General features: G+C 71.2%; 45 protein-coding genes, 1 pseudogene and 1 riboswitch. Of the genes and pseudogenes, 28 read left to right on the top strand and 18 right to left on the bottom strand.

Translation table 11 applies throughout. The features are described 5' to 3' along the window. The first annotated feature begins 198 nt into the window (after window positions 1-198). Genes KUM39_RS10200 through KUM39_RS10175 form a run of 6 tightly spaced genes read left to right on the top strand, consistent with a single transcriptional unit; the run spans window position 199 to window position 4,274 of the window. Window positions 199-645: a cupin domain-containing protein gene (locus KUM39_RS10200; protein ID WP_217785153.1), complete on the top strand. Its 447-nt coding sequence runs from the start codon at window positions 199-201 to the stop codon at window positions 643-645. Then, the gene (locus KUM39_RS10195; RefSeq protein ID WP_217785141.1) at window positions 642-1,907 is read left to right on the top strand and encodes a beta-ketoacyl-[acyl-carrier-protein] synthase family protein; all 1,266 of its coding nucleotides are present in this window, start codon (window positions 642-644) and stop codon (window positions 1,905-1,907) included. Before KUM39_RS10200 ends, KUM39_RS10195 begins: the two co-directional genes overlap by 4 nt. After that, window positions 1,907-3,160 (top strand): ketosynthase chain-length factor, encoded by a 1,254-nt coding sequence (locus tag KUM39_RS10190; RefSeq protein ID WP_217785140.1) that lies wholly within the window; start codon window positions 1,907-1,909, stop codon window positions 3,158-3,160. Before KUM39_RS10195 ends, KUM39_RS10190 begins: the two co-directional genes overlap by 1 nt. 13 nt (window positions 3,161-3,173) lie before the next feature. Continuing rightward, window positions 3,174-3,434: an acyl carrier protein gene (locus KUM39_RS10185; protein WP_217785139.1), complete on the top strand. Its 261-nt coding sequence runs from the start codon at window positions 3,174-3,176 to the stop codon at window positions 3,432-3,434. 1 nt (window position 3,435) lies between these two features. Continuing rightward, window positions 3,436-3,915, top strand: a complete 480-nt coding sequence (locus tag KUM39_RS10180; protein WP_217785138.1) for an SRPBCC family protein — start codon at window positions 3,436-3,438, stop codon at window positions 3,913-3,915. Between the two features lie 23 nt (window positions 3,916-3,938). After that, entirely contained in the window at window positions 3,939-4,274 is a 336-nt protein-coding gene (locus tag KUM39_RS10175; RefSeq protein ID WP_217785137.1) for a TcmI family type II polyketide cyclase, read from the top strand. Window positions 4,275-4,353: 79 nt separating this feature from the next. Here KUM39_RS10175 and KUM39_RS10170 read toward each other — a convergent pair whose 3' ends face one another. After that, window positions 4,354-5,382, bottom strand: a complete 1,029-nt coding sequence (locus KUM39_RS10170; protein ID WP_217785136.1) for a methyltransferase — start codon at window positions 5,380-5,382, stop codon at window positions 4,354-4,356. 139 nt (window positions 5,383-5,521) lie between these two features. Further along, window positions 5,522-6,628 (bottom strand): right-handed parallel beta-helix repeat-containing protein, encoded by a 1,107-nt coding sequence (locus KUM39_RS10165; RefSeq protein ID WP_217785135.1) that lies wholly within the window; start codon window positions 6,626-6,628, stop codon window positions 5,522-5,524. Window positions 6,629-6,725: 97 nt separating this feature from the next. Between KUM39_RS10165 and KUM39_RS10160 the strand changes: the two genes are divergently transcribed. Then, window positions 6,726-7,367 (top strand): rhomboid-like protein, encoded by a 642-nt coding sequence (locus tag KUM39_RS10160; protein WP_217785134.1) that lies wholly within the window; start codon window positions 6,726-6,728, stop codon window positions 7,365-7,367. After that, a complete protein-coding gene (locus tag KUM39_RS10155; protein WP_217785133.1) occupies window positions 7,364-7,846 on the top strand; it encodes a GNAT family N-acetyltransferase in 483 nt (160 codons plus the stop codon). Before KUM39_RS10160 ends, KUM39_RS10155 begins: the two co-directional genes overlap by 4 nt. Before the next feature lie 23 nt (window positions 7,847-7,869). Here the strand turns inward: KUM39_RS10155 and KUM39_RS10150 are convergent, their stop codons facing one another. Beyond that, the gene (locus KUM39_RS10150; RefSeq protein WP_217785132.1) at window positions 7,870-9,387 is read right to left on the bottom strand and encodes an MFS transporter; all 1,518 of its coding nucleotides are present in this window, start codon (window positions 9,385-9,387) and stop codon (window positions 7,870-7,872) included. A 124-nt stretch (window positions 9,388-9,511) separates the two neighbouring features. Here KUM39_RS10150 and KUM39_RS10145 point away from each other — a divergent pair, with 124 nt between their 5' ends. Further along, on the top strand, window positions 9,512-10,225 hold the full coding sequence (locus KUM39_RS10145; protein WP_217785131.1) for a pentapeptide repeat-containing protein: 714 nt from the start codon (window positions 9,512-9,514) through the stop codon (window positions 10,223-10,225). 46 nt (window positions 10,226-10,271) lie between these two features. Here the strand turns inward: KUM39_RS10145 and KUM39_RS10140 are convergent, their stop codons facing one another. The 3 genes from KUM39_RS10140 to KUM39_RS10130 all read right to left on the bottom strand — a co-directional run bounded on the left by KUM39_RS10140 (window position 10,272) and on the right by KUM39_RS10130 (window position 12,507). Continuing rightward, entirely contained in the window at window positions 10,272-10,772 is a 501-nt protein-coding gene (locus tag KUM39_RS10140; RefSeq protein ID WP_217785130.1) for a hypothetical protein, read from the bottom strand. Window positions 10,773-10,837: 65 nt separating this feature from the next. Then, a complete protein-coding gene (locus KUM39_RS10135) occupies window positions 10,838-11,800 on the bottom strand; it encodes a bifunctional GNAT family N-acetyltransferase/NUDIX hydrolase (RefSeq protein WP_217785129.1) in 963 nt (320 codons plus the stop codon). 131 nt (window positions 11,801-11,931) lie between these two features. Beyond that, entirely contained in the window at window positions 11,932-12,507 is a 576-nt protein-coding gene (locus KUM39_RS10130; RefSeq protein ID WP_217785128.1) for a TerD family protein, read from the bottom strand. A gap of 171 nt (window positions 12,508-12,678) precedes the next feature. On the opposite strand from KUM39_RS10130, the gene arfB reads away from it, so the two are divergent. After that, on the top strand, window positions 12,679-13,104 hold the full coding sequence (gene arfB / locus KUM39_RS10125; protein WP_217785127.1) for an alternative ribosome rescue aminoacyl-tRNA hydrolase ArfB: 426 nt from the start codon (window positions 12,679-12,681) through the stop codon (window positions 13,102-13,104). A gap of 121 nt (window positions 13,105-13,225) precedes the next feature. On the opposite strand, the gene KUM39_RS10120 is transcribed toward arfB, so the two are convergent. Further along, window positions 13,226-13,678: a GNAT family N-acetyltransferase gene (locus KUM39_RS10120; protein WP_217785126.1), complete on the bottom strand. Its 453-nt coding sequence runs from the start codon at window positions 13,676-13,678 to the stop codon at window positions 13,226-13,228. A gap of 95 nt (window positions 13,679-13,773) precedes the next feature. After that, a complete protein-coding gene (locus tag KUM39_RS10115) occupies window positions 13,774-14,352 on the bottom strand; it encodes a flavin reductase family protein (RefSeq protein WP_217785125.1) in 579 nt (192 codons plus the stop codon). 387 nt (window positions 14,353-14,739) lie between these two features. Here KUM39_RS10115 and cdgB point away from each other — a divergent pair, with 387 nt between their 5' ends. Both cdgB and KUM39_RS10105 read left to right on the top strand, forming a co-directional pair. Beyond that, window positions 14,740-16,392: a diguanylate cyclase CdgB gene (gene cdgB, locus KUM39_RS10110; RefSeq protein WP_217785124.1), complete on the top strand. Its 1,653-nt coding sequence runs from the start codon at window positions 14,740-14,742 to the stop codon at window positions 16,390-16,392. 115 nt (window positions 16,393-16,507) lie between these two features. Continuing rightward, complete coding sequence (locus KUM39_RS10105) at window positions 16,508-17,494, top strand: carbohydrate-binding protein (protein ID WP_217785123.1); 987 nt, start codon at window positions 16,508-16,510, stop codon at window positions 17,492-17,494. Here the strand turns inward: KUM39_RS10105 and KUM39_RS10100 are convergent. The 3 genes from KUM39_RS10100 to KUM39_RS10090 all read right to left on the bottom strand — a co-directional run bounded on the left by KUM39_RS10100 (window position 17,476) and on the right by KUM39_RS10090 (window position 20,734). Beyond that, window positions 17,476-18,426, bottom strand: a complete 951-nt coding sequence (locus KUM39_RS10100; protein ID WP_217785122.1) for a 1-phosphofructokinase family hexose kinase — start codon at window positions 18,424-18,426, stop codon at window positions 17,476-17,478. The two genes, KUM39_RS10105 and KUM39_RS10100, sit on opposite strands and share 19 nt — an antisense overlap. 170 nt (window positions 18,427-18,596) lie before the next feature. Further along, window positions 18,597-19,766, bottom strand: coding sequence for an N-acetylglucosamine-6-phosphate deacetylase (nagA, locus tag KUM39_RS10095; RefSeq protein ID WP_217785121.1), 1,170 nt, complete (start codon window positions 19,764-19,766; stop codon window positions 18,597-18,599). Then, entirely contained in the window at window positions 19,766-20,734 is a 969-nt protein-coding gene (locus tag KUM39_RS10090; protein WP_217785120.1) for an ROK family protein, read from the bottom strand. The genes nagA and KUM39_RS10090 overlap by 1 nt, the downstream gene beginning before the upstream one ends. A gap of 131 nt (window positions 20,735-20,865) precedes the next feature. Here KUM39_RS10090 and KUM39_RS10085 point away from each other — a divergent pair, with 131 nt between their 5' ends. Genes KUM39_RS10085 through otsB form a run of 3 tightly spaced genes read left to right on the top strand, consistent with a single transcriptional unit; the run spans window position 20,866 to window position 23,276 of the window. Continuing rightward, window positions 20,866-22,095: an extracellular solute-binding protein gene (locus tag KUM39_RS10085; protein WP_217785152.1), complete on the top strand. Its 1,230-nt coding sequence runs from the start codon at window positions 20,866-20,868 to the stop codon at window positions 22,093-22,095. 32 nt (window positions 22,096-22,127) lie between these two features. Then, entirely contained in the window at window positions 22,128-22,352 is a 225-nt protein-coding gene (locus KUM39_RS10080; protein WP_217785119.1) for a DUF3263 domain-containing protein, read from the top strand. 57 nt (window positions 22,353-22,409) lie between these two features. After that, the gene (gene otsB / locus KUM39_RS10075) at window positions 22,410-23,276 is read left to right on the top strand and encodes a trehalose-phosphatase (RefSeq protein WP_217785118.1); all 867 of its coding nucleotides are present in this window, start codon (window positions 22,410-22,412) and stop codon (window positions 23,274-23,276) included. Between the two features lie 12 nt (window positions 23,277-23,288). Here the strand turns inward: otsB and KUM39_RS10070 are convergent, their stop codons facing one another. After that, a complete protein-coding gene (locus tag KUM39_RS10070) occupies window positions 23,289-24,707 on the bottom strand; it encodes an alpha,alpha-trehalose-phosphate synthase (UDP-forming) (RefSeq protein ID WP_217785117.1) in 1,419 nt (472 codons plus the stop codon). A gap of 119 nt (window positions 24,708-24,826) precedes the next feature. Further along, window positions 24,827-25,771 carry a glucosyl-3-phosphoglycerate synthase gene (locus tag KUM39_RS10065; RefSeq protein WP_217785116.1) on the bottom strand — a complete coding sequence of 315 codons (945 nt, stop codon included), beginning with the start codon at window positions 25,769-25,771 and terminating at the stop codon, window positions 24,827-24,829. A gap of 176 nt (window positions 25,772-25,947) precedes the next feature. Further along, window positions 25,948-26,089: riboswitch (SAM riboswitch) on the top strand. Between the two features lie 18 nt (window positions 26,090-26,107). On the opposite strand from KUM39_RS10065, the gene thrC reads away from it, so the two are divergent. The 5 genes from thrC (at window position 26,108) to KUM39_RS10040 (ending at window position 31,569) form a co-directional block, all read left to right on the top strand. Further along, entirely contained in the window at window positions 26,108-27,400 is a 1,293-nt protein-coding gene (gene thrC / locus KUM39_RS10060) for a threonine synthase (protein WP_217785115.1), read from the top strand. Next, window positions 27,397-27,672, top strand: a complete 276-nt coding sequence (locus tag KUM39_RS10055) for a MoaD/ThiS family protein (RefSeq protein WP_217785114.1) — start codon at window positions 27,397-27,399, stop codon at window positions 27,670-27,672. The genes thrC and KUM39_RS10055 overlap by 4 nt, the downstream gene beginning before the upstream one ends. Window positions 27,673-28,097: 425 nt before the next feature. Continuing rightward, window positions 28,098-28,301 carry a cold-shock protein gene (locus KUM39_RS10050; RefSeq protein WP_121788175.1) on the top strand — a complete coding sequence of 68 codons (204 nt, stop codon included), beginning with the start codon at window positions 28,098-28,100 and terminating at the stop codon, window positions 28,299-28,301. 295 nt (window positions 28,302-28,596) lie between these two features. Further along, window positions 28,597-30,219, top strand: coding sequence for a chaperonin GroEL (gene groL, locus KUM39_RS10045; protein ID WP_217785113.1), 1,623 nt, complete (start codon window positions 28,597-28,599; stop codon window positions 30,217-30,219). A gap of 222 nt (window positions 30,220-30,441) precedes the next feature. Continuing rightward, entirely contained in the window at window positions 30,442-31,569 is a 1,128-nt protein-coding gene (locus KUM39_RS10040) for an NADH:flavin oxidoreductase (RefSeq protein ID WP_217785112.1), read from the top strand. A gap of 122 nt (window positions 31,570-31,691) precedes the next feature. Here KUM39_RS10040 and KUM39_RS10035 read toward each other — a convergent pair whose 3' ends face one another. The 4 genes from KUM39_RS10035 to KUM39_RS10020 all read right to left on the bottom strand — a co-directional run bounded on the left by KUM39_RS10035 (window position 31,692) and on the right by KUM39_RS10020 (window position 35,876). Further along, on the bottom strand, window positions 31,692-32,261 hold the full coding sequence (locus tag KUM39_RS10035) for a hypothetical protein (protein ID WP_217785111.1): 570 nt from the start codon (window positions 32,259-32,261) through the stop codon (window positions 31,692-31,694). Between the two features lie 106 nt (window positions 32,262-32,367). Further along, window positions 32,368-33,945: a PTS transporter subunit EIIC gene (locus KUM39_RS10030; protein ID WP_217785110.1), complete on the bottom strand. Its 1,578-nt coding sequence runs from the start codon at window positions 33,943-33,945 to the stop codon at window positions 32,368-32,370. After that, window positions 33,896-34,825, bottom strand: coding sequence for an N-acetylmuramic acid 6-phosphate etherase (murQ, locus tag KUM39_RS10025; RefSeq protein ID WP_217785109.1), 930 nt, complete (start codon window positions 34,823-34,825; stop codon window positions 33,896-33,898). The genes KUM39_RS10030 and murQ overlap by 50 nt, the downstream gene beginning before the upstream one ends. 145 nt (window positions 34,826-34,970) lie before the next feature. After that, on the bottom strand, window positions 34,971-35,876 hold the full coding sequence (locus tag KUM39_RS10020; RefSeq protein WP_217785108.1) for a MurR/RpiR family transcriptional regulator: 906 nt from the start codon (window positions 35,874-35,876) through the stop codon (window positions 34,971-34,973). Between the two features lie 56 nt (window positions 35,877-35,932). On the opposite strand from KUM39_RS10020, the gene KUM39_RS10015 reads away from it, so the two are divergent. Both KUM39_RS10015 and KUM39_RS10010 read left to right on the top strand, forming a co-directional pair. Next, complete coding sequence (locus KUM39_RS10015; RefSeq protein WP_217785107.1) at window positions 35,933-36,307, top strand: DUF8819 family protein; 375 nt, start codon at window positions 35,933-35,935, stop codon at window positions 36,305-36,307. Window positions 36,308-36,314: 7 nt separating this feature from the next. Beyond that, the gene (locus KUM39_RS10010) at window positions 36,315-36,590 is read left to right on the top strand and encodes a DUF4031 domain-containing protein (RefSeq protein ID WP_217785106.1); all 276 of its coding nucleotides are present in this window, start codon (window positions 36,315-36,317) and stop codon (window positions 36,588-36,590) included. 99 nt (window positions 36,591-36,689) lie between these two features. Here KUM39_RS10010 and KUM39_RS10005 read toward each other — a convergent pair whose 3' ends face one another. Then, window positions 36,690-37,760, bottom strand: a complete 1,071-nt coding sequence (locus KUM39_RS10005) for a GNAT family N-acetyltransferase (protein WP_217785105.1) — start codon at window positions 37,758-37,760, stop codon at window positions 36,690-36,692. 332 nt (window positions 37,761-38,092) lie between these two features. Between KUM39_RS10005 and KUM39_RS10000 the strand changes: the two are divergent. The 6 genes and pseudogenes from KUM39_RS10000 (at window position 38,093) to KUM39_RS09975 (ending at window position 46,147) form a co-directional block, all read left to right on the top strand. Beyond that, window positions 38,093-39,050: pseudogene (locus KUM39_RS10000) on the top strand (IS481 family transposase). An 890-nt stretch (window positions 39,051-39,940) separates the two neighbouring features. Beyond that, window positions 39,941-40,774, top strand: coding sequence for a hypothetical protein (locus KUM39_RS09995; RefSeq protein WP_217785104.1), 834 nt, complete (start codon window positions 39,941-39,943; stop codon window positions 40,772-40,774). A 155-nt stretch (window positions 40,775-40,929) separates the two neighbouring features. Then, entirely contained in the window at window positions 40,930-41,775 is an 846-nt protein-coding gene (locus KUM39_RS09990; RefSeq protein ID WP_217785103.1) for an MbnB/TglH/ChrH family RiPP precursor modification enzyme, read from the top strand. A 14-nt stretch (window positions 41,776-41,789) separates the two neighbouring features. Then, window positions 41,790-43,739, top strand: a complete 1,950-nt coding sequence (locus KUM39_RS09985) for an FAD/NAD(P)-binding protein (protein ID WP_217785102.1) — start codon at window positions 41,790-41,792, stop codon at window positions 43,737-43,739. After that, window positions 43,740-44,417: a 2OG-Fe(II) oxygenase gene (locus tag KUM39_RS09980; protein WP_217785101.1), complete on the top strand. Its 678-nt coding sequence runs from the start codon at window positions 43,740-43,742 to the stop codon at window positions 44,415-44,417. A 32-nt stretch (window positions 44,418-44,449) separates the two neighbouring features. Further along, the gene (locus tag KUM39_RS09975; protein WP_217785100.1) at window positions 44,450-46,147 is read left to right on the top strand and encodes an ABC transporter ATP-binding protein; all 1,698 of its coding nucleotides are present in this window, start codon (window positions 44,450-44,452) and stop codon (window positions 46,145-46,147) included. The last annotated feature ends 110 nt before the right edge of the window (window positions 46,148-46,257 follow it).

Raw genomic sequence — 46,257 nt, 5'->3', positions numbered from 1 at the left:
CCCCCCCCCCCGGTCCGGGCCCGCTCCCGCCCCGCCCGCCTCACCCGACCGGCTCCCCCGCCCCCGCCCGCCAGCAGCTCCCCGCCCGCGTCCACCCCGTGCCCCGGCACGGCCCCGGCCGCGAGTCACCCCCGTACACCCCGCTCACCCGCCCCACCCACGGAGGAAACGTTGTCGATCAAACCCCGTCCCCGCATCGTGGACCTCGACGAGGTCCAGGCCCAGACGCACCGCGGCGGCGACCTGCGCGCCATGCTGACCCCGACCACCGTCGGCGCGACCAGCGGTTTCATGGGCGTGGCCATCGTGCAGCCGGGCGACCGCATCGGTGAGCACTACCACCCGTACTCCGAGGAGTTCGTGTACGTCGTCTGCGGCGAGCTGGAGGTGGACCTGGACGACGAGGCGGTCGCCCTGCGGCCCGAGCAGGGCCTGATGATCCCCGCGCACATGCGGCACCGCTTCCGCAACGTCGGCAAGACCGAGGCGCGGCTCGTCTTCCACCTGGGCCCGCTGGCCCCGCGCCCGCAGCTCGGGCACGTGGACACCGAGGAGACCGACGTCATCGGCGCCGCCGCCGTCACGACCGAGCAGCACGCCTCGTGCGCCGCGTCGGCGCACGAGCGGGACAAGGTCACCTCGTGACCCGGCGGGTGGCGGTCACCGGCATAGGCGTCGTCGCTCCGGGCGGCATCGGCGCGCCGGCGTTCTGGAACCTGCTCGCCGAGGGCCGGACCGCGACGCGCGGCATCACCTTCTTCGACCCCTCGGGCCTCAGGTCCCGGATCGCGGCCGAGTGCGACTTCGACCCGGCGGCCCACGGTCTGGACGCCGAGGAGATCGCGCGCGCGGACCGGTACATCCAGTTCGCGATGGTCGCGGGCGACGAGGCGGTCCGTGACTCCGGGCTCGACCTGGCCAACGAGAACCCCTGGCGGGTCGGGGTGTCCCTGGGCACCGCGGTCGGCGGCACCACCCGCCTGGAGCACGACTACGTCCTCGTCAGCCACGGCGGCGAGCGCTGGGACGTGGACCACTCCCGGTCCGAGGCCCACCTCCAGCGGGCGTTCACGCCCGCCACGGTGGCCTCGGCGGTGGCGGAACGGTTCGGCGCGCAGGGCCCGGTGCAGACCGTCTCCACCGGCTGCACCTCGGGGCTCGACGCCGTCGGCTACGCCTTCCACACCGTCGAAGAGGGACGGGCGGACATCTGCATAGCCGGTGCGTCGGACTCGCCGATCTCCCCGATCACGATGGCGTGCTTCGACGCGATCAGGGCGACCTCGCCGAACAACGACGACCCCGCGCACGCCTCCCGGCCCTTCGACAACAACCGTGACGGCTTCGTCATGGGCGAGGGCGGCGCGGTGCTCGTCTTGGAGGAACTGGAGCACGCCCGGGCCCGCGGCGCGCACATCTACTGCGAGCTGGGCGGCTACGCCACCTTCGGCAACGCCTACCACATGACCGGTCTGACCAGCGACGGCCTGGAGATGGCCCGCGCCATCGACACCGCGCTGGACCACGCGAGGCTGGACCCGACGGCGATCGACTACGTCAACGCGCACGGTTCCGGCACCCGGCAGAACGACCGCCACGAGACGGCGGCCGTGAAGCGGGCGCTCGGACAGCACGCGTACGACACCCCGATGAGCTCCATCAAGTCGATGGTGGGGCACTCCCTCGGGGCGATCGGCGCCATCGAGGTGGTCGCCTGTGTGCTGGCCCTCGCCAAGCAGGCCGTACCCCCGACCGCCAACTACGAGGTTCCCGACCCCGAGTGCGACCTGGACTACGTCCCGCGTGTCGCCCGCGACCGGAAGCTGAACAGCGTCCTGTCCGTGGGCAGCGGGTTCGGCGGATTCCAGTCGGCGGTGGTCCTGACCCGGACGAGGGAGAGGACGTGATGAGCGAACCCAAGGAAGCGCGTGCGGCCGTCACCGGCATCGGTGTGGTCGCGCCCAACGGAACCAGCACGGACACCTTCTGGAAGGCCACGCACGAGGGCGTCAGCGTCCTCGACCGCATCTCCCGCGAGGGCTGCGCCGACCTGCCGCTGAAGGTGGCGGGCGAGGTGCGCGGCTTCGAACCGGCCGACACGATCGACGGACGGTTCCTCGTCCAGACCGACCGCTACACCCACTTCGCCCTCGCGGCGGCCGACCTCGCGCTGGAGGACGCCCGGCTCGGGCAGGCCGACACCGACGCCGACCCGTACGCGGTCGGCGTGGTCACCGCGGCCGGTTCCGGCGGCGGCGAGTTCGGGCAGCGCGAGCTCCAGCAGCTGTGGGGCAAGGGCAGCCGGTTCGTCGGGCCGTACCAGTCGATCGCCTGGTTCTACGCGGCCAGCACCGGCCAGATCTCCATCCGGCGCGGGTTCAAGGGCCCCTGCTCGGTCGTCGCCTCCGACGAGGCCGGCGGTCTGGACGCCCTGGCCCACGCGGCCCGCGCCGTCCGGCGCGGCACCGACGTGATCGTGGCCGGTGCCACCGAGGCGCCGCTCGCGCCGTACTCGATGGTCTGCCAGCTCGGCTATGGCGAACTGAGCCTGGAGACCGACCCGGAGCGGGCGTACCGGCCCTTCACCGAGGGTGCCCGGGGGTTCGTGCCCGCCGAGGGCGGCGCGATGCTCGTCGTGGAGTCCGAGCGGGCCGCCCGTGAACGCGGCGCGGAGGTCCGGGCCTACGTCGCCGGGCACGCGGCCACCTTCACCGGGGCCTCCCGCTGGACCGAGTCGCGGGCCGGTCTCGCCGAGGCGGTCCGGCGGGCCCTCGACGAGGCGGGCTGCGCACCCGAGGAGGTCGATGTCGTCTTCGCGGACGCCCTCGGCATCCCGGAGGCGGACCGCGCGGAGGCGCTGGCCCTCGCCGACGCCCTCGGCGCGCACGGCACGAGGGTGCCGGTCACCGCACCCAAGACGGGCACCGGACGCGGCTACTGCGCCGCCCCGGTGCTGGACAGCGCGGCGGCCGTCCTGGCGATGGAGCACGGGCTGATCCCGCCGACGCCCAATGTCCAGGACGTCTGCCACGACCTCGACCTCGTGACCGGGCGCGCCCGGCCCGCGGAGCTGCGGACCGCGCTGGTGCTCAGCCGCGGGCTCATGGGGTCGAACTCGGCGCTGGTGCTCCGGCACGGCGCCGCACACGCCCAGCAGTAGAGGAGGCACTCGCATGAACGCACAGATCACCGTCGAGGAACTGGCCACGCTGATGAGGACGGCCGCCGGGGTCACCGTCGCCCCGGAGGAACTCCTGGAGCGCGGGGAGGCGGGCGGTTTCGAGGCACTCGGCGTCGATTCGCTCGGTCTGCTCGGCATCGTCGGCGAGCTGGAGAACCGGCACGGCACGCCGATGCCGCCGGACGCCGAGCGGTGCAGGACCCCCCGGCAGTTCCTCGACCTCGTCAACAGCACCCTGATGGCAGGAGCCTGAGATGACCGGACACACCCAGAACGAGATCACGATCGCGGCCCCGCTGGACGTGGTCTGGGACATGACCAACGACCTGGCGAACTGGCCGAACCTGTTCAGCGAGTACGCGTCCGTCGAGGTCCTGGCCCGCGAGGGCGAGAAGACCACGTTCCGGCTGACCATGCACCCCGACGACAACGGTGTCGTCTGGAGCTGGGTCTCCGAGCGCGAGCCCGACCGCGCCACCCTCACCGTCAAGGCCCGCCGGGTCGAGACCGGTCCGTTCGCCCACATGAACATCCACTGGCGGTACGAGGAAGTGCCCGGCGGTGTCCGGATGGTGTGGACGCAGGACTTCGCGATGAAGCCCGAGGCGCCGGTGGACGACGACTGGATGACCGACAACATCAACCGGAACTCGAAGGTCCAGATGGCCCTGATCCGGGACAAGGTCCAGCAGGCCGCCGCCTCCGGCCGTCCCGCCCCGGCCCTGGCCGACTGACCCGCGAACGAGGAGCGAGTCCCATGCACCAGGCCCTGATCGTCGCCCGGATGGCTCCGGGGTCCGCCCCCGACATCGCCCGGGTGTTCGCCGACTCCGACCGCGGGGAGCTGCCCCACCTCGTCGGGGTCACCCGGCGCAGCCTCTTCCAGTTCGGCGACGTGTACATGCACCTGATCGAGTCCGAGCGCGAGCCGGGCCCGGCCATCGCCAACGTGACCTCCCACCCCGAGTTCCGCGACGTGAGCGACCGCCTGACGGCGTACGTGAGCGCCTACGACCCGGAGACCTGGCGGGGTCCGCAGGACGCGATGGCCCGGCGTTTCTACCTCTGGGAGCGCGACCCAGCCGTGCGGTGACCCCCGGACGGCCACCGGCCGCCGGGCCCGCGTGATGCGGGCCCGGCGGCCGGCGCTCGTGTACCGGTACGACGGCTGCTCAGCCGGGCACGTGGCACTCGAAGGCGTGCAGGTAGGGGTTGACCGGGCGGACGGAGTCGATCTCCAGGCCCGCCGCCGCGAGGCGGCTCAGCATGCTCTCGGTGGTGTGCTTGGCACCGCCCACGTTGAGCAGCAGCATCAGGTCCATCGCGGTGCTGAACCGCATCGAGGGGGAGTCGTCCACCATGTTCTCGATGACGACGACCCGTGTGCCGGGGCCACCGGCCGCGACGACGTTGCCCAGCAGGCGGGCGGTGGACTCGTCGTCCCACTCCAGGATGTTCTTGATGACGTAGACGTCCGACTTGACCGGCACCGCCTCGCGCACGTCACCGGGGACGATCCGGGCGCGGGAGGCCAGGTCGCCGCCCTCGCGCAGCCGGGGCAGCGCGTTCTCCACGACGCGGGGCAGGTCGAGCAGACTGCCGTGCAGCGCCGGGTACTTGTCGAGCAGACAGGCCACCACATGGCCCTGGCCGCCGCCGCAGTCCGCGACCGACGTGGCGCCGGACAGGTCGAGCAGGTCGGCCACCTCGCGCGCCGACTGCTCGCTGGAGCGGGTCATGGCCTGGTTGAAGACGTCCGCGGACTCCGGGGCGTCCTCGTTGAGGTAGGTGAAGAACTCCTTGCCGTACAGGCCCTCCACCACGTTGTCGCCGGTGCGTACGGCCTCGTCCAGCTTGGGCCAGGCGTCCCAGGTCCACGGCTCGGTGCACCACAGGGCGATGGCCCGCAGGCTGTTCGGGTCGTCCTCGCGCAGCAGCCGCGACATCGCGGTGTGCTCGAAGGTGCCGTCCGGCAGCTCGGCGAAGACGCCGTAGCAGGACAGCGCGCGCAGCAGGCGGCGCAGCGGCTTCGGCTCGGTCTTCACGGCGGCGGCGAGGTCCTCGACGGCCGTCGGGCGGTTGTCGAGCGCGTCGGCGACACCGAGGCGGGCGGCGGCGCGGACGGCGGCGGCGCAGGCCGCGCCGAACACGAGTTCGCGCAGGCGCATGGGAGGCGGGGGAGCTGTCTCAGCGGTGGTCATCTGCCGCCCTCTCTCTTTCTACGGGGCTACGGGACTAAGGGGCTACGGGACTGCGGGACTGCGGGGCTGCGGGACTACGGGACTGCGGGACTGCGGGGATTCCGGGCCGCGGACTGCGCCGGTCGGGCGGGCGGCGCGGTCAGCACAGACCGGCGGGCCGGGACGCCCGGCAGGTGTTGCGCTGGAAGGTGTTGCCCTTGCCCTTGTCCGTGTTCACCAGGTCCGCCGGGGCGTTGCTCTCCAGCGTGTTGGCGTCGATCGTGTTCTTGTCGCTGGTCACGCCGACGAAGCTCTTGAAGAGCACGATGCCGCCGGACAGCGGGGACGTGCCGGAGTTGCCGGAGACGTGGTTCTGCGTGACCCGCGTCTTCTCGGTGCCGGTGAGCACGATCCCGGAGCCCTGGAGCGCGGGGAGCCGGTCGGTCTTGGGGCAGGACTTGTTGTTCTTGACGACCCGGTTCGCGGCCACCTCGATGGAGCCGGTCTTGGGCTTGTTCTCGTCGCCGACGACGAAGACGCCCGCGCAGTTGCCGGTGACGTCGTTCTCCGCCACGGTCACGTTGCGCAGCCGTCGCACGGTGACGCCGATGCGGTTGTCCTCGACGCGGTTGTGCTCGACCAGGGTCTGCCCGGCGTCGTAGGCGCCGGCCTCCTCCTTGATCGTGTTGGCGAGGAACAGGCCCGCGTCGCCGTTGGCGTGGGCGTAGTTGTTCCGGAGCAGGCCGTGCACCGAGCGCTCCAGGGCGATGCCCCAGACCCCGTTCTTGTGGGCGTGCACATCGCGCACGGTCAGGCTGTCCGTGGCCATGCCGAAGACGCCGGTGCGGCTGAAGCCGGTGACCGTCAGGTCGGCGACGGTGACGCCCTGGACGTTCGTCTTCTTGGTGCCGACGACGCAGATGCCGTTGCCCCCCTCGGCGCAGCTGTCGGACGCCTTCGCGGCGCCCTTCGCAGCGGTGACGGCGGTCTTGCCCGCCGGGCGGATCACCGTCTTCGGCCCGGCGCCGCGCAGGGTCAGCCACGGGGTGCCGATCTTGACGCTCTCGCGGTAGGTGCCGGGGAGCACGTACACCGTGTCACCGGCCTTGGCGGCGTCCACCGCCTTCTGGATCGACTGACCCGGACGGACCACATGGGTCGCGTGGCTGTGGTGGGCGGCCGGCGCGGAGGTGGCGGGGGCCGCGCCGAGACCGGCGCCGAGGAGGGCGGCCGTGCACGCCAGGTACGCGATGTGACATTTCTTCATATCGCTTACGGTATGACTGTTCCATCCCGGTTCGGCATGATGGGCCATCCGGTGGCGTGTCAGCCCCCGCCCGGCGGGGGCCGCCCATACTGGGCCCGTGGACAGGGTTGCCGAGCGGGGCCGGAGGGGGCTGCGGGCCGTCGCGCGCTATGTGCGCAGCGCGCCCGGCACCTACGTCTGGCTGCTGATCCTCTTCGTCACCACGGTCGCCCTGCACCACATGTCCCCGGCGTTCGAGCAGGAGTTCCTGCGCCAGCACTCCACCAACATCCGCGAGCTGTCCGAGAACCCGGTCCGGGTGCTCATCACCAGCGCCATGTGGATCGACGGCGGCCACTGGCTGCCGTACGCGGTGCTGTACACCGTCTTCCACGCGCAGGCCGAGCGGTGGCTCGGCACCCCGCGCTGGCTCGCGGTGTGCGCCGCCGCGCACGTGCTGGCCACGCTGGTCAGCGAACTCGCGCTGCTGCTGGCCATCCACGACGGCCACGCCCCGCGCTCGGCGGTCAACACCCTGGACATCGGCGTGAGTTACGCCCTGGCCGGGGTCGTCGCCGTCCTCACCTACCGCGTTCCGCCGCCCTGGCGGTACGGCTACCTCGCCGTCGTCCTCGCGGTGTACGGCGTCCCGCTCGGCACCGGCCGCACCTTCACCGACTTCGGTCACTTCCTGTCCGTACTGATCGGACTCGGCTGCTATCCGCTCACCCGGGGGCGCGGACGTACGCTCGCCGCATGATTCGTACCGCCGTACCCGCCGACGTCCCCGTCATCCACGCGCTCATCCGCGAGCTGGCCGTCTACGAGAAGGAGCCGGACCAGGCGCGGGCGACCGAGGAGCAGGTGCGCGAGGCGCTGTTCGGGGAGCGCCCGGCCGCCTACGCGCACGTCGCGGAGGACGCCGGTGGTGAGGTCGTCGGGTTCGCGCTGTGGTTCCTGAACTTCTCCACCTGGCGCGGGGTGCACGGCGTCCACCTGGAGGACCTGTTCGTCCGCCCCTCCGCGCGGGGCGCCGGGCACGGCAGGGCCCTGCTGACCGAACTGGCCCGGCTCTGCGTGGCGCGCGGCTACGGCCGCCTGGAGTGGTCGGTGCTCGACTGGAACCGGCCCGCCATCGGCTTCTACGAGGCGCTGGGCGCCCGCCCGCTGGACGGCTGGACGGTGTACCGGCTGACGGACGGGGCGCTGGCGGAGCTGGGCGGTTCCGGCGGCGACTGAGCGGGCCCGGGGGCCCGGCGCGCTCAGGGCACCGACTCGGTCACCGGCTGCCCGGTGGGGACGCCCCTGCCCGGCGCCTTGGCGGTGACCATCACGCCCGCGACCACACCGGCGAGCAGCATGACGGCCGCCGCCCACCAGATGGCCACCGTGTAGCCGTGCACCACGCCCTCGGCGGTGACGGCCGCCCGCTGGGCCGGGTCGCGCAGATGGGCCGCGATCCAGGCGGCGCCGCTGGTGGTGGCGATGGTGTTGAGCAGCGCCGTGCCGATCGAACCGCCCACCTGCTGGGCGGTGTTGACGGTCGCGGAGGTGACTCCGGCGTCGCGCGGGGCGACCCCGGCGGTGGCGGTGGCGAACACCGGCATGAAGGTCAGGCCCATGCCGAGGCCGAGCAGGATCAGCGCGGGCAGGATCTCGCTCGTGTACGACGAGTGCACGGTCAGCCGGGTGAGCAGCAGCAGGGCGACGCAGGCCAGGATCATGCCGGGCACCATCAGCATGCGCGGCGGCACCCGCTGGAGCAGCCGGGCGGAGATCTGCGTGGAGCCGATGATGATCGCGGCGGTCAGCGGGAGGAAGCCGAGCCCGGCGCGGACGGGGGAGTAGCCCAGGATGACCTGGAGGTAGTAGGTCAGGAACAGGAACAGCCCGAACAGGCCGATGACCGCGAGCATCATGGTCAGGAAGCAGCCCGCGCGGGTGCGGTCGCGGACGATGTGCAGCGGCAGCAGGGGGCTGGGGGCGCGGTTCTGCCACCACACGAACGCGATCAGCAGCGCGATCCCGGCCGCGAACAGGGCGAGGACGAGGGGGCTGGTGAAGCCGCGCGGCTCGGCCTCGCTGAAGCCGTAGACGATGGCGACCAGGCCGCCGCAGCCGAGGATCGCGCCGGGCACGTCGAGCCGGACCTCGCGGGAGTGGCCGGGGCGGTCGTGCAGGAGCGCGAACGCGCCGAACACCGCGACGATGGCGATGGGCGCGTTGACGTAGAGGCACCAGCGCCAGTTCAGGTACTCGGTGAGCAGACCGCCCACGATGAAGCCGATGGCCGAGCCGCTGCCCGCGAGGGCGCCGTAGATGCCGAACGCCTTGCCGCGTTCGCGCGGGTCGGTGAACGTGGTCGTCAGCAGGCTCAGCGCGGAGGGCGCGAGGAGCGCGGCGAAGGCGCCCTGGAGGGCGCGGGCGCCGAAGAGCATGCCGGGGCTCTCGGCGGCGCCGCCGATCGCGGAGGCGAGCGCGAACCCGATCAGTCCGATGACGAACGTCCGTTTGCGGCCGACGAGGTCGGAGATCCGGCCGCCGAGCAGCAGCAGGCCGCCGAAGGCCAGGGTGTACGCGGTGATCACCCACTGCCGGTCGCCGTTCGAGATGTGCAGCTCGTTCTGCGCGGACGGCAGCGCGATGTTCACGATCGTCGCGTCCAGGACGACCATCAGCTGCGCGAGCGCGATGATCACCAGGCCCCACCAGCGGTGCGGATCGCTCTCCCCGGCCCCCGCCGAAACCGGCGGGGCTTCACCCTTTCGGCCTATGCTCATTGGGACAGAAGACCATGAATCATGGTTTGTCGCATCCGGATCGGGAGCACTGTCCGATTATCGGACGTTCGTGGGGTGCGGTCCGGGGCGGGGCGTTGTCGGTGGCCGGGTGCAGCATGGGGGCATGGCGAGGCGAGCGGCGGGTGCGGCGGGTGCGGGTACGGGCACGGGGGGTGCGGCGGACCGGGGGATCAAGGCGGCCCGGCGGCCGGAGGTACGGCTGCCGGGGCTGACGCCCTGGCCCGACGCCGAACTGGAGGCGGACGGGGACTACGACGGTCTGGAGTTCCGGGACGCCGACCTCGGCGGGCAGACGGGGCGGGGCGCCCGCTTCATGGACAGCGCGCTGACGGGGTGTCTGCTGGACGGGACCGTGCTCGGCCGTGCCCGTTTCCTGGACTGCGTCCTCACCGGCCTGCGGGGCGTCGGCACCCACCTCGCGGAATCCACCCTCCGGGACGTGGAACTGGTGGACGCCCGGCTCGGCGGTACGCAGTGGCACGGCGCGGTGTTCGAACGGGTCGTCGTGCGCGGCGGCAAGATCGACTATCTGAATCTGCGCGAGGCCCGGCTGAAGGACGTGGTCTTCGAGTCCTGCGTGCTGGCGGAGCCCGACTTCTCCGGTGCGCGTCTGGAGCGCGTGGAGTTCGTGGACTGCGTGGTCAAGGGCGCGGACTTCGGCAACGCGGTCCTGAAGGACGTGGATCTGCGCGGGGCCGCCCCGCTGGAGATCACCCGCGGGCTCGACCGGCTGTCGGGGGCGGTGATCAGTACGGGGCAGCTGCTGGACCTGGCTCCGGTGCTGGCGGCGGAGCTGGGGATCAGGGTGGAGGGGTGAGGGGGCTCCTCCGGGGCCGGGGGCGCCCCCGTCGGGCGGGCCCGGCTCAGGAGAGGCGCGGGAAGCGGGCCTGGAGGGTCCAGACCGCCGGGTTCTCCGCGAGGTCGTCGTGCAGGTCGGTGAGGTCCGCGAGCAGGTCGTGCAGGAAGTCCCGTGCCTCGCGCCGGAGTTCGGTGAACGAGAAGGCCAGCGGGGCCTCCTCGACCGGCATCCAGTCGGCCTCGATGTCCACCCAGCCGAACCGGCGCTCGAACAGCATGCGGTCCGTGGACTCGGTGAAGTCCAGCTCCGCGTGCTGCGGCCGGGACGCCCGCGAGCCCATCGGGTCCTTGTCCAAACGCTCCACGATGTCGCACAGCGCCCACGCGAAGTCCAGCACCGGTACCCATCCCCAGGCGGTGGACAGCTCCCGGTCCGACTCGGTGTCCGCGAGATACACGTCCCCGCAGAACAGGTCGTGCCGCAGCGTCCGGACGTCCGCCCGCCGGTAGTCCATCTGCGGGGGGTCCGGGAAGCGGTTCGAGAGCGCGTATCCGATGTCGAGCACCCGCAGATGGTGTCATGCGGCACGCCCCGCTCGGGGCGGCGGGGGAGCGGGGGTGCCCGGTGGGGTCAGCCGGTGGGGTCAGCCGGTGGGCCGGGGGTGCCGGATTCCCACGCGTCCAGCAGAGCGGCCAGGTCCGGGGGGTTGACGGGTTCCGCGGTGGTGGCCAGTTCGGCGCGGGGCCACCAGCGCCAGGCGACGATGCTCTCGGCGTCGTGGAGGGCGAGGTCGGACGGGGGTCGGCGGGGGCCGCGGGTGACGTAGACGTGTTCGCGCTGGTGGACGGGGTCGGTGCCGTGGGTGAGGTCGCCCTCCCAGGTGCACAGCAGGGCCTCCGGTTCGAGATCGGTCCAGCCGGTCTCCTCCCGGAGTTCGCGCCGGGCGCCGTCCCGGGGGGTCTCGCCCGGCTCCAGGCAGCCGCCGGGGGCCACCCAGTGCCTGCCGAGTCCGGGGAGATCGTGGCAGAGCAGCAGCGCCGCGCCCCCGGGGTCCACCACCACCGTCCGGGCGGCGCGCCGCAGCCGGTACAGCGGCTTGCGCAGCACCGTGCAGGGGCGGCCCAGGGCACGGTCGGGACGCCGGGCCAGCGGGGTGTGGCCGAGGGCGGTCCAGAAGGCGAGACCGGAGGTGTTGCCGTCGAGCACGGCGAGCCGGACACCCGCGCGGCCGTCCGCGCGGAAGCGGTTCTCGACCAGCCCGGCCAGCCGACGCCCGTACCCCCGGCCCTGCGCCGCCGCGTCGATCATCAGCAGGCCGATCCACGGGTCCGGGTCGGCCGGGTCGGGGTGCCGGTCCAGGGTGATCACGATCCCGACCAGCCTGCCTTCCGCACGGGCCAGCAGCACGTCCGCACCCGGACGCGCGCGCTCCTCCGCGAGCGAGGCGGCCACCTGCTCCGGGCGTACGTCGTCCGGGTCCGGGAACTCCCCGCCGAGCGCGTGGAAGGCGTGGTGCGACGCGTAGAGCGCGGTCAGCTCGGTGAGCAGCGGGGCCGGGAGGTCCGGGCCGGACGGCAGGGGTTCGAGGATCATCCGCGCACGGTAGCGCGACGGGGCGCGGGGGCCGGGCGGATCGCGTACGACCGCCCGGCACCCCGTCAACTCCCCTGCGGGACAACCGGGTCAGACACCTCGGGGTCCCGGCGCCGGGATGTCCGGACGCCTCAGACGTTGACCCCGAAGTCCTGGGCGATGCCGACCAGACCCGAGGCGTAACCCTGGCCCACCGCGCGGAACTTCCACTCCGCGCCGTTGCGGTACAGCTCGCCGAAGACCATCGCCGTCTCGGTCGCCGCGTCCTCGGAGAGGTCGTACCGCGCGATCTCGGCGCCACCGGCCTGGTTGACGATGCGGATGTACGCGTTGCGGACCTGGCCGAAGTTCTGGCCGCGGTTCTCCGCGTCGTAGATGGAGACCGGGAAGACGATCTTGTCGATGTCGGCGGGGAGGGCCGCCAGGTTGACGTTGATGGACTCGTCGTCGCCCGCGCCCTCGCCGGTGCGGTTGTCACCCGTGTGGACGATGGAGTTGTCCGGCGTCTGCTTGTTGTTGAAGAAGACGAAGTGCGCGTCCGAGTACACCTTGCCCTCGGTGTTCACCGCGATGGCGGACGCGTCGAGGTCGAAGTCCGTGCCGGTGGTGGTGCGGACGTCCCAGCCGAGGCCCACGGTGACGGCGGTCAGGCCCGGAGCCTCCTTGGTGAGCGAGACGTTGCCACCCTTGGACAGGCTTACAGCCATGTGGGGAGTCCCTTCCTTGTGTCCACGTATCTGACGTATCTGTGCCGATGAAGCTACCGGCACCCGGGAGAACGTCGAGGGGGGTCCCGGTGGTTCCGCATCCCTTTACCTTTTTTACCTTTCGGGAAATCAGGGTGACGCGGACCCGCCGGAACGGGGAACATGGACCCCATGTCCGGGCCTCATCTCATCCGTGGCTCGGTCTCGCTTCCCGAGGCCGAGCTGAACTGGCGTTTCTCGCGCTCGTCCGGCCCCGGTGGCCAGCACGTCAACACCAGTGACTCGCAGGTCGAGTTGCGTTTCGACCTCGCGGGCACCGCGTCGCTGCCGCCGGTGTGGAAGGCACGCGCGCTGGAGCGGCTGGCGGGGCGCCTGGTGGACGGCTGCGTGGTCGTACGCGCCTCCGAGCACCGTTCCCAGTGGCGCAACCGGGAGACGGCGGCCGTCCGGCTCGCCGCGCTCCTCGCGGAGGCGACCGCGCCGCCGCCCCAGCCCCGCCGTCCCACCCGTATCCCCCGGGGTATCAACGAGCGGCGCCTGCGGGAGAAGAAGCAGCGCTCGGACACCAAGCGGGGGCGCTCCGCGCGGGACTGGTAGCGCGCCGGGGATTCTTCGCCCCCGCCGCCCCTACCCGTCCCGTCCCAGGGGGCTGCGCCCCCTCGCCCCCCGCCCGGCCCTCCGGGCCTTGTCCTCAAGCGCCGGACGGGCCGAAAAGCCGCTACAGCTCCCGTACCCCCACCGTCTGGCCCCCGCTGGTCTCGCCGTTCGGCCGGAACCCCAGTCCCCGATAGAAACCCTCGGGCCCGTCCGGTCCCGGATGCCAGGTGACGTACATCTCCTCGGTGCCGCGCGCCCGCAGTTCGGCGGCGACCGACTCGACCGCGAACCGCCCGTGGCCCCGGCCCTGTTCACCGGCCGCGATGTTCAGCCGCCACAGCCCGGAGCGGGTCAGGGTGCCGTCGCCGCGCCAGTCGATGTCGAAGAACGCCATCAGGAAACCCACCGCGCGGTCGCCGTCCACGATCAGCCGGGGCCAGGCGACGCCGGGGTGGACGTACGCCTCCGCCAGCGATTTCACGACCGGCGCCACCGCGTGCGCCTGGTCCGGGCGGACCTGTACGGCCAGGGCGGCGTCGATGTTCTGCGGGGTGAGGACGGCGAGACTCGGCATGCCCGCACCCTAGGCAGCGGGCCGCTCGCGGGGCACCGGGTTTTCCGCGCCCCGGCTCCCCGCTCCCCGCTCCCCGTCTTCTCGGGAAATCCCCCTCACCCCAGCTTCCGGTACCGCCCCCGGTAGTACATGAGCGGTGCTCCCTCCGGGCCCGCGCCCGGGGCTGCGGCTGTCAGGACGCGGCCGATGAGGAGGGTGTGGTCGCCGGAGACCACGCGCTGTTCGGTGCGGCACTCGACGGTGGCCAGGGCGCCGTTCACGAGGAGGGCGTTCGTGGCCGTGCCGCGGGTGCAGGGGAGGTCGGCGAAGAGGAGGCGGTCGCTGACGCGGCCCTTCATGGCGAAGCGGCCCGCGATGTGGCGCTGGGTGTCGGCGAGGACAGAGACGGCCCACAGGGGCTGTTCGTCGAGGAGGTCGTCCATGCGGGAGCCGGTGCGCAGGCTGATCATGGCCAGCGGCGGGTCCAGCGAGACGGACATGAAGGCGGTGGCGGTCATGCCGACGTCCTCCACGTCCGGCGCGGTCGGGTCGTCCGGGTCGAGCGGCAGCTCCCGCGCGGTCACCAGGACCACGCCCGCGGCCAGCCGGGACATCGCGGCTCGGAACTCGTCGTCGGTCACCCCCTCAGCATGCACGGTGACTGCGGCGGCGGTGGAGGAGGAAGTGTTCAGCACGCCGGAAACGCTAATCCCCGTCCTCCCGCGCCCGCATCGGGCGGTGGGCCGAGCCGGGACCTAGGACGGGGGGACCAGCGCGGCCCGCTTCCGGCGCCCCCTCCGGCCCGCTCCCGGCGCCCCACCCGGTCGTCCGTGTGCAACAACTGAACACACCGACAAACCAAACCGTTCGTAAGCGCACAGCAGGAACGCAGAAACTCCACGCAATTGTTCACGTTCTACTGTGACTTGAGTCACAAGAGGCATGAATTGTTGACCCTGTGTACCGGGTGGGCAGCGCGCTGTGATTCAGTGGCGGAAGGCCGGTGAGCACCACAGAACCCGCTGCGGAAGCGCCGACGACAACCCTTGATTCGTCGCCGAGGTCTCGGGGGGAGGGCGTACATGGAGACCGAGTCGGAGCCGTACGTCCGTCTTGCGTCCCTGCGGCAGCTGCATCAGGTCATGGCCGACATGAACACGGCACGCAGCCTCGCGGACACGCTGCAAACCGTCGCGGACGGTGTGGTGGAGGCGCTCGGGTACGAGATGGCCTGTGTGAACCTCGTCCGCCCGGACGGTGACCTCGTGGTCGCCGCCCTCGCCGGGAACTCCGCCGCCGAGGCCCTGATCACCGGCCGGGTCGGCTCCCGCGACTCCTGGGTGCGCCGCCTGAACATGGGCGAGCAGTGGGGCGATCTGGTGTTCATCCCGTACACCGAGGGCTGGGTGCTGGACGACGACGACGTCCCCCAGTGGTTCACCGACGGCCCCGTCCCCCGCTTCGACGACGAGTGGCACCCCTCGGACCGCCTGTTCGCCCCGATGTACACCCCCGGTGTGCAGGGCGGCGGCTCGGGCGAACTCCTCGGTGTCATATCCGTGGACCGCCCGCGCAACGGCCGCCGCCCCGGCGCCTGGGGCCGTGAAGCGCTCCAGATGTACGCGTTCCAGGCCGCGATAGCCATCAGCAACGCCCGCCTGCGCGCCAACATGCAGCGCGCCCTGGTCCGCCTGGAGCGGGAGCAGCAGGCGCTGCGGGCCAGCGAGGAATCCTTCCGCCAGGCCTTCGAGTACGCCCCCTCCGGCATGGCCATCGCCGAGATGGGCGGCGACCAGCACGGCCGCATCCTGCGCACCAACGACGCCCTGTGCCGCCTGCTCGGCCGCCCCGCCTCCGCGATGCGCCGCTACTCCTTCTCCGACCTCGTCCACCCCGAGGACGTCGGCACCCTGCTGCGCACCTCCGCCGAGGGCGGCCGGGCCGAACTCCGCTTCACCCGGCGCGACGGCGGCTACGTCTGGGTCTCGCTGCGCAACTCCGTGGTCGCGGACGCCGCCGACGGGCCGCGCTTCCTGCTCACCCACGTCGAGGACATAGAGGAGCGCAAGCGCCGCGAGCTGCAGCTCGCCCACCGCGCCTCCCACGACTCCCTCACCGGGCTGCCGAACTCCGCCGAGCTGCGCTCCCGGCTCTCCGCCCGGCTCTGCCACCGCCCCGCGCACGCCCTGGAGTCCCTGGACACCGCCTACGGCCACCCCGCCTACGACGAGGCACCGGCCGGTCACGGCTTCGACTACGCGCCGGGCGCCCCGGGGTACGAGGGCTACGACCGGCATGTGCACACCGCCGCCCCCGAGGAGGGCGCGGACGACGGCACCAAGGGGCTCGCCGTCCTCTTCTGCGACCTCGACGGCTTCAAGTCGATCAACGACCGCTTCGGGCACAACGCGGGCGACGCGGTCCTCATCGAGGTCGCCCACCGGCTCTCGCGCGGGGTGCGCGACGGGGACACCGTGGCGCGGCTCGGCGGCGACGAGTTCGTGATCCTCGCCGACGGCCTCGGCCGGGCCGACGCGGCGGACCTCGCCGTACGGCTGCGCAACGAGATCATCCAGCCGATCCGCGCCGAGGGCCGGGCCGTCCGGGTGGGCGCCAGCTTCGGCATCGGATGGGCGCACTGCGGCATGACGGCGGACGAAGTGCTGAAGTCCGCCGACGAAAGGATGTACGTCGAGAAAAGATCTCGCCCCAAGCAGCACCGTCGGGCGGGATGACCGCAGGTCGCCGACTCCGGTGCGGTCCGCGTCACCCGTTCGGGTCACCGGGAGCGGGTAGGCTCGCCCTTCGCACCCGTGACCCACCCGACGCACCTGTTGAGGAGACCTAGGGATGACGCCCGGCGACAACGGCCCGAGCACGCCCGAGGACGAGGACCCGTTCGGCTATCTCTACGCCGACGGCCAGGCCAGAGGAGCCCAGCCCCCCTCCGGCGGCTACGGCTACCCGAACGCCGTCAACAGGGTCCGCGCGGTCGGTGAGCGCACGTACGGCGGGCAGCAGACGTACCCCCAGCAGGGCGGCCAGCCCCAGCAGGGCGGTTACGGGCAGCAGGGTGGTTACGGCCATCAGGGTGGTTACGGGCAGCAGCCGCAGCCCGGTCCCCAGCAGGGCGGCCACCACCAGGCTTCCGAGACGCTGCCCGGCGGTGCCTCCGCGACCCGTACCCCCCAGCGGTCCGGCGGGAACGGCGGTCGTCGCGGCCCCAACACCAGGGGCCTGCTGATCGGCGCCGTCGCGGTCGTCGCGGCCGTGGTGATCGGGATCGGCGTCGCCATGCTCAACGGCGACTCGGACGACAACAAGTCCGGTGACCAGGCGGGGGCGAGCCCGACCGCTTCGCAGAGCCCGAACCCCAGCCGGACAACCGGCAAGCCCGCGGACGCCGCCCTCCCGAGGACCGACGCGGCCGACTCCTCCGTGCAGCTCGCGGGCGGCGCCGCCCCGGCCACGGACGTCAAGGGCGCGAAGTCGGCGGACGGCAAGTACGTCGGCGGCCTGAACCAGGTCGGCGCCTCGGTGACCTGGACGATGGACGTGCCCGAGGCGGGCCCGTACACCCTGCTCGCCACCTACGACAACCCCGGCGACGCGCAGTCCATGACGCTCACCGTCAACGGCCAGGACTCCGGGCGGAAGTTCAACCTGGACAACTTCAGCCACGCGGACAAGCCCGAGCAGGCGTGGACGGAGACGTACGCCTACCTCAGCCTGAACAAGGGCGCCAACACCTTCTCGCTGTCCTGCCAGCCGGGCGACAAGTGCGAGGTCCTGCTGGACCAGTTCCGTCTGAAGAAGGGTCACGTGGGCCGGGGCTGACGGCCCGGGTCGGACGCCTCCGCCGTGACCGCGACCCGCTCCCGCACCTCCTCGTAGACCCCCCGGTCGAACTCCCCCGCCACCGGGGACCGGACGGTCGCCGCCGCGAGGGCGGTGGCGTGGGAGAGGGTTTCGGGCCAGGGGAGACGTTTCTCCAGTGCGGAGAGGAGACCGGCCACGGCGGAGTCGCCCGCGCCGGTGGGGTTGCCGCGCAGCCGGGCCGGGGGGAGGGCGCGCCAGCGGCCCTCCGGGGTGGCGGCGAGCAGTCCTCCGGCGCCGAGCGAGGCGACGACCGCGCGGGCGCCCCGGCGGCGGGCGTCCTCGGTGGCCCGTACGGAGTCGTGCGAGCCGGTCAGCTCGGCCAGTTCCGCCGCGTTCGGTTTGATCAGGTCGGGCCGTGCGGCCACCCCGCGCCGCAGCGGTTCCCCGCTCGTGTCCAGCAGCACCGGCACCCCGTGGGCGCGGGCGGTGCGGACCAGGCCCGCGTAGGCCCCGACCGGTACGCCCGGCGGGAGGCTGCCGCACAGGGCGACCGCCGTGACCCCGGGCAGCAGTGCCGCGTAGGCGTCGAGGAAGGCGGCCCACTCGGCGGGGGATATGTGCGGGCCGGGCTCGTTCAGCTGGGTGGTGTCACCGGTCCGGCCGTCCACCACGGCGACCGTGCGCCGGGTCGCCCCGGCCACCCCGACCAGCGCTTCCGTCACCCCCGGCACCGCGGCGAGCCGGTCCCGCAGCACCTGCCCGGTGCCGCCGCCCGCTAGCCCGGTGACCGTGACTTCGTGACCGAGCGCGGCCAGCACCCGCGCCACGTTCACCCCCTTGCCGCCGGGCCGCTCCGCCACCTCCGAGACCCGGTGCGCGGCGTGCGGACGCAGGGCCGCCACCCGGTACGTGATGTCGAGAGCGGTGTTCGGCGTGACCGTGAGAATCACCCGGGTGACCTCCGTCGAAGTCGGCTTCCCCGGTTGCCGGGACGGCCCCGATCATGCCAAACGGACGGTGACCGGCCCAGCGCGAGGGTCGGTCACCGTCCGTCAACAGGGTTGCCCATCAGGTCGGTTCGGTACGGGTGCGCACCATCCGGACCAAGGGGCCCAGTCGCTCATACCGGCACACCGGACAGCTCCGGCTCCACCACCCACGCGCCCTGCCGCAGCACGCCCTTCACCGCGAACTCCCCGTCCAGCAGCACCAGATCCGCGTCCTTGCCCGGTTCGATCGAGCCCGTACGGTCCGAAAGGCCCAGCAGCCGGGCCGGGTTGGTGGACAACGCTGTCACCGCGTCCGTGACCGCCAGCCCGTCCACCGTCACCGCGCGCCGGAACGCCCGGTCCAGGGTGAGCGTCGAACCCGCGATGGAACCGCCCTCCGCCAGCCGGGCCACGCCCTCGCTGACCTCGACCTCCAGCGGACCGAGCAGATACCGCCCGTCCCCCGCCCCGGCCGCGTCCATCGCGTCGGTGATGAACGCCACCCGCCCCGCGCCCGCGTGCCGGAACGCGAACTCCAGCGCGGCCGGGTGCAGATGGACCCCGTCGTTGATCAGCTCGACGGTGACCCGCTCGTCCTGGAGCAGGGCCGCGACCGGACCGGGGGAGCGGTGCCCGAGCGGGGGCATCGCGTTGAACAGGTGGGTGGCGACCGTGGCGCCCGCGTCGATGGCGTCCACCGTCTGCTCGTAACTCGCGTCCGTGTGCCCTACGGCCGCGATCACCCCGTGCTCGGCGAGCAGCCGTACCGAGTCCAGGCCGCCCGGCAGTTCGGTGGCGAGGGTGACCATGCGGGCCCGGCCGCGCGCCGCGTCGATCAGCCTGCGCACCTCGGCCGGGTCCGGGTCGCGCAGCAGCGACTCGGCGTGCGCCCCCTTGCGGCACGGGGAGATGAACGGCCCCTCGAAGTGGACGCCCGCGATCTCGCCCTGTTCGGCCAGCTCGCTCAGCAGCCCGGCCTGCCGGACCAGTACGTCCAGCCGGTCGGTGACCGTGGAGGCGACCAGGGTCGTGGTGCCGTGCAGCCGGTGGGTGCGGACGGCGGTCAGCACGTCCTCGGCGCTCCCGCCGAACGAGGCCCCGCCGCCGCCGTGGCTGTGCAGGTCCACGAAGCCGGGGACCAGCCAGTGGCCGGAGACGTCCAGTGTGTGCGCGTCGGCCGGGACGGGCGCCGCCGGGTCCGTCGCCGTGATCCGGGTGCCCTCGACGGTCACCCGTCCGTCGTCCGTCACCCCGGCGGGCAGCACCACCCGTGCGCCGGTGAGAACCAAGCTGGGAGCCATCAGGCGGTTACCTCCGAGGGGTCGGTGGAGTCGAGGAGATCGCGGGCGAGCAGTCCGGCGCCGAGGCACCCGGCGGTGTCGCCGAGGGCGGCGGGGACGATGGCGGGCGTCCGCTGGAAGGTCACCCGCCGCCGGACCGCGTCCCGCAGCGGCTGGAACAACACTTCCCCCGCCTCGGCCAGGCCGCCACCGATGATCAGGGTGCGCGGGTCCAGCAGGGTGAGCGCGGTGACCAGCCCGTCCGCGAGCGCGTCCACCGCGCCCCGCCACACCTCAGCCGCCGCCGGATCGCCCGCCGCGACCGCCCGCGCGCAGTCCGCCGCGTCCGCCGCCGGGTCGCCGCAGGCCGCCGCCCAGGCCGTGCCGACGGCCGCCGCCGAGGCGTACCGCTCCAGACAGCCGCGCTGCCCGCACGGGCAGTCCGCGCCGCCGGGCCGTACGACGATGTGCCCGATCTCCCCGGCCGAGCCGTGCGCGCCCGCCTCCACCCGGCCGTCCACGCCGATGGCGCCCGCGATGCCGGTGCCCAGCGCGACGAACAGGAAGCGGTCCGCGCCCCGGCCCGCGCCGATCCGGCCCTCCGCGAGCCCGCCGGTGCGTACGTCGTGCCCGAGCGCGGCGGGCACCCCGAGCCGCTCCGTGAGCAGGTCCCGCAGCGGCAGGTCGCGCCAGCCCAGGTTGGCGGAGAACACCGCGATGCCGCGCGCCTCGTCCACGATGCCGGGCACCGCGACCCCGGCCGCGTCCGCCGGCCGTCCGCAGTGCTCGACGCCGTACGCGCGCAGGTCGGCGGCGAAGCCGAGGATCTCCTCGGCCACCGCGTCCGGGCCGCGCTCGCGGCCGGTCGCCCGGCGGGCACGGTGCAGCAGCGCGCCGTCGTCCCCGACGAGGGCGGCCTTCATCCCGGTACCGCCCACGTCCAGGGCGATGACATGTCTCACGGGGGACAGTGTGGCCCCCCGACCCATGAGAGGTCTAGTCCACTCACGTGGTGTAGACCTGATGTGTCCACGATAAAACAACGGTCAGACAGCGGGTTGGGATCTTGACGGTACGTCGGCGCACGGCAGGAACGATCGCGGTGGTGTCCGCACTGGGCATGACGGCGACCCTCGGCGGCTGCGGGAGCACCGGCTCCTCCGACACCACTCTCAGACTCGTCGCCGCCGACTACGGCGACTCCGCCGCCCACAGCTCCGCCCACTACTGGAAGCGGCTCGCGGACGCCTACCACGCGCGCCACCCCGACGTGACGGTGGATGTCAGCGTCTACTCCTGGAACGACGTGGACCGCGAGGTCCGGCGGATGGTCGCCGCCGGGCACGCCCCCGACCTCGCGCAGATCGGCTCCTACGCCGACTACGCCGCCGCCGGGAAGCTCTACGAGGTCTCCGACCTGCTCTCCATCCGCACCCAGGCCGACTTCGTCGCCCAGCTCGCCGACGCGGGCCGCTGGAAGTACGCGCAGTACGGCATCCCCTTCGCCGCCTCCACCCGCGTCCTCTTCTACAACAAGACCCTCTTCGCGGACGCCGGGCTCACCCCGCCCGCCGACTGGAGCCAGCTCGCCTCCGACGCGGCCGTGCTCAAGAGCCGGGGCGTGAAGTTCCCGTACGCGCTGCCGCTCGGGCCCGAGGAGGCGCAGGCCGAGACCATGCAGTGGATGCTCAGCGGCGGCGGCAACGGCTACACCGACGACATCGGCACGTACACCATCGACTCCCCGCAGAACGTCAACACCTTCGACTGGCTCCGGGACGACCTCGTCGGCAAGGGCCTCACCGGGCCGGTCGCGCCCGGCCGTCTGGACCGGGCCGACGCGTTCTCCGCGTTCGCGGACGGCCAGGTCGGCATGCTCGACGGGCACCCCGCGCTGATGCGGCAGGCCGCCGCCAAGGGCGTGAAGTTCGGCACCGTCCCCGCCCCCGGCCGCACCGGGCGGGCCAAGGCCGCGATGGGCGTCACCGACTGGATGACGGGCTTCAGGCAGAACGGGCACGCCGCGCAGATCGGCGGCTTCCTCGACTTCGTCTACGACCGGAAGAACGTCCTCGACTTCTCCCGCGCGTACGGCATGCTCCCCGTCACCTCCTCCGCCTCCCAGGCCATGACCGACTCGCCCACGGCCGCCGACCGGCAGCTCCGGCCCTTCCTCGACCAGCTCTCCGACTCCCGTACGTACCCGGTCGGCAAGACCTCCTGGGCCTCGGTCAGCGCCGACGTCAAGAAGGACATCGGGCAGGCCGTCGCCCCCGGCGGCAGCCCCGCGACCGTCCTCGGCCGCCTCCAGGCGACGGCGGCGGCCGACGACAGCGCCGACCAGGGCTGAGCGGTCGGGCAGCCGGGTCTACGGTGTCCCGTATGGAACTGGGCAGCACCGAACGGGCCGTACTCGCGCTGGAGCAGCGGGGTTTCCCCGGCCCCGGCGCCAAGGAACGCGCCATCCGCGAGGAACTCGGCCTCTCCCCGGTGCGCTACTACCAGCTCCTCAACGCCCTCCTCGACGACGAACGCGCGCTGCGGGCCGACCCGGTCACCGTGAACCGGCTGCGGCGGGTGCGGGCCGCGCGCCGCGGGGAGCGGTGAGGCGGATCGCCGGGGCACCGAGGAGTGGGCCGGGGCCCGCGCGGATACTGTCGCCGTATGGGCACCCACACCACGGACGCTTCCCGCACCCCGGAACCCCTGCCTGAACCGGTCACCCGTGCCGGGCGCGAGGGGCTGAGCGCCCTGCTCGACGCGCCGCGCACCGCGCTGATCGGCCTCGACTTCGACGGCACCCTCGCGCCGATCGTCGCCGACCCCGAGCAGGCCCGCGCCCACCCCGGCGCCGTCCCCGCGCTCGCCGCGCTCGCCCCGCGCGTCGCCTCCGTCGCCGTGATCACCGGCCGCCCGGCCGGGGTCGCCGTACGGCACGGCGGGTTCGCCGGAGTGCCCGGCCTGGACCACCTCGTCGTCCTCGGCCACTACGGCGCCGAGCGCTGGGAGGCCGCCACCGGCGAGGTCGTCGCCCCGCCGCCCCACCCCGGCGTCGCCGCCGTACGCGCCGAACTCCCCGGCGTCCTGGACCGGGCCGGAGCCTGGCACGGCACCTGGACCGAGGAGAAGGGCCGCGCGGTAGCCGTCCACACCCGCCGGGCCGCCGACCCGGAAGCCGCCTTCGAGGCACTCCGCGAGCCGCTGGCCGCCCTGGCGGCACGCCACGGCCTGATCGTCGAACCCGGCCGCCTCGTCCTCGAACTCCGCCCGCCCGGCATGGACAAGGGCGTCGCCCTGCGCGACCACGTCCACGCCACCGGCGCCCGCGCCCTCCTCTACGCGGGCGACGACCTCGGCGACCTCCCCGCCTTCACCGCCATCGACCGGCTCCGCGAGGAGGGCGTCCCCGGCCTCCTGGTCTGCAGCGGCAGCACCGAGGTCACGGAACTGGCGAAGCGCGCGGACGTGGTCGTGGACGGCCCGGCGGGAGTGGTGGCGCTGCTGAACTCGCTGGCGGCGGCACTTCCGTGACCGGGGCCCGGCTCACCCCCGCAGCTCCTCCAGCTGGTCCAGGAACCAGCGGGCCGGAGGCAGCGCCGTGGCCGCGGCGGCGAGCCGCTTCGTGCGCTCGGCCCGCTCCTCCGGCGGAACACCCAACGCCGCGTGCAGGGCATCGGCCGTGCCGACGATGTCGTACGGGTTGACCGGAACCGCGTCCTCGGACAACTCCTCGTACGCGCCCGCCTCGCGGGAGAGCACGAGGACGCACCCCTCGTCGGAGACCACGGGAACCTCCTTGGCGACGAGGTTCATGCCGTCGCGGATGGGGTTGACGAGGGCGACGTCGGCGAGCCGGTAGGCGGCCAGGGAGCGGGCGAAGTCGTCCTTGACGTGGAGGACCACCGGAGTCCAGCCCGGCGTGCCGAACGCGGAGTTGATCTCGTCGGCCACCCGCTGGACCTCGGCCGTGTAGTCCCGGTAGACGGCGAGGTCCTGCCGGGACGGGTAGGCGAAGGCCACGTGGACGACCTTCTCCCGCCACTCGGGACGCTCGGCCAGCAGGTGCCGGTAGGCCAGCAGCCCGCGCACGATGTTCTTGGACAGCTCGGTGCGGTCCACCCGGACCACGGTGCGGCGCCCCGCGCCGATCTCCTCGCGGAGCGCCACCATCCTCTCGTCCACGTCGGCCCGGTGCGCCCGCTCGCGCAGGAAGTCCGCGTCGGCGCCGAGCCCGTGCACCCCGACCCGCGTACCGGACGGGATGCCGGGGCCGAGGACGGCGTGGCAGCAGGCGGTGAAGGCGTCGGCCCAGCGCCGGGTGAGGAAGGCGGCCCGGTCCGCGCCGAGGATGCCGGTGAGCAGCTCGGCGGCGATGTCGTCGGGGAGCAGCCGGAAGTACTCCGGCGGGGCCCACGGGGTGTGCGAGAAGTGCCCGATGCGCAGGTCGGGGCGGAGACGGCGGAGCATCCGGGGCGCGAGGGCGAGGTGGTAGTCCTGGATCAGCACGGCCGCGCCCTCGGCGGCCTCCTCGGCCAGCGCCTCGGCGAACGCCCGGTTGTACGCTTCGTACGCCGCCCACTTCCGGCGGAACTCCGCGTCGAAGACCGGCTCCAGCGGGGTCTGGTACAGCATGTGGTGCACGAACCACAGCACCGAGTTGGCGATCCCGTTGTACGCGTCGGCGTGCGTGGCCGCGTCGATGTCGAGCATCCGCACCCGCTGCCCGCCGGTGTCCGCCTCGGGCAGCAGCCCGCCGCCCGCCCGCGCGACCGCCTCCCGGTCGCCGTCCCCGAGCGCGGCGCACACCCACACCGCGTCGGTGTCCGGCCCGATGGCCGACAGCCCCGAGACCAGCCCCCCGCCGCCCCGCTTCGAGGACAGCGCGCCGTCCTCGCCTACCTCGTACGAAACCGGGCCGCGATTCGACGCGACGAGCACCTCAGCGCCTTGGGTGGAAGCCATACGCCTCAACGTAGCCAGCCCCCGAACGGCTCAAACGTACGCCGCGACCTGGACCGGTGCCGTATACGAGCCCGCCCGGAGCCCGCACGGGCCCGTCCCGTGCGCCTCACGCGCCCCCCTTACGCCACCCTGCGCGCCGCGTACTCCGCGATCTCCGCCATCGGCGGGCGCTCCTCGGTGTCCACCGGGTAGGTGCGCGGCTCGAAGCCGTCCGCGCCGCGCTCGAACTGGGTGAGGGAGGGCCGGACCGGATGGCCGCGGGCCAGCCGGAGCTGGGCGGTGCGGTAGATCGCCGCCGCCATCCGGCCGAGCGCCTGCCCGTCCTGGTGCCGGTGCCTGCGCACCCCGACGTCCACCTGGGCCAGCGCGTCCAGACCGGCCAGTTGCAGCGCGTCCACCAGCACGCCCAGCTCGACGCCGTACCCGACCGGGAACGGGAGCCGCTCCAGCAGGGAGCGGCGGGCCGCGTACTCGCCGCCCAGCGGCTGGACGAACCCGGCGAGCCGGGGCCAGTGCATGTTCAGCAGCGGGCGCGCCATCAGCTCGGTCACCCGGCCGCCCTGACCGGGCGCGGTGCCCAGCGGGCGGTCGTACATCGCCTTGACGAGCTGCACGTCCGGGTCGGTGAGCAGCGGGCCGACGATGCCGAGGACGAAGTCGGAGGAGAACGCGCGCAGGTCGGCATCGACGAAGCAGACGATGTCCCCGCCGGTCGCCAGCAGCGACCGCCACAGCACCTCGCCCTTGCCGGGCACGGCGGGCAGCCGGGGCAGCACGTCGTCCCGGCGCACCACCCGCGCGCCCGCCGCAGCGGCCCGTTCGGCGGTCCGGTCGGTGGACCCGGAGTCCATCACCACCAGCTCGTCCACCAGCGGCGCCCGGTCCACGAGGTCGTGCCGGATCACCGAGACGATCTCCCCGACGGTCGCCTCCTCGTTCAGCGCGGGCAGCACGACGGAGACCGTACGGCCGGTGCGTTGCTTGGCCGCCAGCACCTGATCGAGCGGGCGGTCGGCCACCGACCAGGAACGGGCGGTGAGCCAGCGCTCGACTTCTTCCAGCACGGTCGGCGGCTCCTCGGCTGTCGGGTCCCGGGCCGCTGACGCGGGTCCCGGCGGACGGGCGGGGCCGTCTCGCGGTTCGGACTACTGTCTCAATTGTTCCTGCTGTCGGTTACAGTCTTGAACAACGCCGGTGGCCGCCGTATGTCGGGGTCGCGGGCGTACTCACAACCACATACCGCTCATCCAGAGGGGCAGAGGGAAACGGCCCGATGAAGCCCCGGCAACCCTCCAGCCGGTCTCGTTCTCGAAGCGAGGCTCCCGGCTAGGGAAGGTGCCAAATCCGTCTCGCGGTGAGATGCGCCGCGAGGAAGATGAGGAGAAAGGGCCTCGCCTGTCATGGCTGCGCAGACTTCCGCACCCGCCACCGCTTCCCCCGCCTCCCCCGTGGACCTCGGCCCCGCCGCCGCCCTCAGCTGCCGCGAATGCGGCCACCGCGTGCCCCTCGGCCCGGTCTTCGCCTGCGAGGAGTGTTTCGGTCCCCTGGAGGTCGCCTACGACTTCTCCGGCTGGAGCGCCGACGAGCTGCGCAAGCGCATCGAGTCCGGCCCGGCGAACATCTGGCGCTACGCCCCGCTGCTGCCCGTCCCCGCCGACGTGGCCGACAAGCCGAACATCAACCCCGGCTGGACCCAGCTCGTCCGGGCCGACAACCTCGCCCGCGAACTCGGCGTCACCGGCGGCCTGTACGTCAAGGACGACTCCGGCAACCCCACGCACTCCTTCAAGGACCGTGTCGTCGCCCAGGCCCTGGAGGCCGCCCGCGCCTTCGGCTTCACCACCCTGTCCTGCTCCTCCACGGGGAACCTGGCCGGTGCCGTCGGCGCCGCCGCCGCCCGCGCGGGCTTCCGCTCCTGCGTGTTCATCCCGCACGACCTGGAACAGGGCAAGGTCGTCATGGCCGCCGTCTACGGCGGCGAGCTGATCGGCATCGAGGGCAACTACGACGACGTGAACCGCTTCTGCTCCGAGCTGATCGGCGACCCGGCCGGGGAGGGCTGGGGCTTCGTCAACGTCAACCTCCGCCCGTACTACGCGGAGGGCTCCAAGACCCTGGCGTACGAGATCTGCGAGCAGCTCGGCTGGCGGCTGCCCGACCAGCTCGTGGTGCCCATCGCCTCCGGCTCCCAGCTCACCAAGATCGACAAGGGGCTGAAGGAGCTGATCGCGCTCGGACTCGTCGAGGACAAGCCGTACCGGATCTTCGGCGCGCAGGCCGAGGGCTGCTCCCCGGTCTCCGCCGCGTTCAAGGCGGGGCACGACGTGGTCCGGCCGCAGAAGCCGGACACCATCGCCAAGTCCCTCGCCATCGGCAACCCCGCCGACGGGCCGTACGTCCTGGACATCGCCCGGCGCACCGGCGGCGCCGTGGAGGACGTCACCGACCCGCAGATCGTGGACGCCATCAAGCTGCTCGCCCGTACCGAGGGCATCTTCGCGGAGACGGCGGGCGGTGTGACCGTCGGCGTCACCCGCAAGCTGATCGAGAACGGGCTGCTCGACCCCACGCTGACCACCGTCGTGCTCAACACCGGCGACGGACTGAAGACCCTCGACGCGGTGGCCGGGACCGGTCTGACCGCCACCATCCGCCCGACCCTGGACTCCTTCCGAGAGGCTGGCCTCGCATGAGCGTGACCGTTCGCATCCCCACCATCCTGCGCACCTACACGGGCGGGCGGGCGGAGGTCGCCGCCGAGGGCGCCACGCTGGGCCAGGTCATCGAGGACCTGGAGAAGAACCACACCGGAATCGCCGCCCGCGTCCTGGACGACCAGGGAAAACTGCGCCGGTTCGTGAATGTCTACGTGAATGACGACGACGTGCGTTTCGAGGGCGGCCTCGACACCGCCACCCCCGACGGCGCCGGTATCTCCATCATTCCGGCGGTCGCGGGCGGCTGATCACCGCGCACCCCGCCCTCCCCGTTCGGCCATTGCCCTCTCCGCCCCACAAGCGGAGGGGGCAATTCCGTGGGATTGAACGCGGTAGAGTCGGGGAACGCGCCTCCGGCCATTGTCGCCGGGGCCCGAATTTCTCCGCCGCGAGCCGACAAGAAGTAGCCAAAGTGGGTGCGGTTTTCGCGGCATTCACGGGTTTTGTGGAGCCCGAATTGACCTGGATTCAACCGAATTCATGGCACATTCCGGATCGCGTGCGTCCAGATTTCTCGTCCGATTGACCTGTTGCAGAGGGCAGTTGGACAGATACATTCAGCCGCGGTCGATCGACGCGTTCCGGCGCACACCCCCAACCCATAGGGGGCGGGATTCGACCCGAGTCCGCGAAGTGCGGTCTCGTGCAAGGGCCAGTAATAGGGGAGTTGGTCATGGCTCAGGGCACCGTCAAGTGGTTCAACGCGGAGAAGGGCTACGGCTTCATCGCGGTAGACGGTGGTGCGGACGTGTTCGTCCACTACAGCGCGATCCAGATGGACGGGTACCGCACCCTGGAAGAGGGCCAGCGGGTCGAATTCGAGATCTCGCAGGGTCAGAAGGGTCCGCAGGCCGACATGGTCCGGCTCGGCGCCTAAACGATCTTCACGCGAGGGGTCCGCACCCGACGGGGTGCGGGCCCCTCGACGTGTGTCCGGACGGTCCCGCGCGGGGCGGGGGGCGCGCGCCCGCTTCGCGGGCGAGCCTTGCACTCTCGTAGGCCGAGTGCTAATCATTGCGTTAGCACTCTGAAGGTGAGAGTGACAACGCAGGACCGGGTCGGTGAGGCCCGGCGGCCGGGTGGGATAAGGAACCACGAGGCCGGCGAGCCGTCCGTCGCGGGCGCGGGCGCGGTCCGAAGAATCACCCCCAGTCCTGGAGGGACCACTTCACATGGCCAAGATCATCGCGTTCGACGAGGAGGCGCGGCGCGGCCTCGAGCGCGGCATGAACCAGCTCGCGGACGCCGTCAAGGTGACGCTCGGCCCCAAGGGCCGCAACGTCGTCCTCGAGAAGAAGTGGGGCGCCCCCACGATCACCAACGATGGTGTCTCCATCGCCAAGGAGATCGAGCTCGAGGACCCGTACGAGAAGATCGGCGCCGAGCTGGTCAAGGAAGTCGCCAAGAAGACGGACGACGTCGCGGGCGACGGTACGACCACCGCCACCGTGCTGGCCCAGGCCCTGGTCCGCGAGGGCCTGCGCAACGTGGCCGCCGGTGCCAACCCGATGGCTCTGAAGCGCGGTATCGAGAAGGCCGTCGAGGCCGTCTCCGCCGCCCTGCTGGAGCAGGCGAAGGACGTCGAGACCAAGGAGCAGATCGCCTCCACCGCGTCCATCTCCGCCGCCGACACCCAGATCGGCGAGCTCATCGCCGAGGCGATGGACAAGGTCGGCAAGGAAGGCGTCATCACCGTCGAGGAGAGCAACACCTTCGGTCTGGAGCTTGAGCTCACCGAGGGCATGCGCTTCGACAAGGGCTACATCTCGGCCTACTTCGCGACCGACATGGAGCGCATGGAGTCCTCGCTCGAGGACCCGTACATCCTCATCGCGAACTCCAAGATCTCCTCGGTCAAGGACCTGCTCCCGCTGCTGGAGAAGGTCATGCAGTCGGGCAAGCCGCTGCTGATCATCGCCGAGGACGTGGAGGGCGAGGCCCTCTCGACGCTGGTCGTCAACAAGATCCGCGGCACCTTCAAGTCCGTCGCCGTCAAGGCTCCGGGCTTCGGTGACCGCCGCAAGGCCATGCTCGGCGACATCGCCATCCTCACGGGCGGCGAGGTCATCTCCGAGGAGGTCGGCCTCAAGCTGGAGAACGCGACCCTGGACCTCCTGGGCCGCGCCCGCAAGGTCGTCATCACCAAGGACGAGACCACCATCGTCGATGGCGCCGGTTCCTCGGACCAGGTCAACGGCCGCGTGAACCAGATCCGCGCCGAGATCGAGAACAGCGACTCGGACTACGACCGCGAGAAGCTGCAGGAGCGCCTGGCGAAGCTTGCCGGTGGCGTCGCGGTCATCAAGGCCGGTGCCGCCACCGAGGTGGAGCTCAAGGAGCGCAAGCACCGCATCGAGGACGCCGTGCGCAACGCCAAGGCGGCCGTCGAGGAGGGCATCGTCGCCGGTGGCGGCGTCGCGCTGCTCCAGGCCGGTCAGGTCTTCGAGAAGCTGGAGCTGGAAGGTGACGAGGCGACCGGCGCGCAGGCCGTGAAGCTCGCGCTGGAGGCCCCGCTGAAGCAGATCGCCGTCAACGCCGGTCTCGAGGGCGGTGTCGTGGTGGAGAAGGTGCGCAACCTGACCCCCGGCCACGGCCTGAACGCCGCGACGGGCGAGTACGTCGATCTGGTCGCCGAGGGCATCATCGACCCGGCGAAGGTGACCCGTTCCGCGCTGCAGAACGCCGCCTCCATCGCCGCGCTGTTCCTCACCACCGAGGCCGTCATCGCCGACAAGCCGGAGAAGGCCGCCGCGGCCGCTCCGGGCGGCATGCCGGGCGGTGACATGGACTTCTGATCCGGCCGGATCGGAACACGTCCTACGTACCGAGGGCGGTACTCCCCGCAGACGCGGGGGGTACCGCCCTCGGGCGTGTCCGGGGACGGGTCGGGGACGGCCGGGCGTGTCCGGGGTCACGGGAATGCGGCGCACCCGGCGCAAGTTGTTTCAGGTGGTGCAACATTGTGCTGTACACATACCTACCGGTTTGCTCGATTTCCCCGTACGAGGAGTACCCACGTGAGCGACACGACGTCTTCCGCGTCCCGCGCGTCCCAGATCCTGTCCCGCCCGGTCACCCTGGGCGGACTGACCGTCCCCAACCGGATCGTCATGGCGCCGATGACCCGGATGTTCTCGCCGGGCGGCATCCCCGGCGAGGACGTCGTCTCCTACTACTCCCGCCGGGCCGCCGCCGGTGTCGGCCTCATCGTCACCGAGGGCACCTACGTCGGCCACGACTCGGCCGGGAGCAGCAACCGCGTCCCGCGCTTCCACGGCGAGGAGCAGCTCGCGGGCTGGGCGAAGGTCGCCGAGGGCGTGCACGCGGCGGGCGGCACCATCGTCCCGCAGCTCTGGCACATCGGCATGGTCCGCGAGCAGGGCCAGGGGCCGTTCACCGAGGCCCCCGCCGTCGGCCCGTCCGGGCTGCGGCTCGGCGCCGACCAGGCCACCGGCCGGGCGATGGACCAGGTGGACCTGGACGCCGTCATCGGCGCGTTCGCGCAGGCCGCCGCCGACGCCGAGCGCATCGGCTTCGACGGGGTCGAGCTGCACGGCGCCCACGGCTACCTGCTCGACCAGTTCCTGTGGTCCGGCACCAACCGCCGTACCGACGCCTACGGCGGCGACCCGGTCGCGCGCACCCGCTTCGCCGCCGAGATCGTCGCCGCCGTTCGCGCGGCCGTCTCCCCGGACTTCCCGGTGATCTTCCGCTACTCCCAGTGGAAGCAGCAGGCGTACGACGCGCGGCTCGCGGAGACCCCGGAGGAGCTGGAGGCGATTCTCGCCCCGCTCACCGCCGCCGGTGTCGATGTCTTCCACGCCTCCACCCGCCGCTACTGGCTGCCCGAGTTCGACGGCTCCGACCTCAACCTCGCGGGCTGGACCAAGAAGATCACCGGCAAGCCGGTCATCACCGTGGGCTCGGTCGGCCTGGACGGCGAGTTCCTCAGCGCGTTCGCCGGTCAGGGCTCGTCGCTGCGCGGCCTGGACGACCTGCTCGACCGCATGGAGGCCGAGGAGTTCGACATGGTCGCCGTCGGCCGTGCGCTGCTCCAGGACCCCCAGTGGGCGGCCAAGGTGCTCGCCGGGCGCTTCGACGAGCTGACGGCGTACAACGCGGAGTCGCTGAAGACGCTGAGCTGACCGTGCCGCGGTCGATCGCCGTGGTTGATCGCCGTGGTTGATCGCCGTCAGGGGCCGACTCCCTTTCCTCGGAAGGGAGTCGGCCCCTGACGCTGCCCCGGCCGGTGTGCTGTGCCGTCGGTTCAGAGGTTGCCGAGCGGTTCGACGTCCGTCTGGACGGGGGTGCCCCAGACGCGCAGCACCTCGTAGTCGGTGAACTCGTGCACCAGGCGGTACGCCATCGCGGGGCGGGAGCCGCGCCGCTGCGCCGCGAGGTACGCCTCGGCCTCCTGCCGGTCCCGGCGGGGGGTGCCGCACAGCTGCCATTCCCTGCCGTTCCACGCCTCCGGCAGCCAGCGCTGCTGCGGCTGGGGGCGGTCGGCGCGGACGCCGTAGCGGGAGGGGGCGGTCTGCGCGGGGTGCGCGGGGGTCTGCCGTCCGCCGTACTCCGACCGGCGGTGCGCGCGCCGTCGCGTCTCGCACAGCAGGCACAGGTCCGGGGCGCTCTCGTCCACCGGGCCCTGCGGGTGCTCCGCGCAGCGGGTCGCCGGTTTTCCGCCGGTCACCGCCTCGTCCAGCAGGTCCAGCGCGCGGCGCAGGTCGGCGCGGACCTCGTGCAGGCGGGTGTCCGGGGTGTCCGTGCTGAGCGACTCCCCCTGCTCCCCGAGCACCCTCAGCGCCCTGCCCAGCGTCGTGAGCTGCGCGTGATTCATAACCCTCCGGTCCTTCCGGCACCCCTTCAGCGGGGTCCCGCCTACGACGGTACTTGTTCGGCCGGCGGCCCGGCCCACCGCGACGGCGTCACGCCGTGCCCGCGCGTCACGCCGTGCCCGTTCCCGTCGCGGTCCCCGTCTCCGGGCGCCGGACGGGTGCCGTACCCCGGAAGCCGAACAGATAGGTCGCCGCGAAGCCGACCGCGTACCCCGTCAGGAGACCGCCCCCGTAGACGGCGGCCGTCAGACCGAGGCCCCGGTTGCCGGCCAGGAGGGGGAACAGGGCCCAGCCGGAGGGGCCGATGGCGGTGGCGCCGACCTTGTCGCCGAGCATGGCGAAGAAGCCGACGAAGGCGCCGCCCGCCGCGCCGCCCGCGCAGGCGGTCATGAAGGGGCGGCCGAGGGGGAGGGAGACGCCGTAGATCAGGGGTTCGCCGACGCCGAGGAGTCCGGCGGGGAGGGCGGAACGGATCGTGGTGCGCAGGGAGACGTCGTGGCGGAGCCGGACGTAGACCGCGAGGGCCGCGCCGACCTGCCCGGCGCCCGCCATCGCCAGCAGGGGGAGCAGGACGGTGTAGCCCTGCTGCTCGATGAGGGTGGCGTGGATCGGGATGAGCGCCTGGTGCAGCCCGAGCATCACCAGCGGCAGGAACAGCCCGCCGAGGATCAGCCCGGCGAAGGCACCGGTGGTGGCGAGCAGCCAGTCCGCCGCCGTACCGATCGCGGAGGCGACGACCCCGGCCGCGTACATCAGGCCGTACAGCGTGGCGAGGCCGGAGACGAGGACGGTCACGGTCGGGGTGAGGAGGACGTCCAGCGCGCCGGGGACCCTGCCCCGGCACCAGCGTTCCACCCGCGTGGCGAGCAGCGCGGCGGCGAGCGCGCCGAGCACCCCGCCCTGGCCGGGTACGAGGTGGGTCCCGGCGACGGTCACCTTCGCCACGCCCGGATAAACGACCACGGCCGCGACCGCCCCGCCCAGCACGGGCGTACCGCCGAACTCCTTCGCCGCGTTGACGCCCACGAACACCGCGATCAGCGCCATGAACGCCGACGCGACGGCGGACAGCGCGGGTGTCACACCGGGCAGCGCACCCGTGTTGACCAGCACCCCGTTCAGCCCGGCCAGCACCCCGCACCCGATCAGCGCGGGGATCAGCGGTACGAAGACGGCGGCCAGGCGGCGGAGGAACGCCTTCACCGGGGACAGCCGCCCCGGCCCCGGTCCCGCCTCCGCTCCCGCCCTCGTGTCGGCGTCCGTATCGGCGTCCTCGGCCGGAGTCGTCTTCGCAGCGGCCGGAGCCGACTTCGCAGCGGCCGGGGCAGCCGGAGCCGTCGGGGCTGCCGCCTCCGCCTGGTTCACCGCCTCCTCGAACGCGCGCGTCACCTCGTCCACCACCCCCGGTCCCAGGACGACCTGCCAGGACGGGCCGTCCGCCACCACCCCCAGGACGCCGGGCACGGCGCGTACTCCCGGCCCGTCCACCGCCGCCGGGTCGGCGACGGTGAGGCGGAGCCGGGTCAGGCAGTGGGTGACGGAGACGATGTTGGCGGGGCCGCCGGTGAGGGCGAGGAGCGCGGCGGCGGTGCTGTGGGGGGTGCTGGGGGTGTGGGGCACCTGCCGAGGGTGCGGGTCAGCCGGTCGCCTCGGCCAGCGCGGCACGCAGATGACCGCCGGACTCATCCAGAAGACGGGCGGCCGTAGGGCCGTCCACCCCGGCCAGCACCACCAGCACCGCGTTCTTCACCTCACCGCCGGTCGCGGTCAGCGCCCGCTCGATCTCCTCGTCCGGGGCGCCGGTGGCCAGCGCGATGATCCGCCGCGAGCGCGCCCGCAGCTTGTCGTTGGAGGCGCGCACGTCCACCATCAGGTTCCCGAACGTCTTGCCGAGCCGGATCATCGTGATCGTCGAGACCATGTTCAGCACCAGCTTCTGCGCGGTACCGGCCTTCAACCGGGTGGACCCGGTGAGCAGCTCCGGTCCGACGACCACCTCGATGCCGTGCTCGGCCGCCGCCGCGAGCGGACTGTCCGCGTTGCAGGACAGGCCCACGGTCAGCGCGCCCAGCGACCGGGCGTGCGTCACGGCCCCGACGGCGTACGGCGTACGCCCGGACGCGGAGATCCCGACCACCGTGTCGTCCGGGCCGAGGCCCAGCGCGTCCAGGTCCCGCCGGGCCAGCTCGGGGGAGTCCTCGGCGCCCTCCACGGAGGTGACCATCGCGGAGGGGCCGCCCGCGATCAGGCCGACGACGCGGGCGGGGTCGGTGTTGAAGGTGGGCGGGCACTCGGAGGCGTCCAGGACGCCCAGCCGTCCGGCGGTACCGGCCCCGGCGTAGACCAGCCGGCCGCCGCGGGCCATCCGGGCGGCGACGGCGTCGATGGCGGCGGCGATCTCCGGCAGCCGCGCGGCGACGGCGGCGGGCACGCCGGTGTCCTCGCCGTTCATCAGCCGGGCGATGTCGAGGGTCGGGAGCTGGTCGATCTCGGCGAGTTCGGGCCGGAACGCCTCGGTGGTGAGCGTGGCCAGTTCGCTCTGGAGGCGACGGGGGGTGGTGGTCATGGGGTACGGCTCTTTCCGTGCAGGTCGGGGAGGGACCGGGGCTGCTGGGGTCGGAGGTATGGGGTGGGGCGGGGGTGCGGGAGTGCGGGAGTGCGGGGGCGCGGGAGTGCGCGGCGCCCGCCCGCGTCGTCCCGGTCCCGTACCGCTACCGCTGCGCGCTGCGGTGCCGGTGCGCCAGTGCCTCGTACGACGCGGCGAGCGCGGGTGCCGCGCTCTCGTACGTGCGCTGGGCGACACCGACGAACAGGCAGTCCACGACGAGGAGTTGACTGGTACGGGAGGACATCGCGGCGGGCCGCAGTTCGGACTCGCGGGAGGTCGCGGTGGTGAGTACGTGGTCCGCGTACTGCGTCACGGCGGAGTTCGGGCGCCCGGTGATGGCGACGGTGGTGGCGCCCCGCTCGAACGCGGCCCGCAGCGGCTCGATGACGTCGCCGGTGGAGCCGGAGTGGGTGATGGCGATGGCCACGTCCCCGGAGCGGAGCTGCACCGCGTTGGTCACCGCGAGGTGCGGATCGCCGGGCGCGTGGGCTATGAGCCCTATCCGCAGCAGCTTCTGGGTGAGGTCCTGCGCGACCAGCCCGGACGCGCCGATGCCGTACACATCGGTCCGGCGGGCGCCCGCGAGCGCGGCCACGGCGGCGCCGAGCTGCGCGGTGTCCAGCCCGGCGGCGGTGTCCGCGAGGGTCTGCTGCTCCTCGTAGGCGAGCTTGGCGACCACGTCCGCGATCGGGTCGTCCACCGCTATGTCCGTGGTGATGGCGGGGGCGCGGCCGGACTGCTGCTGGGCGGCGAGTCCGGCGAGAGCGAGCCGGAGGTCCCGGTAGCCGGGGTAGCCGAGCAGGCGGGCGGTGCGGACCACGGTGGCCTCGCTGGTGCCGGTCAGTTCCGCCAGGCCGGTGACGGTGAGCGCGGCACACCCGGCCGGGTCGGCGGCCACCGCCTCCGCGACCCGCTGCATCGACCGGGTCATGGAGGGCGCGAGCGTACGCACCTTCGCGGCGAGGGAGCCACCGGGGCTGCCGAAACTTTCCTTCACGTTCTGGGTCACTCGTGAAAGATATTTTCGGTTCGGTGTCCCGGTCAAGAGTGCGCACAATGGGACGCATGGAGTCCATCGGCCCTCTCGAACAGGTACTGCACGCCGCCCGCGCGCTGGTCCTCGCGGACCTCGTCGCGGGCCGGGTCGCGGAGGCCGATGTCGTCTCACTGGTCGAGGAGTCCATCGCGCAGCGCAGATGGTGGGTCGAACAGTGGCCGGACGGCGCCGGTTACGTCACCGGCCTGGTCGCGCAGGACGTCCAGGACGCGCTCCTGGAGCGGTACGGCCGCTGGCCGCTCTGCCCGGTGTGCGGCGCGGGCGACCCGCACGCCCTGGAGGTCGAACCCGAACTGGGCCCCGACCCGCAGTGGGTGTGCTACCAGGCGGGCGTCCGGGTGGCCCCCGTCGGCGCCCTCGCGGACGCCACCGGCGGGGCGTGACCACCCCGTGGCCATCTACATCGACCCACCCACCTGGCCCGGTCACGGCCGCCTCTGGTCCCACCTCGTCAGCGACCTCTCCTACGACGAACTGCGTTCGTTCGCCGACGAGTTGGGCGTCCCCCGCCGCGCCTTCGAACGCGACCACTACGACCTTCCCGCGCAGCGCTACCCGGACGCGGTGGCCGCGGGGGCGGTCGAGGTCAGCAGCCGGGAAGTGGTCCGGCTGCTCAGGGAGTCGGGGTTGCGACAGCGGAAGAGGTGGGGTGGGGGCGGGGGTTGAGGCGGCGGGTGTTGGGGCGGCAGGTGTCTTCGGGGGCGGAGGGCCGGGGCGTGGGGCCGAGCCGGGGTTCGCCGGGGTGGAGGTGAACTCCCCTAAGCCTCACCGCAGTTCGAACGTCAACTCCTCGCCCGCGTCCCCGTCCTCCCCCACCCTCCGGAAACCCGCACGGGTGACGACCGCCTGGGAGGCGGTGTTGGCGAGGGCGACGGTGGCGACGACCGACCGTACGTCGTCGCGGGCCAGGGCCCACCCGGTGAGGGCGCGGACGGCCTCGGTGGCGTGGCCCGCGCCGCGTGCGCCCGGCACGAGGTCGTAGCCGATCTCGACGCGGCCCGCGTCGGGGGTGCCGTGGAAGCCGATGCCGCCGACGGCCTGTCCGGTGTCCCGGCGGACCAGGACGAAGATGCCGAACTCGGGCCGGTGGAGGCCGGATTCGTATGCCTTGACCAGGAAGGCGGACGCCTCGCGGGTGCCGTCGTGGGGGCTGCCGCCGGTCCAGTCGAAGCCGCCGGTGCCGCCGAGGGCGAGGTCGCGGGCGACGGCGGGGCGGACGCCGACGAGGTCGAGGCGGTCGGTGTGCAGGACGAGGTTGTTGCACCACTTCCAGGAGGTCACCGGGGCGCGGCCGGGGAGGTCGCCGCGTCCGGTCGCCCAGAGCAGGGTCGGCCAGGGCGCCGGGCCGGGCTGGACGTGCGGGAAGAGCCAGCCGAGCACGGCGTCGGCGAGGTCGCGCGGCGGCTCGTAGGAGATGCCGAGGCCCTCGGCCAAGTCGTGCGTGTGCAGCAGGACTTCGGCGATGCCCATCGCCGCGAAGCCCTTGCGGTCCGCGAGCCGGAACGGGTACGGGTGGAAGGCGCGGACCTCGGGCGGGGTGATGCGCACGGTGGTGGCGAGCAGGGTGCCGGTGGTCTCCAGCACCTCCAGCAGCCCCTCGTTGTCGGCATCGTCGTCCAGCACGATGTCGTACGGCACGTACCGGTCCTGCGGGCGCCCGGCGAGCTGCCCGGCGTAGGCGATCAGGTCGCTGGCGACGTGCTCGACCGTCTTGTGGCAACTCCACTCAAGGCGACCGGCCTTGACCCCTTTCCAGTCCTGGTCGAGCGCCGCCCGCAGCGCCTCCGTGCACCCGTGCACGGCGTCCATCACGTCGTCCCCGCTCATCGTCCGCATGCCAGGCACCCTAGGGGCTGTCCCGTAATCTCCGGTGGGTCGGCGCACGGCGTCAGATGCGGTGCATCGCAAAGCCGAGAGTCGTCCTCGCACTGGGCGTATTCGGGCGACCCCGACAACGCTGCGGGGTGCCGTAGCTGTCGTTGTGCGCCCGCCGGGGATTACGGGACAGCCCTTAACTGGCTGCGTGGATAGTGTCTTGTGCGGAGAGTGGCTCGTGCTCGATGGGGGTGCTCTAGCTGTTCTGTCCGGGGAGGTTGTGGACGGGTGAGCCAGGTCTCGGCTGAGGGATCTTGAACGGGTGAGGGCCTTCCGGTGCGGTGTGGATTGCGATGTCTACACCTGGCCGAAAGGCCCTCGTGCCCTACCGTAATGCACCCCTGACCGAGACCGGACGCCTGCGCCTGGCCCACTGCGTCGTCGAGGACGGCTGGCCTCTTCGCCGCGCCGCGGAACGATTCCAGGTCTCACCCACCACGGCCCGGCGGTGGGCCGACCGCTACCGGCACCTCGGCGAGGCCGGCATGAGCGACCGGTCCAGCCGCCCCCGCCACAGCCCGCGCCGCACCCCGACCCGCACCGAACGCCGGATCATCAAGGTCCGCGTCCTGCGCCGCTGGGGACCGGCCCGCATCGCCCACCTGGTGCACCTGGTGCCCTCGACGGTGCACCGCGTCCTGACCCGCTACAGACTGGCCCGCCTCACACACCTGGACCGGGCAACAGGCCGTGTCATACGCCGCTACGAACGCGACCGCCCCGGCGAACTCGTCCACGCGACATCAAGAAGCTCGGCAACATCCCCGACGGCGGCGGCCACAGAACCCTCGGCCGCAAGAACCGCTCGAACACCGGCTACAGCTACCTGCACACCGCCGTCGACGACCACTCCCGCCTGGCCTACAGCGAGATCCTCACCGACGAGAAGAAAGAGACCGTCACCGGCTTCTGGAAGCGGGCTCACGCCTTCTTCACCGAGTGCGGGATCACCGTCGAGCGGGTCCTGACCGACAACGGATCCTGCTACCGCTCTCGCGACTGGCGCGACCTGCTCACCGCGGCCCAGATCGCCCACAAGCGAACCCGGCCCTACCAGCCGCAGACCAACGGCAAGGTCGAACGCCTCAACCGCACCCTCCTCGACGAATGGGCCCCTACCGCACCGAGACCGAACGACGCGCAGCGTTCCCCACCTGGCTGCACACCTACAATCACCACCGCGGACACACCGCACTCAAAGGCCAACCACCCGCCAGCCGCGTCCCCAACCTCACAGGGCAAGACACCTAGCCCAGTGTTGAATGTCGTCTCTGGCGGTTGAGCAGCTCGATCTGCATCGAGGACCAGAACGACTCCCTCATCGCGTTGTCCAGGCCGTCCCCGACGGTGCCGAACGACGGTAGGAGGCCGGCGGAGCGGATCGGTTTCCCGCCGGCACAGAGCGAGGCGAGACGGATCGGCGAAGTGGTACGTCAGGCACGCTTGTTGGACTGATGATCCCAGAAGGAAGTAGTCGCCCAACCGGGACACCACCATGTGGGGGTGGGCCGTCTGGGGAGTGGCCGCGGCACCTCGGACGTCCGCATGCTGCGCGGAGCCGCGCGGGTAACGGCCGTCACACCTGATAGCGCCTGAGGTGGTCGGGAGTAAGGAGTTATGCACATTCTGTGGCACCTCGGCAGGATTTGCGTGCCGCCTGCAACGGTCCTGGTGCCGACTCCAAATCGGCTGCCAGGCGGACTGACTTCGCGGCCACCGGCACTGCGAATCCCGCCTTTGAAGTGATTCGGGTTTTTTAATTACGAATATATCGATGACCGGAGAAATCGGACATGCCCCTGATGTGTGCAACCTGATCGGCCAAAGAGACGGCAAAGAGTCACCCAAGATCACTTTGCTTTATTGCGGAAGTGTTGCTCGGCTGTTTAGCGTGCCAATGACTGTTCGAAAGTTGTGGCGCACACAGGCCAGGCGTTCGTTCCGGATCAGAGCGGCTTAGAAAATCTTCTCGCTGAAGCCTGGGGAACTGGCTGTGGTACGTGACAGCGGACTTTTGCAGGACTATTGCCGCGTTGGTTGCGGGCCAGCATGCCCTTTCCATCCTGCAGGGAGGGCGTGGTGACACTCCATTGAATGCCAGTTCATGTGAACGGCTTGAGGTCGGTGAGAAGGGGGAATTTGTGACTCTGCAGGATCTGCACAGCGTGCTCTTCAAGATCTATCTGAACCCCGGGTACCGGCTGGCCCACCAAATGGATCCGGGGTCCTTCGTCGACCACATGCAACTCAGCGGCGAGCAGGCCGAACTGGTGCGCAATCTGTCTCCTGCCGAGGCGGCAGAGTTCGCCCACGGACTCAGGTCAAAAAAGGCACTCTCCCTAAATGCTCACATGCCCACCACCTGCCGGTGGCTCGAAGAGCGATCACCTCATATCCTTCGCGATTTCCACGATGTCAGCATGGTCAGCCGGCGAGCACAGTGGGGGGCGACGGCCACGCAACTCGTCGAGTACCTTCGCGAGTGCCGTGAATTTTATGAAGGAGTGCCGCAGGCGCTGCCCGACCTCGCACGGCTGGAGTATTTGCTGATGTCGGCCAGGAGGGAGCAGGAGCGGAGGGAGAAGAAGGAGCCGGCTTCGGCATCGTCCCCGCCGTCTTTCTCGTGGAACTCCCTGTATTGGAAGGCCGCACACACGTCCGTCGAGAGTTTCACGGTGGATGCGCTTTCCGTCCTTCTGGGGAAGAAGGGTATGACCGACGAAGGTGAGCCCACCTACGTCGTGATCGCTCCCGCAACGTCAGGGCGTATGCCCATGGTCCTCCGGGTCACGGAGCCCGCCTATCGCATTCTGAGCGCGATGACGGAGCCTGTCAGCGCGCGGCGGCTGCACGAGCACGCGCGTGAACACGGACTCAGCGTGTCCGAAGAGGCGCTGCAGGCCCTGCTCACCAGGCTTGCCTGCACCGGAGCCGTCGGCTCGTACCACGTGGGGACGGCAGATGTCGGGGCATGACCAACTGCCCGGTTCGGATCTCGTCGTGGCCGACCATTCACGGGAGCTGGAAAGCCTGCGACCGCGCGCCCTAGACGGCTGCGACGCCTGCCGAGCCTGCGCACTGTGGAATCTCAAACCCAAGCTGTACGTCGATCTGACCGGAGGGTGATGCAGTGGCCGCAAGAGACGCTATCGACCTCGGGTTCGCGCCTACGTACGGGGCGGGTCTTGGGTATCGGAAGGAACTCATCGAGGAGTTCGCCCAGCGCAGGCAGGAACTCGATGTTGTGGAGATACTCGCGGATCAGTGGCTCGGCGACCCGGGTTATCACGGACTGCGCGGAGTGGCACATGAGTTCCCCACCGTGGTACATGGTGTCGGAATGTCAGTGGCCGGCGCCGGCCGCATATCCGGCGACTATCTCGCTGAGCTACGCAGGATCACGGAGATCTGTGCCGCGCCGTTCTACAGCGAGCATCTTGCGATGACACACGTTCCGGGAATGGACTCGGGGCACCTGTGCCCTCCCGTCATCAGCGAGGAGAGCCTGCGGACATGCATCAGAAACGTGGACCAGGCCCAGGATGCGCTCGGTGTCCCGCTCGCTCTCGAGAACATCACGTACTCGTTCTCGCTCGGCGGTGACCATCTTGCGGCTGCTTCCTTCTTCACCGAACTTGTGACCGCCACCGGGTGCCTCATCCTGCTCGACGTGTGCAACCTCTACATAAACTCCCGCAACCACTCATTCGATCCCCTGGGTTACCTGGATGCACTTCCCGTGGACCGGGTCGTGCAGGTCCATTTGGCTGGTGGCGTAGTGGCGTCAACGGGCCAGTACATCGACAGCCACTCCGAGTCGATCGGCGACGGGATATGGCAGCTGGCGGCCGAAACCGCAAAACGCTGCCGACCCAGTGCAGTCATCGTGGAGCGCGACCAGAACTTCCCTGACATGGACGCCCTCGTCAAGGAAGTCGCTACGAGTCGTGACATCTACTTCCCGGAGGGCTGTTGAAAAGCAAACAGACGGTGGCCGAGAGCACTGAACCACCGCTCGTCATCGCCGTGATCGGAGCAGGGCTCTACGGGTTGTCTACGGTTGAACGGCTCGTCGCCAACAGCACGGTGTACGTGCCCGACCGGGACCGGCAGGTGCATATTCACCTCATCGACCCCTTCCTCGGACAGGGCAGCCGCACCTGGTCGGTCGCCCAGCCGGCCCAACTGTGGATGAACTCGCACGCGGGTCTGATGACGCTCTTCACGGACGACTTTTCAAGCTGCGCCGGCCCCGTCAGGAAGGGCCCCACGCTCCAGGAGTGGGCAGCCGCGCACGGGGAGACGCTGAGCGTGGACGAGACGCTCGACAGGCTGGTGGACGGCGTCTCTCCCTATCGGTGGGCCACCCGGTCCAGCATGGGCAAATACATGACCTGGTTCCTGGACCACGTCTGTGAGAACGCACCTGCCAACGTTCACGTCCACAGACACCGGGACGTGGCCGTGGAAGTCGTGGAGACGCCGGATTCACCCCAGGGAGGCGAAACGGTACGGCTCGCCGGGGAAACGATTCCGCTCAGGTGCCATCGCGTGGTTCTCGCGCAGGGCAGACCCGCGTCGGAACCCACCGCGAAACAGCGTGAGATGCAAGCAGCCATGTCCTCGCAGGGCGCCGGTTACGAACCGCCCGGTCCTGCCGCGCTGTCAAAGACCGCACACATCAAGCCGGGTGAAGGTGTGCTGCTCCGGGGACTCGGACTCACGTTCTTCGACTACCTGCAACTGTTCACCACGGTCCGCGGTGGGAGCTTCCGCAGGGTGATCGATGGCAGCCTCACCTATGAGCCGTCCGGCGACGAGCCCCGCATCTACGCCACTTCGCGAAGCGGCGTTCCGGCCCACCCGCTTCCCTGGTGGCCGGTGTCGGGTTCCCTGGCCAAGTGCGCAACTCCGAGGTTCACGTCACCCAGGCTGTTCGCCGACCTCGCACGCAGCCGTGACACAGCCGGCGCGCTCCAGGAGATCACCGCACGCATGAGAGCGGAGCTTCTGTATTTCTATTACGCGGAACTGCTCACCTCCGACCCCGAGCGCTACGCCGACAACTGGGACCGGTTCCGGCAGCCCTTCCTGGCCTGTGCCCCGGGTTCACCAGCCCAGGACGAAGTCATCGCATCGGTCGTACCGGACGAGGACCGGCTCGACCTCGACCACCTCGTCGATCCGCTTCGCGGTCGGAAGTTCAGCGACCTCGCGGCTTTGCAGTCGTGGATGAGACGATACGTCGCCCGTGTCACCAACCGTTCCCTGACCAGGGAACGCAGCTGCGACCTGGCACTGCGGGCAGGGCTCTCCTATCTCACCAGCGCCATCGGATCGGCCGTCCGCTCGAACAGGTCCGAAGCGGTCCCCGAGTTTTACCGAGGGGCCTGGGAGTGGGTTCGGGCCAGGGTGGCCGTGCTGACCGGAGGCGCCCCGTGGCCGAGACAGCTGGAGTTGCAGGCCCTCTCCCGTTGTGGCGTGCTGACGTTCCTGGGGCAGGAAACGTGGATGACCGATGAACCTGCGCCCGGCGCGCTGAGGTTCGCCAGCGGGACCGTTCCCGAACGGGTAAACATCACCCATGTGATAGAGGCGCGCCGACAGCAGCCGTCCGTGGTGCGCACACGCGACGACCTTCTCCGAAGTCTCCACGAGCGGGGAGAAGTGGCATGGAGGGAGACCGGCCGGTCTCCCGACGCCCCCTCCGACGCCCCGCAGACGATAGTCGTCACCCGGCACGGCAGCCTGATCTCCCGCGATCGACGCGTGAGCGGCACGCGGTACGCGGTGGGCGCCGACACCTCGTACCCGATTCAGACGCCGGGCCTGCCCCGCGCGGGAACCGACAGTGATGTCTTCCACATGACGGACCGTGTCGCACGGCACGCCCTCGAATCAATTGTCCGGAACCACACGGACGCAACACCGGAGGGATGAATGGTTCCCACGTTCAAGACCGACACCTTCGCGGTGTTCGACGACTTCCTGGGCCCCGAGGATCTCCGGGCCGCTCGACGCTACATGACGGACGAGAACTTCGTGCAACTGAGGTATGTGCGAAGGACAAACAACTCTTACCGGCTCATCGAGGGCGACCCGCTCGTCGGGCCTCCGACCTACCATGGTCATCCCCGGGTGCCCAAGGGGTTCTCGTCCTACCCCTCCGGAAAGTCCCTGGACGTGGTGGTCGAGGCACTGCTCGGAGCCGAGGAATCCCTTGCCACGTGGATCGGCCTCAGGGGGAGCGGGTGGGACTTCTTCAGCTGCACGCCCTACCTGTACCCGGCCGGGTCGGGTCTCTCCTGGCACGATGACGCCAAGGACCGAACGGCTTCCTTCGTTCTGTACGTGCACGACGAGTGGAAGTCGACGTGGGGGGCCGAGCTCCTGATCGCCACCGACGTGGGAGACCGCAAGGCGGCGGTGGAACGCCACCAGGGCATCAACACGGACCTGGGACACTACGTCGCGGCCGAACCCAACCGACTGGTGGTCATCAGGGCGGGAACCCCCCACGCCGTCAGGCCCGTCAGTCCTCGTGCCGGCGAGAACCTTCGCATGTCGGTCACGGGCTTCTTTGAACCCCTTCCCCAGAGCACCCGGGACGACCGGTGACCGGTCACGGCGCCAGTCGGCTGTGGCTGCGTGTGCTGAAGCTGATGGCCCTCGACCGCATCAGGCTCGGCGCCTCGTTTTGCGTGGTGCTGTCCGCCGTCGCCCTCAACATGCTGAGCACCGTGCTGCTGAAGCGTGTCGTCGACGTCGCACTGCCCCAGCACGACGCTCGCCTACTGGGCATCCTGTGTTCCGTCATGCTCGCAGGCGTGATCCTGGCGTCGCTCTGCACGGTTCTGATGGCGCGTCTCAACCACACCATCGGTCAGAACCTTGTGCACCGGCTGCGCAAGGACGTCTTCCATGCGACGCAACGCATGCCTCTGGAACACTTCACGAGCCACTCGGTCTCCGACGTCCAGACCCGGATCGCCAATGACGTGGACGGCATCAGCAGTGTGGTCACGTTCGCCGGTCAGGGGATGGTCGCTTCGGCGGCGTCGCTGGTGACCTCCGCCGTGATCATGTTGGTCATGAGCTGGCCCATAGCCGTGGTCTCGCTCTCGCTGGCCGCGGCCCTGAACATCCTGAACAACCGCTACGCCCAGAAGCGGCGCCGCCTCACTCACGCACAGCAGGGCAAGGCCGCCGAGATGCTTCACTTCGTCGGCGAGCACCTGTCCCTTTCGGGTGCGGTGCTCGGCAGGACGATGGGGCGCGAGCAATGGCAGTTCGACAGGTTCTCCGGTATCTCCCGGGAGGCTGCCGATACGGCGGTCCAGGAGCGTCTCGCTGGCCGAACGGCGATCGCCACGATCTCCATGACGCTTGCCGTGCTCCCCATCCTGGCGTATTGGGCCGCCGGAACCGTGCTCGACGGCATATCGCTGGGCTCGGTGATCGTCATCACCGCACTGCAGGCCCAGATCTCCATGCCCATACAGCAGCTGATGCAACTGTCGTCCGATGTGCAGAGCTCCAGGGCGCTGTTCGAGCGCATCTTCCATGTGATCGACCTCCCGGACGCCGCGCCATGTCTGAACCAGGGCGTGAGAGTGGCGAGGGAACACACGTCGGTCGCCGAAATCCGGTTGGAGGACGCCGAATACGGCTACGGAGGACGTGTCGGCAAGGCTCTGAAGTCGGTCAACCTCACTCTTCCGGCCGGGAAACGCATCTTCGTCACGGGAGAGTCCGGCTCGGGTAAGAGCACTCTAGCCCTCATGATGGCCGGCCTCATTACTCCTCAGTCCGGCCGGGTCACGGCCCGTCTGGAAGGTGGGCGCACCGCGGACGATATGAGGGCGTTGGTGACCTTGGTCCCCCAGGAGTCGACCCTCTTCAACCTGTCCATCCGGGAGAACCTCGCCTTCGGTGATCCCTCGTGCTCGCCCGGGCGGATGGTCGGGGTATTGCGCACAGTCGAACTGGACCGTCTGATCGAGCGCCTTCCGGATGGGTTGGACACGGTCGTCGGTGACCGTGGTGCCAGTGTGTCGGGTGGTGAGAGGCAGCGGTTGGCGGTGGCGCGTGCGCTGTTGGCGGATTACCCCGTCATGGTCTTCGACGAGTTTTCGAGCGGACTGGACAAGAGCACCTCGGAGGCGGTTTTCGAGAGCCTGCTGAAAAGAATCGAGGGGAAAACGCTCATTGTGGTGACCCACAGACTGCCCACCCTATACGGCGGCGATATCGTCGTGACGATGTGCGCGGGTGAAGTCACCAACGTGCACGTGCAGGGCGGCGCGAAATTGCACGGTACCCCCGATTCCGTGCGGCCGCTGGCTTGATATCGGGCCGGATGGCCGGAATTCTCATTACCTTCCTGAGGGGCACGCGAATGCCCCCGTGAAGGATATTCACGGGGGCATTCGTGGTGCTTTTATCTACCGGCCGCTGT

The organism is Streptomyces corallincola (assembly GCF_019104725.1).
Taxonomy (GTDB): Bacteria; Actinomycetota; Actinomycetes; order Streptomycetales; family Streptomycetaceae; genus Streptomyces; species Streptomyces corallincola.
The sequence above is the reverse complement of the archived record's forward strand: the minus strand, read 5'-3'. Positions and strand labels throughout refer to the sequence as shown.

Excerpts from the sequence above, each read along its gene's own strand:
- KUM39_RS10190 (WP_217785140.1), top strand. The coding sequence starts at position 1,907 with ATGAGCGAACCCAAGGAAGCGCGTGCGGCCGTCACCGGCATCGGTGTG.
- otsB (WP_217785118.1), top strand. The coding sequence starts at position 22,410 with ATGGGCACCCACACCACGGACGCTTCCCGCACCCCGGAACCCCTGCCT.
- KUM39_RS10145 (WP_217785131.1), top strand. The coding sequence starts at position 9,512 with ATGGCGAGGCGAGCGGCGGGTGCGGCGGGTGCGGGTACGGGCACGGGG.
- KUM39_RS10165 (WP_217785135.1), bottom strand. The coding sequence starts at position 6,628 with ATGAAGAAATGTCACATCGCGTACCTGGCGTGCACGGCCGCCCTCCTC.
- arfB (WP_217785127.1), top strand. The coding sequence starts at position 12,679 with ATGTCCGGGCCTCATCTCATCCGTGGCTCGGTCTCGCTTCCCGAGGCC.
- KUM39_RS10105 (WP_217785123.1), top strand. The coding sequence starts at position 16,508 with ATGACGCCCGGCGACAACGGCCCGAGCACGCCCGAGGACGAGGACCCG.
- KUM39_RS10005 (WP_217785105.1), bottom strand. The coding sequence starts at position 37,760 with ATGCGGACGATGAGCGGGGACGACGTGATGGACGCCGTGCACGGGTGC.
- KUM39_RS10050 (WP_121788175.1), top strand. The coding sequence starts at position 28,098 with ATGGCTCAGGGCACCGTCAAGTGGTTCAACGCGGAGAAGGGCTACGGC.
- KUM39_RS10030 (WP_217785110.1), bottom strand. The coding sequence starts at position 33,945 with ATGAGTCCGGCGGTCATCTGCGTGCCGCGCTGGCCGAGGCGACCGGCT.
- groL (WP_217785113.1), top strand. The coding sequence starts at position 28,597 with ATGGCCAAGATCATCGCGTTCGACGAGGAGGCGCGGCGCGGCCTCGAG.
- KUM39_RS10085 (WP_217785152.1), top strand. The coding sequence starts at position 20,866 with ATGACGGCGACCCTCGGCGGCTGCGGGAGCACCGGCTCCTCCGACACC.
- KUM39_RS10120 (WP_217785126.1), bottom strand. The coding sequence starts at position 13,678 with ATGCCGAGTCTCGCCGTCCTCACCCCGCAGAACATCGACGCCGCCCTG.
- KUM39_RS10170 (WP_217785136.1), bottom strand. The coding sequence starts at position 5,382 with ATGACCACCGCTGAGACAGCTCCCCCGCCTCCCATGCGCCTGCGCGAA.
- KUM39_RS10150 (WP_217785132.1), bottom strand. The coding sequence starts at position 9,387 with ATGAGCATAGGCCGAAAGGGTGAAGCCCCGCCGGTTTCGGCGGGGGCC.
- KUM39_RS10175 (WP_217785137.1), top strand. The coding sequence starts at position 3,939 with ATGCACCAGGCCCTGATCGTCGCCCGGATGGCTCCGGGGTCCGCCCCC.
- KUM39_RS10090 (WP_217785120.1), bottom strand. The coding sequence starts at position 20,734 with ATGGGTCGGGGGGCCACACTGTCCCCCGTGAGACATGTCATCGCCCTG.
- KUM39_RS10055 (WP_217785114.1), top strand. The coding sequence starts at position 27,397 with ATGAGCGTGACCGTTCGCATCCCCACCATCCTGCGCACCTACACGGGC.
- KUM39_RS10155 (WP_217785133.1), top strand. The coding sequence starts at position 7,364 with ATGATTCGTACCGCCGTACCCGCCGACGTCCCCGTCATCCACGCGCTC.
- KUM39_RS09980 (WP_217785101.1), top strand. The coding sequence starts at position 43,740 with ATGGTTCCCACGTTCAAGACCGACACCTTCGCGGTGTTCGACGACTTC.
- KUM39_RS10080 (WP_217785119.1), top strand. The coding sequence starts at position 22,128 with ATGGAACTGGGCAGCACCGAACGGGCCGTACTCGCGCTGGAGCAGCGG.
- KUM39_RS10015 (WP_217785107.1), top strand. The coding sequence starts at position 35,933 with ATGGAGTCCATCGGCCCTCTCGAACAGGTACTGCACGCCGCCCGCGCG.
- KUM39_RS10180 (WP_217785138.1), top strand. The coding sequence starts at position 3,436 with ATGACCGGACACACCCAGAACGAGATCACGATCGCGGCCCCGCTGGAC.
- KUM39_RS10130 (WP_217785128.1), bottom strand. The coding sequence starts at position 12,507 with ATGGCTGTAAGCCTGTCCAAGGGTGGCAACGTCTCGCTCACCAAGGAG.
- KUM39_RS10070 (WP_217785117.1), bottom strand. The coding sequence starts at position 24,707 with ATGGCTTCCACCCAAGGCGCTGAGGTGCTCGTCGCGTCGAATCGCGGC.
- KUM39_RS10135 (WP_217785129.1), bottom strand. The coding sequence starts at position 11,800 with ATGATCCTCGAACCCCTGCCGTCCGGCCCGGACCTCCCGGCCCCGCTG.
- cdgB (WP_217785124.1), top strand. The coding sequence starts at position 14,740 with ATGGAGACCGAGTCGGAGCCGTACGTCCGTCTTGCGTCCCTGCGGCAG.
- nagA (WP_217785121.1), bottom strand. The coding sequence starts at position 19,766 with ATGGCTCCCAGCTTGGTTCTCACCGGCGCACGGGTGGTGCTGCCCGCC.
- KUM39_RS10035 (WP_217785111.1), bottom strand. The coding sequence starts at position 32,261 with ATGAATCACGCGCAGCTCACGACGCTGGGCAGGGCGCTGAGGGTGCTC.
- thrC (WP_217785115.1), top strand. The coding sequence starts at position 26,108 with ATGGCTGCGCAGACTTCCGCACCCGCCACCGCTTCCCCCGCCTCCCCC.
- KUM39_RS10185 (WP_217785139.1), top strand. The coding sequence starts at position 3,174 with ATGAACGCACAGATCACCGTCGAGGAACTGGCCACGCTGATGAGGACG.
- murQ (WP_217785109.1), bottom strand. The coding sequence starts at position 34,825 with ATGACCACCACCCCCCGTCGCCTCCAGAGCGAACTGGCCACGCTCACC.